The sequence below is a fragment of the Streptomyces cellostaticus genome (assembly GCF_001513965.1).
GTDB lineage: Bacteria > Actinomycetota > Actinomycetes > Streptomycetales > Streptomycetaceae > Streptomyces > Streptomyces cellostaticus.
Map to the genome: position 1 here is coordinate 1 of NZ_KQ948038.1, position 57,111 is coordinate 57,111.

The 57,111-nt window shown below is 72.0% G+C and carries 48 protein-coding genes, 1 tRNA gene and 1 pseudogene (1 of these 50 only partly in view); 32 read left to right on the forward strand and 18 right to left on the reverse strand.

The features are described 5' to 3' along the window. Positions 1–12 precede the first annotated feature (12 nt). Both AQI88_RS32695 and AQI88_RS32700 read right to left on the reverse strand, forming a co-directional pair. Entirely contained in the window at positions 13–834 is an 822-nt protein-coding gene (locus AQI88_RS32695) for a nucleotidyltransferase domain-containing protein (RefSeq protein WP_067006408.1), read from the reverse strand. A 96-nt stretch (positions 835–930) separates the two neighbouring features. After that, positions 931–1,605 (reverse strand): Crp/Fnr family transcriptional regulator, encoded by a 675-nt coding sequence (locus AQI88_RS32700; RefSeq protein WP_018547939.1) that lies wholly within the window; start codon positions 1,603–1,605, stop codon positions 931–933. 275 nt (positions 1,606–1,880) lie between these two features. On the opposite strand from AQI88_RS32700, the gene nth reads away from it, so the two are divergent. The 3 genes from nth (at position 1,881) to AQI88_RS32715 (ending at position 4,968) form a co-directional block, all read left to right on the forward strand. Then, entirely contained in the window at positions 1,881–2,879 is a 999-nt protein-coding gene (gene nth, locus AQI88_RS32705) for an endonuclease III (RefSeq protein WP_067006126.1), read from the forward strand. A 52-nt stretch (positions 2,880–2,931) separates the two neighbouring features. Further along, positions 2,932–3,627 (forward strand): NUDIX hydrolase, encoded by a 696-nt coding sequence (locus AQI88_RS32710; RefSeq protein WP_067006128.1) that lies wholly within the window; start codon positions 2,932–2,934, stop codon positions 3,625–3,627. Between the two features lie 141 nt (positions 3,628–3,768). Further along, positions 3,769–4,968 carry a MarP family serine protease gene (locus tag AQI88_RS32715; protein ID WP_067006130.1) on the forward strand — a complete coding sequence of 400 codons (1,200 nt, stop codon included), beginning with the start codon at positions 3,769–3,771 and terminating at the stop codon, positions 4,966–4,968. 16 nt (positions 4,969–4,984) lie between these two features. On the opposite strand, the gene AQI88_RS48015 is transcribed toward AQI88_RS32715, so the two are convergent. The 6 genes from AQI88_RS48015 to AQI88_RS32740 form a co-directional block, all read right to left on the reverse strand. Further along, a complete protein-coding gene (locus AQI88_RS48015) occupies positions 4,985–5,164 on the reverse strand; it encodes a hypothetical protein (protein WP_079057961.1) in 180 nt (59 codons plus the stop codon). Between the two features lie 128 nt (positions 5,165–5,292). Continuing rightward, positions 5,293–6,228, reverse strand: coding sequence for an alpha/beta fold hydrolase (locus tag AQI88_RS32720; RefSeq protein WP_067006132.1), 936 nt, complete (start codon positions 6,226–6,228; stop codon positions 5,293–5,295). Next, positions 6,225–6,713: a phage holin family protein gene (locus AQI88_RS32725; RefSeq protein WP_067006134.1), complete on the reverse strand. Its 489-nt coding sequence runs from the start codon at positions 6,711–6,713 to the stop codon at positions 6,225–6,227. The genes AQI88_RS32720 and AQI88_RS32725 overlap by 4 nt, the downstream gene beginning before the upstream one ends. A gap of 55 nt (positions 6,714–6,768) precedes the next feature. Further along, the gene (gene nhaA, locus AQI88_RS32730) at positions 6,769–8,226 is read right to left on the reverse strand and encodes a Na+/H+ antiporter NhaA (RefSeq protein WP_067006411.1); all 1,458 of its coding nucleotides are present in this window, start codon (positions 8,224–8,226) and stop codon (positions 6,769–6,771) included. Between the two features lie 335 nt (positions 8,227–8,561). Beyond that, positions 8,562–10,517 (reverse strand): acetate--CoA ligase, encoded by a 1,956-nt coding sequence (acs, locus tag AQI88_RS32735; RefSeq protein WP_067006136.1) that lies wholly within the window; start codon positions 10,515–10,517, stop codon positions 8,562–8,564. A 116-nt stretch (positions 10,518–10,633) separates the two neighbouring features. Beyond that, positions 10,634–12,946: a bifunctional SulP family inorganic anion transporter/carbonic anhydrase gene (locus AQI88_RS32740; RefSeq protein ID WP_067006138.1), complete on the reverse strand. Its 2,313-nt coding sequence runs from the start codon at positions 12,944–12,946 to the stop codon at positions 10,634–10,636. 337 nt (positions 12,947–13,283) lie between these two features. Between AQI88_RS32740 and AQI88_RS32745 the strand changes: the two genes are divergently transcribed. Next, complete coding sequence (locus AQI88_RS32745) at positions 13,284–14,546, forward strand: polysaccharide deacetylase family protein (protein WP_067006140.1); 1,263 nt, start codon at positions 13,284–13,286, stop codon at positions 14,544–14,546. 6 nt (positions 14,547–14,552) lie between these two features. Here the strand turns inward: AQI88_RS32745 and AQI88_RS32750 are convergent, their stop codons facing one another. Beyond that, positions 14,553–15,533, reverse strand: coding sequence for an ATP-binding protein (locus AQI88_RS32750; RefSeq protein WP_208615971.1), 981 nt, complete (start codon positions 15,531–15,533; stop codon positions 14,553–14,555). Between the two features lie 100 nt (positions 15,534–15,633). Here AQI88_RS32750 and AQI88_RS32755 point away from each other — a divergent pair, with 100 nt between their 5' ends. Continuing rightward, entirely contained in the window at positions 15,634–16,458 is an 825-nt protein-coding gene (locus tag AQI88_RS32755; RefSeq protein WP_067006143.1) for a Fic family protein, read from the forward strand. A 328-nt stretch (positions 16,459–16,786) separates the two neighbouring features. Here the strand turns inward: AQI88_RS32755 and AQI88_RS32760 are convergent, their stop codons facing one another. Next, the gene (locus tag AQI88_RS32760; protein WP_067006145.1) at positions 16,787–17,620 is read right to left on the reverse strand and encodes an HAD family hydrolase; all 834 of its coding nucleotides are present in this window, start codon (positions 17,618–17,620) and stop codon (positions 16,787–16,789) included. A gap of 583 nt (positions 17,621–18,203) precedes the next feature. Here AQI88_RS32760 and ssd point away from each other — a divergent pair. The 7 genes and pseudogenes from ssd to AQI88_RS43880 all read left to right on the forward strand — a co-directional run. After that, complete coding sequence (gene ssd / locus AQI88_RS32765) at positions 18,204–19,310, forward strand: septum site-determining protein Ssd (RefSeq protein ID WP_067006147.1); 1,107 nt, start codon at positions 18,204–18,206, stop codon at positions 19,308–19,310. Next, positions 19,307–20,539, forward strand: coding sequence for a TadA family conjugal transfer-associated ATPase (locus AQI88_RS32770; RefSeq protein ID WP_067006149.1), 1,233 nt, complete (start codon positions 19,307–19,309; stop codon positions 20,537–20,539). Before ssd ends, AQI88_RS32770 begins: the two co-directional genes overlap by 4 nt. A gap of 7 nt (positions 20,540–20,546) precedes the next feature. Next, positions 20,547–21,392, forward strand: a complete 846-nt coding sequence (locus tag AQI88_RS32775) for a type II secretion system F family protein (RefSeq protein ID WP_208615977.1) — start codon at positions 20,547–20,549, stop codon at positions 21,390–21,392. Continuing rightward, positions 21,389–22,174: a type II secretion system F family protein gene (locus AQI88_RS32780; RefSeq protein WP_067006153.1), complete on the forward strand. Its 786-nt coding sequence runs from the start codon at positions 21,389–21,391 to the stop codon at positions 22,172–22,174. Before AQI88_RS32775 ends, AQI88_RS32780 begins: the two co-directional genes overlap by 4 nt. Positions 22,175–22,235: 61 nt before the next feature. Further along, positions 22,236–22,436, forward strand: coding sequence for a DUF4244 domain-containing protein (locus AQI88_RS32785; protein WP_067006155.1), 201 nt, complete (start codon positions 22,236–22,238; stop codon positions 22,434–22,436). A gap of 22 nt (positions 22,437–22,458) precedes the next feature. After that, positions 22,459–22,923 carry a TadE family type IV pilus minor pilin gene (locus AQI88_RS32790; RefSeq protein ID WP_398698179.1) on the forward strand — a complete coding sequence of 155 codons (465 nt, stop codon included), beginning with the start codon at positions 22,459–22,461 and terminating at the stop codon, positions 22,921–22,923. 8 nt (positions 22,924–22,931) lie between these two features. Beyond that, positions 22,932–23,303, forward strand: a pseudogene (locus tag AQI88_RS43880) (Rv3654c family TadE-like protein); the annotation flags it as partial. On the opposite strand, the gene AQI88_RS32795 reads toward AQI88_RS43880, so the two are convergent. After that, entirely contained in the window at positions 23,294–25,795 is a 2,502-nt protein-coding gene (locus AQI88_RS32795) for a DEAD/DEAH box helicase (protein WP_079057962.1), read from the reverse strand. The pseudogene AQI88_RS43880 and the gene AQI88_RS32795 sit on opposite strands and share 10 nt — an antisense overlap. Positions 25,796–25,877: 82 nt before the next feature. On the opposite strand from AQI88_RS32795, the gene bldG reads away from it, so the two are divergent. The 11 genes from bldG to AQI88_RS32850 all read left to right on the forward strand — a co-directional run bounded on the left by bldG (position 25,878) and on the right by AQI88_RS32850 (position 42,434). After that, entirely contained in the window at positions 25,878–26,219 is a 342-nt protein-coding gene (bldG, locus tag AQI88_RS32800) for an anti-sigma factor antagonist BldG (RefSeq protein ID WP_010986038.1), read from the forward strand. 158 nt (positions 26,220–26,377) lie between these two features. After that, positions 26,378–26,815 (forward strand): ATP-binding protein, encoded by a 438-nt coding sequence (locus AQI88_RS32805; RefSeq protein ID WP_067006159.1) that lies wholly within the window; start codon positions 26,378–26,380, stop codon positions 26,813–26,815. 327 nt (positions 26,816–27,142) lie between these two features. Beyond that, positions 27,143–29,548 carry a sodium-translocating pyrophosphatase gene (locus AQI88_RS32810; protein ID WP_067006161.1) on the forward strand — a complete coding sequence of 802 codons (2,406 nt, stop codon included), beginning with the start codon at positions 27,143–27,145 and terminating at the stop codon, positions 29,546–29,548. Between the two features lie 196 nt (positions 29,549–29,744). Then, positions 29,745–30,362 carry a small secreted protein gene (locus AQI88_RS32815; RefSeq protein WP_208615972.1) on the forward strand — a complete coding sequence of 206 codons (618 nt, stop codon included), beginning with the start codon at positions 29,745–29,747 and terminating at the stop codon, positions 30,360–30,362. 53 nt (positions 30,363–30,415) lie between these two features. After that, a complete protein-coding gene (locus AQI88_RS32820; RefSeq protein WP_208615973.1) occupies positions 30,416–31,945 on the forward strand; it encodes a N5-glutamine methyltransferase family protein in 1,530 nt (509 codons plus the stop codon). A 282-nt stretch (positions 31,946–32,227) separates the two neighbouring features. After that, the gene (locus AQI88_RS32825) at positions 32,228–32,425 is read left to right on the forward strand and encodes a hypothetical protein (RefSeq protein ID WP_067006165.1); all 198 of its coding nucleotides are present in this window, start codon (positions 32,228–32,230) and stop codon (positions 32,423–32,425) included. 256 nt (positions 32,426–32,681) lie between these two features. Beyond that, positions 32,682–35,513: a type I DNA topoisomerase gene (gene topA, locus AQI88_RS32830; protein WP_067006167.1), complete on the forward strand. Its 2,832-nt coding sequence runs from the start codon at positions 32,682–32,684 to the stop codon at positions 35,511–35,513. Between the two features lie 155 nt (positions 35,514–35,668). After that, complete coding sequence (gene tmk / locus AQI88_RS32835; protein ID WP_067006169.1) at positions 35,669–38,983, forward strand: dTMP kinase; 3,315 nt, start codon at positions 35,669–35,671, stop codon at positions 38,981–38,983. A gap of 336 nt (positions 38,984–39,319) precedes the next feature. Then, on the forward strand, positions 39,320–40,525 hold the full coding sequence (locus AQI88_RS32840) for a DNA polymerase III subunit delta' (protein ID WP_067006171.1): 1,206 nt from the start codon (positions 39,320–39,322) through the stop codon (positions 40,523–40,525). 96 nt (positions 40,526–40,621) lie between these two features. Further along, entirely contained in the window at positions 40,622–42,250 is a 1,629-nt protein-coding gene (locus tag AQI88_RS32845; protein WP_067006173.1) for an alpha/beta hydrolase, read from the forward strand. Between the two features lie 107 nt (positions 42,251–42,357). Further along, a tRNA-Thr gene (locus tag AQI88_RS32850) sits at positions 42,358–42,434 on the forward strand. Positions 42,435–42,477: 43 nt separating this feature from the next. On the opposite strand, the gene AQI88_RS32855 is transcribed toward AQI88_RS32850, so the two are convergent. Beyond that, entirely contained in the window at positions 42,478–43,926 is a 1,449-nt protein-coding gene (locus tag AQI88_RS32855; protein ID WP_067006175.1) for a glycosyltransferase family 39 protein, read from the reverse strand. A 543-nt stretch (positions 43,927–44,469) separates the two neighbouring features. Here AQI88_RS32855 and AQI88_RS32860 point away from each other — a divergent pair. Then, positions 44,470–45,363 carry a glycosyltransferase family 2 protein gene (locus AQI88_RS32860; RefSeq protein WP_079057968.1) on the forward strand — a complete coding sequence of 298 codons (894 nt, stop codon included), beginning with the start codon at positions 44,470–44,472 and terminating at the stop codon, positions 45,361–45,363. Between the two features lie 425 nt (positions 45,364–45,788). Then, positions 45,789–49,058 (forward strand): AfsR/SARP family transcriptional regulator, encoded by a 3,270-nt coding sequence (locus AQI88_RS32865; protein WP_067006177.1) that lies wholly within the window; start codon positions 45,789–45,791, stop codon positions 49,056–49,058. Between the two features lie 7 nt (positions 49,059–49,065). Here AQI88_RS32865 and AQI88_RS32870 read toward each other — a convergent pair whose 3' ends face one another. After that, complete coding sequence (locus tag AQI88_RS32870; RefSeq protein WP_067006179.1) at positions 49,066–50,751, reverse strand: bifunctional 3'-5' exonuclease/DNA polymerase; 1,686 nt, start codon at positions 50,749–50,751, stop codon at positions 49,066–49,068. 48 nt (positions 50,752–50,799) lie between these two features. After that, on the reverse strand, positions 50,800–51,546 hold the full coding sequence (locus AQI88_RS32875) for a Clp protease N-terminal domain-containing protein (RefSeq protein WP_067006181.1): 747 nt from the start codon (positions 51,544–51,546) through the stop codon (positions 50,800–50,802). A gap of 105 nt (positions 51,547–51,651) precedes the next feature. Between AQI88_RS32875 and AQI88_RS48020 the strand changes: the two genes are divergently transcribed. Further along, positions 51,652–51,939: a hypothetical protein gene (locus tag AQI88_RS48020; protein ID WP_244184431.1), complete on the forward strand. Its 288-nt coding sequence runs from the start codon at positions 51,652–51,654 to the stop codon at positions 51,937–51,939. Positions 51,940–52,002: 63 nt separating this feature from the next. Further along, positions 52,003–53,109 carry a DUF2786 domain-containing protein gene (locus AQI88_RS32885; protein WP_208615974.1) on the forward strand — a complete coding sequence of 369 codons (1,107 nt, stop codon included), beginning with the start codon at positions 52,003–52,005 and terminating at the stop codon, positions 53,107–53,109. Between the two features lie 3 nt (positions 53,110–53,112). Here the strand turns inward: AQI88_RS32885 and AQI88_RS32890 are convergent, their stop codons facing one another. The 4 genes from AQI88_RS32890 to rpmB form a co-directional block, all read right to left on the reverse strand. Then, complete coding sequence (locus AQI88_RS32890) at positions 53,113–53,634, reverse strand: DUF4232 domain-containing protein (protein WP_067006424.1); 522 nt, start codon at positions 53,632–53,634, stop codon at positions 53,113–53,115. Positions 53,635–53,717: 83 nt separating this feature from the next. Then, positions 53,718–54,197, reverse strand: a complete 480-nt coding sequence (locus tag AQI88_RS32895; protein WP_244184432.1) for a hypothetical protein — start codon at positions 54,195–54,197, stop codon at positions 53,718–53,720. A gap of 68 nt (positions 54,198–54,265) precedes the next feature. Further along, positions 54,266–54,571 carry a 30S ribosomal protein S14 gene (gene rpsN / locus AQI88_RS32900; protein ID WP_067006186.1) on the reverse strand — a complete coding sequence of 102 codons (306 nt, stop codon included), beginning with the start codon at positions 54,569–54,571 and terminating at the stop codon, positions 54,266–54,268. Further along, the gene (gene rpmB / locus AQI88_RS32905) at positions 54,571–54,807 is read right to left on the reverse strand and encodes a 50S ribosomal protein L28 (RefSeq protein ID WP_067006188.1); all 237 of its coding nucleotides are present in this window, start codon (positions 54,805–54,807) and stop codon (positions 54,571–54,573) included. The genes rpsN and rpmB overlap by 1 nt, the downstream gene beginning before the upstream one ends. 62 nt (positions 54,808–54,869) lie before the next feature. On the opposite strand from rpmB, the gene rpmG reads away from it, so the two are divergent. The 5 genes from rpmG to AQI88_RS32930 form a co-directional block, all read left to right on the forward strand. Further along, entirely contained in the window at positions 54,870–55,034 is a 165-nt protein-coding gene (rpmG, locus tag AQI88_RS32910) for a 50S ribosomal protein L33 (RefSeq protein WP_053656360.1), read from the forward strand. Between the two features lie 9 nt (positions 55,035–55,043). Further along, positions 55,044–55,298, forward strand: a complete 255-nt coding sequence (locus AQI88_RS32915) for a type B 50S ribosomal protein L31 (protein WP_067006190.1) — start codon at positions 55,044–55,046, stop codon at positions 55,296–55,298. Then, complete coding sequence (locus AQI88_RS32920; RefSeq protein ID WP_067006192.1) at positions 55,295–56,452, forward strand: CobW family GTP-binding protein; 1,158 nt, start codon at positions 55,295–55,297, stop codon at positions 56,450–56,452. The genes AQI88_RS32915 and AQI88_RS32920 overlap by 4 nt, the downstream gene beginning before the upstream one ends. Beyond that, complete coding sequence (rpsR, locus tag AQI88_RS32925; RefSeq protein ID WP_067006194.1) at positions 56,452–56,685, forward strand: 30S ribosomal protein S18; 234 nt, start codon at positions 56,452–56,454, stop codon at positions 56,683–56,685. The genes AQI88_RS32920 and rpsR overlap by 1 nt, the downstream gene beginning before the upstream one ends. A 64-nt stretch (positions 56,686–56,749) precedes the next feature. After that, on the forward strand, positions 56,750–57,111 hold the 5' portion of the coding sequence (locus AQI88_RS32930) for a VOC family protein (RefSeq protein ID WP_067006197.1). The gene runs 13 nt beyond the window's last position; 362 of the gene's 375 nt are visible here — the first part of the coding sequence; it begins with the start codon at positions 56,750–56,752; the stop codon falls past the right edge of the window.

The window sequence follows — 57,111 nt, forward strand, 5'->3', positions numbered from 1 at the left end:
ATCTAGTCCGGTCTAGTCCGGCCGGGGAGCTTTGATGCCGTGCACGCGTGCGTACTCCGTGGCCAGCCAGGGGCCGAGGTCGTCCACGTACGAGCGCAGGACGTCCGGGGTGCCGACGGGCTCGTAGCCGTACTCCGCCGCCCTGCGCAGCTGTGCGGCCCGCTGCGGGTAGAACGTGCCGAACGCCTCGGCCATCTCCCGCAGGTCGCTGGTCCAGCCGTTCCAGCGGGGCATGACGAGGGTGAAGCCGGTGCGCACGAGGTGCCGGGACATGAAGCGCACCAGGGGCCGCAGGGCCGCCTCCGAGTCCCCGGCGGCGGCGATCCGCTCGCGCCAGCGGGGGAGCCAGAGGGCGAGGTCGCCGTTGGTCTCACGGGCGAGCAGGGAGTCGGGGCGGTAGCGGGGCAGGTACTCGGCGAGGTCGTCGCCGAGCAGCGGCGTGCACAGGCAGGCGACGAACCAGCCCAGGTCGTACCTCTCCAGGTCGCTCAGCAGCCGCGCCCGGCCGTACAGCAGCGTGCCGACGCCGTCGATCTGCCGGAACTCCTGGTCGAGGGAGTCCCCGAGCGCGCGCACGGCCTCCCGGTCGGCGTCGGCCGGCTCCTCGCGCAGGGCGACCAGCAGATCCAGGTCGCTGCGCCCCACGCGCGCGGTGCCGCGCGGAATCGACCCGTAGAGGTAGGCACTGTGCAGCCGCCTGCCGAAGGCGTCCAGCAGCCGGTCGCGCGCGGTGGCCACGACCGGGCGGAACGCGTGCGGCACGCGCGCGAGGGAGCCTTCACGCCTGATGAAGCCCTGGGCGTCGAGACCTTTGGGGGGAACGGTTCCGGCCATGGCGCCACTGTGCCGGGTCAGGAGCGCCGGCACAGGTGATTTACGACGGGGCTACGGCACCGTGTGCGCCCGGGACGGCAGCCCCCGGGGTCGGCCTCAGCGCGACCGCTTCGCCAGCCTCTCGACGTCCAGCAGGATCACGGCCCGCGCCTCCAGGCGGAGCCACCCGCGCTGGGCGAAGTCCGCCAGCGCCTTGTTCACGGTCTCGCGCGAGGCGCCGACCAGCTGGGCCAGCTCCTCCTGCGTGAGGTCGTGCACGACGTGGATGCCCTCTTCGGACTGCACGCCGAAGCGGCGGGAGAGGTCCAGCAAGGCGCGCGCCACCCGGCCGGGGACGTCGGAGAAGACCAGGTCGGACATGGCGTCGTTGGTCTTGCGGAGCCGACGGGCGACGGCGCGCAGCAGCGCGGTGGCCACCTCGGGGCGGGCGTTCAGCCAGGGCTGGAGGTCGCCGTGCCCCAGGCCCAGCAGCTTGACCTCGGTCAGCGCGGTGGCGGTCGCCGTGCGCGGGCCCGGGTCGAAGAGGGACAGCTCGCCGATGAGCTCGCCGGGGCCCACCACGGCCAGCATGTTCTCGCGGCCGTCGGGTGAGGTGCGGTGGAGCTTGACCTTGCCCTCGGTGACGACGTAGAGCCGGTCGCCCGGGTCGCCCTCGTGGAACAGGGAGTCGCCACGTGCGAGGGTCACCTCACTCATGGAGGCGCGCAGTTCCGCGGACTGCTCGTCGTCGAGAGCCGCGAAGAGCGGGTTGCGCCGCAGAACGTCGTCCACGAGTTCTCTCCTTGTCGACCTGCTCAGGGGATCTTGCTCCCCCGTGTGCCAGGGGACCGTGTTCCCCATTTTGCCGGACGGTCCAAACAGTGTGATCTGTCACAAGGATGCCGCACGGGTGTCCCGAGGTAAGCGGCAGGGGTCCAATCGGGGGCTGATCTTCCGGGTCCGGGGCGGATGTCGGTGCCGGGCTTTAGGCTGGCCGGGTGTCCAAATCGCCGGTGAGAGCACGGGACAAGGGGGCTGGGCGGGTGGTTGTACGACGTGATTCCGCTGTGGGCGAACAGGTCCTCGGCGGTAATAGGAAAACAGGCAAAACAGCTAAAAAGGTTGCTCCTGCCAAGAAGGTTACGCCTGCCGAGAAGACCGTGTCCGCCAAAAAGGCCGCCCCGGCCAAAAAGGCCGTTGCCAAGAAGGTCGCAGCCAAGAAGGCCGTCGCCGGGAAGGCCGTCGCCAAGAAGGCAGCGCCCGCCGAGAAGATCGCCGTGAAGCCCCCGGCGAACGAGTCCCGCACCGCCCTGGTCCGCCGCGCCCGGCGCATCAACCGCGAACTCGCCGAGGTCTACCCGTACGCCCACCCCGAGCTGGACTTCGAGAACCCCTTCCAGTTGGTGGTCGCCACGGTGCTCTCGGCCCAGACCACCGACCTGCGCGTCAACCAGACGACCCCGGCGCTCTTCGCCAAGTACCCCACCCCCGAGGACCTCGCCGCCGCCAACCCGGAGGAGGTCGAGGAGATCCTGCGCCCCTGCGGCTTCTTCCGGGCGAAGACGAGGTCGGTGATAGGGCTCTCCAAGGCCCTCGCCGAGGACTTCGGCGGCGAGGTGCCGGGCCGCCTGGAGGACCTCGTCAAGCTGCCCGGCGTCGGCCGCAAGACCGCGTTCGTCGTGCTCGGCAACGCCTTCGGGCGGCCCGGGATCACCGTGGACACCCACTTCCAGCGGCTGGTCCGGCGCTGGCAGTGGACCGGCGAGACCGACCCCGACAAGATCGAGGCGGCCGTCGGCGCACTGTTCCCCAAGAGCGACTGGACCGACCTGTCCCACCACGTGATCTGGCACGGCCGCCGTATCTGCCACGCCCGCAAGCCCGCCTGCGGAGCCTGCCCCATCGCCCCGCTCTGCCCGGCCTACGGCGAGGGCGAGACCGACCCGGAGAAGGCGAAGAAGCTCCTGAAGTACGAGAAGGGCGGCTTCCCGGGCCAGCGCCTGAAGCCCCCGCAGGCCTACCTCGACGCAGGCGGCAGGCCGGCGCCGCCGCTGGGGGCCGGATGACGGAACGATCTCCATGCCCTCGGGCGTTGAACACGGCAGGACGGGGGTGGCGATGACGTACACGCACGACACGCACGACGGCCCGGTGGCGCTGCGCAAGGAGGGCCTGCCGGGCTGGCTGGACCCCGTGGTGCGGGCGGCGGAGACGGTCGAGCCGCTCCAGCTCAGCCGCTTCCTGCCGCCCGAGAACGGCTCGGGGCGCCAGTCGGCCGTGCTGATCCTGTTCGGCGAGGGCGAGCGCGGCCCCGAGCTGCTGCTCATGGAGCGCTCCGGCTCCCTGCGCTCCCATGCCGGCCAGCCGTCCTTCCCCGGCGGCGCCCTCGACCCCGAGGACGGTGACCCGAAGACCGAGGGACCGCTCAGAGCCGCCTTGCGCGAGGCCGAGGAGGAGACCGGGCTCGACCCGGCCGGCGTCCAGCTCTTCGGCGTCCTGCCCGCCCTCTACATCCCGGTCAGCGGCTTCGTCGTCACGCCCGTGCTCGGCTGGTGGCGCAAGCCCAGCCCGGTCGGCGTCGTCGATCCGAACGAGACCGCCCGCGTTTTCACGGTCCCCGTGGCGGATCTCACGGACCCCGTCAACCGCGCCACCGCCGTCCACCCCAGCGGCCACCGAGGTCCGGCATTCCTGGTCGAATCGGCCCTGGTCTGGGGCTTCACGGCCGGAGTGATCGACCGCCTGCTGCACTACGCGGGCTGGGAGCGCCCCTGGGACAGGGAGAAGCAGGTCCCGCTCGACTGGCGGTCATGACAGGGTGTCGTCCGTGCTGTGTTTTTCCGGGTGCTGTGAGCTGTGTTCTTCCGGGTCCTGTGACAGGGTCGGCTTCGCCGCGGAGCCCCGGACCCCCGGCCGAGCTGCTGGGACCGGAGTGAATAGGCGAGGCCTGAAGCGGTGAATGTGCTGGACATCCTGTTGCTGGTGGCGGCCGTGTGGTTCGCGGTCGTGGGCTACCGCCAGGGCTTCGTCGTCGGCATCCTGTCGGTGATCGGGTTCCTCGGCGGCGGTCTCGTGGCCGTGTACACGCTGCCCGTCATCTGGGACGCCGTGACCGACAACGCGGAGGTCGGCACCACCGCAGCCGTCGTCGCCGTGGTCGTCGTCATTGTCTGCGCCTCCATCGGCCAGGCCCTGACCACCCACCTCGGCAACAAGCTGCGCCGCTACATCACCTGGTCCCCGGCCCGCGCCCTGGACGCCACCGGCGGCGCCCTGGTCAACGTCGTCGCGATGCTGCTCGTCGCCTGGCTGATCGGCTCCGCCCTCGCCGGTACCACCCTGCCGACGCTCGGCAAGGAGGTCCGCGGTTCCAAGGTGCTCCTCGGTGTCTCCCGGGCGCTGCCCGCGCAGGCCAACACCTGGTTCGCCGACTTCTCCTCCGTCCTCGCGCAGAACGGCTTCCCGCAGGTCTTCAGCCCCTTCGCCAACGAGCCGATCACCGACGTCCGGCCGCCCGACCCGGCCCTGGCGCGCAGCCCGGTCGCCACCCGTGCCCAGCGGTCCATCGTCAAGGTCACCGGCACCGCCCAGAGCTGCGGCAAGGTCCTGGAAGGCACCGGTTTCGTCTTCGCCGAGCGCCGCGTCATGACCAATGCGCACGTCGTCGGAGGCGTCGACGCGCCCTCCGTGCAGATCGGCGGGGAGGGCCGCAGGTACGCCGCCAAGGTCGTCCTGTACGACTGGAAGCGCGACATCGCCGTCCTCGACGTACCGGCCCTGAAGGCGAATGCCCTCCGGTTCTCCACCCGGGACGCGGCCGGCGGTGACGGCGCGATCGTCGCGGGCTTCCCGGAGAACGGCTCGTACGACGTCCGCGCCGCGCGCGTGCGCGGGCGCATCACGGCCAACGGCCCGGACATCTACCACCGGGGCACGGTCCGCCGCGACGTCTACTCCCTGTACGCGACGGTCCGTCAGGGCAACTCCGGCGGCCCGCTGCTCACGCCCGAGGGCAAGGTCTACGGCGTGGTGTTCGCCAAGTCCCTCGACGACGCCGACACCGGCTACGCCCTCACGGCGGACGAGATCCAGCAGGACATCGCCCGCGGGCGTACGGCGAACGAGCAGGTGGGCACGGACAGCTGCGCCCTGTGATCCTCGGGGAGGGGGCTCAGCCGCGCGGGTGACGCAGGCGTACGGAGACCCAGCGGGCCCGGCGGCGCAGAATGCGCGGAATCCCCACCCTCAGCTCCGCCCCCGCCAGTTGCGGGGCGCCTCGCTGCGAGGAGCCCGGCCCGGCTGCGGAACGGCGGTTGCGGGGTGCGTCACTGTAGTCGTGCGTCCAGCCCATACCCCGACGTGTGCCCCTGCCCCAAGGTCGATAACCGCCTGCGCGCCCCCCAATTGGCCTATGCGGCAGGCATGTGGCCGTTCGGGGAACAAGTGTCCAGGAACCGGATACTCCACGCACCGACCCGGTCACCGATCGGGCTCGGGATCCTTCAGCCAGTTGATCAGCTCGGTGGAGAAAGCCGCCGGATCCTCTTCGTGCGGGAAGTGGCCGAGTCCGTCGAACAGGCGCCAGCGGTACGGGGCTTCGACGTACTCGCCCGAGCCGGCCGCGCTGCGCGTGCGCGTCACCGGGTCCAGTGAGCCGTGCAGATGCAGCGTGGGCACCCGCACCGGCCGCTTCATCCTGCGGTTGAACTGGATGCCGTCGGGGCGGGCCAGCGAGCGCACCAGCCAGCGGTACGGCTCGATCGCACAATGCGCGGTGGACGGGATGCACATGGCCCGCTGGTACGTCTCCACGTCCTTGTCCTCCGGCAGCCGCGGCCCGGACCACTCCCGGATCAGCCGGCCCACCAGCGCGCCGTCGTGGGCGGTCAGCTGCCGCTCGGGGATCCACGGCCGCTGGAACCCCCAGATGTAGGAGCTGGCGGCCGTCTGCCGGGCGTCCCGCAGCATCGCGGAGCGCCAGCGCCGGGGGTGCGGCATCGAGACGACCGCGAGCCGTCGTACGAGCTTGGGCCGCATCGCCGCGGCCGTCCACGCCAGATAGCCGCCCAGGTCGTGGCCGACCAGCGCGGCGTCCGGCTCGCCGAGCGAGCGGATCACGCCGGTGACGTCCAGGGCGAGGTTGGCGGGGTCGTACCCGCGCGGGGTGCGGTCGCTGCCGCCGACACCCCGCAGGTCCATGGCCACCGCCCGGTAGCCCGCGTCGGCGAGCGCGACCAGTTGGTGCCGCCACGTCCACCAGAACTGCGGGAAGCCGTGCAGCAGTAGCACCAGGGGGCCGTCGCCCAGCTCGGCGATGTGGAAGCGCGCGCCGTTGGCGGCGACATCCCGGTGCGTCACCTTCTCCCCGTGGGGAAGTTCGATCCGTACGGCCGACGCGGCGGCGGGCTCCGTCATGACGACGAGCGTGCCACAGCCTCGATGGCCTCCGGAGCCCGGTCCTGCGGCAGCTCCGGGCGCGGATGCGGCTTGGCGTTCTGCAGGACGCCCGCCGTCTCCTTCATCGACGCGGCGACCTTCTGCGGGCCCTGGCTCTTCTTGGCCTTCTTGGCGAACGCCACGCCGATCAGCACGAGCAACCCGGCGATCAGCACGTTCGCCGCGAAGGACAGCAGGAAGCAGACGGCCAGGTTCCAGCCGCTCCAGGTGCGAATGCCGTACGCCAGCGCGAAGTTGAGCATCGGAAGGGAGAACACGAGCACCGCGCCGGCCACCGAGAACGCGCCGCCGCTCATCGCGCCGCGCTTCACGTCCTGCTTGAGCTGGGCCTTGGCCAGCGCGATCTCGTCGTGCACCAGCGCCGACAATTCGGTCGTCGCCGAGGCGAACAGCTGGCCGATGCTGCGTTCGGCGCCGACCGGGCTGCCGTCGGGTGCGCTCATCGCGTTCTCCCTCTGAGGTCTTGTCTGCCGTCTAGTTTTGTACCGTCTCGTCAGATCATGCCGGACGACCGTCCTCCTCGCCTGCCCCGCCCGGCACTTCCTGAAGCCCGTGGCGCGCCGCGACGGCCTTCTCGGCGGCGATGCGCCGGTGCTGTGCCGCCTTGTTCTCGTAGATCTTCGCCATCCGCAGGTGGTAGGCGGGGTCGTCCTGCTCGTAGATGTCCGGGATGCCGTCCCGGTCCTCGTCGCGCTCCTCGTCCTCGCACAGCCCGCGGTACCTGGCGTTGCGTATCTTCAGCAGCACCGTCGCACAGAGGGCCGCGATCAGCGATCCGACGAGGACGGCCGCCTTCACCTCGTCGGTCAGCACCGCGTCGCCCTCGAAGGCCAGTTCGCCGATGAGCAGCGAGACGGTGAAGCCGATCCCGGCGAGGGCGGCCACCGCGAAGACGTCGGCCCAGGCGAGGTCCTCGCTGAGCGAGGCGCGGGTGAACCGGGCGGTCAGCCAGGTGCCGCCGAAGATGCCGACCGTCTTGCCGACGACCAGCCCGAGGACCACCCCGAGCGTCTCCGGCTTGGTGAACACGTCCCCGAGCGCCCCGCCGGAGATCGACACACCGGCACTGAACAGCGCGAACAGCGGTACGGCGAGGCCGGCCGACAGCGGCCGCACCAGGTGTTCGATGTGCTCGCCCGGCGAGTGCTCTTCACCCTCGCGGGTGGTGCAGCGCAGCATCAGGCCCATCGCGACGCCGGCGACCGTGGCGTGCACGCCGCTGTTGTACATCAGCGCCCAGATCACGACCGCCAGTGGCACGTACACGTACCAGCCGCGTACACCCCTGCGCAGCAGCAGCCAGAAGATCACCAGTCCGGCGACGGCTCCGCCGAGCGCGGGGAAACTGATCCGGTCGGTGAAGAAGATCGCGATGATCAGGATCGCGAAGAGGTCGTCGACGACCGCGAGGGTCAGCAGGAAGGCACGCAGGGCGCTGGGCAGCGAGGTGCCGATGACCGCGAGGACGGCGAGGGCGAAGGCGATGTCGGTGGCGGTGGGCACCGCCCAGCCCTGTGTGGAGCCGTGGCCGGTGAGGTTGGTGAGGGTGTAGACGAGTGCCGGTACGGCCATGCCGCACAGCGCGGACACCACGGGCAGCGCGGCCGCCCTGGGGTCGCGCAGGTCCCCGGCGACCAGCTCGCGCTTGAGCTCGATGCCGGCGACGAAGAAGAACACGGCGAGGAGGCCGTCGGCGGCCCAGTGGGCCACGGAGAGGTTCAGGCCGAGGGTGTCGGGGCCGAAGTGGAAGTGGCTGACCGACTCGTAGCTGTGGCGCAGCGCGGGGATGTTCGCCCAGATCAGTGCCGCGACCGCCGCGATGAGGAGCAGGACGCCGCCGACGGTCTCGGTGCGCAGCGCATCCGCGACGAACGTCCGCTCGGGCAGGGACAGGCGTCCGAGTGCCTTGCGGGCGGTGCTCGGGATACGGGGCGCGGTGTTGCGGGGCGCGGCCACGGCGGGGACCTCCGGGTCGGTGGGCAGGACGGAGCACTTGCCGACCAGACTTCCCGGCACACCTTGAGGATCGTTTCGCGTTGAGGGCTTTGCTTAGTTTACCTAAAGTTGCCGCGGGATGCATCCGGTGATCCGTACGTTATGCGCGTGATGTGCAAAAGGGGCACCCGGCGTGCTCGCCGCCGGGCGCCCCTAGGCCTGTCCGGCGGATCCTGCCGGAATCGCGGGGCCTGGCACGCACATCTGTGCGCACCAGGCCCCGCTCACCTGCGCTGATGAGGCACCGTTGCCTGGAGCCGGCCTGATCCGCCGGACAGGCCCTCGTGCCGTACGGCCTAGTCCTCGCTCGGCGCCGCCGGGAGCTTGGCCTGGATGAGGTCCATGACCGCGGAGTCGGTCAGCGTGGTGACGTCACCGAGCTGCCGGTTCTCGGCCACGTCCCGCAGGAGCCGGCGCATGATCTTGCCCGAGCGGGTCTTCGGCAGCTCCGCCACCGGCAGGATCCGCTTGGGCTTGGCGATCGGGCCGAGCGTGGTGCCGACGTGGTCGCGCAGCTCGCCGACCAGCTTGTCGTCCTCGGACGCCGTACCGCGCAGGATGACGAAGGCGACGATGGCCTGGCCGGTGGTCTCGTCGGCGGCACCGACGACGGCCGCCTCGGCGACCGACGGGTGCGAGACGAGCGCCGACTCCACCTCAGTGGTGGAGATGTTGTGCCCGGACACCAGCATCACGTCGTCCACCCGGCCCAACAGCCAGATGTCCCCGTCCTCGTCCTTCTTCGCGCCGTCACCGGCGAAGTACTTGCCCTCGAACCGCGACCAGTAGGTGTCGAGGAACCGCTGGTCGTCGCCCCAGATGGTGCGCAGCATCGACGGCCACGGCTCGGTGAGGACCAGGTAGCCGCCGCCCCCGTTGGGCACCTCGTTCGCCTCGTCGTCGACGACGGTCGCGGCGATGCCGGGCAGCGGGCGCTGCGCCGATCCGGGCTTGGCCTCGGTCACCCCGGGCAGCGGCGAGATCATCATCGCGCCGGTCTCGGTCTGCCACCAGGTGTCCACGACCGGCGTCCGGTCGGCGCCGATGTGCTTGCGGTACCAGACCCACGCCTCGGGGTTGATCGGCTCGCCCACGGAGCCGAGGATCCGCAGGGAGGACAGGTCGAACTGCGCGGGGATGTCGTCGCCCCACTTCATGAACGTACGGATCGCGGTCGGCGCGGTGTAGAGGATCGTGACCCGGTACTTCTCCACGATCTCCCAGAACCGGCCCTGGTGCGGGGTGTCCGGCGTGCCCTCGTACATGACCTGCGTCGCGCCGTTGGCCAGCGGCCCGTACACGATGTAGGAGTGCCCGGTGACCCAGCCGACGTCCGCCGTGCACCAGAAGACGTCCGTCTCCGGCTTGAGGTCGAACACCGCCCAGTGCGTGTACGCCGCCTGCGTGAGGTAGCCGCCGGAGGTGTGCAGGATGCCCTTCGGCTTCCCCGTCGTACCGGAGGTGTAGAGGATGAACAGCGGGTGCTCCGCCTCGAACGCCTCCGGGGTGTGCTCGGCGGACTGCCGCTCCACCAGCTCGTGCCACCAGACGTCCCGCTCGTCGTTCCAGGCCACGTCCTGCCCGGTGCGGCGCACCACCAGCACGTGCTCGACGTTGTCCACGCGCGCGATCGCGTCGTCCACGGCCGGCTTCAGCGCGGACGGCTTGCCGCGCCGGTAGCCGCCGTCGGAGGTGATGACGACCTTGGCGTCCGCGTCCTGGATGCGGGTGGCGAGCGCGTCCGCCGAGAAGCCGCCGAAGACCACGGAGTGGGCGGCGCCGATACGGGCCGAGGCCAGCATCGCGATCGCCGTCTCAGGGATCATCGGCATGTAGATGGCGACCCGGTCGCCCTTGCGGACCCCCAGTTCCAGCAGGGCGTTGGCCGCCTTGGAGACCTCGTCCTTCAGCTCCGCGTAGGTGATCGCTCGACTGTCGCCGGGCTCACCCTCGAAGTGGATGGCGACCCGGTCCCCGAGGCCCGCCTCGACATGCCGGTCCACGCAGTTGTACGCGACGTTCAGCTCGCCGTCCTTGAACCACTTCGCGAACGGCGGGTTCGACCAGTCCAGTGTCTCCGACGGTTCCTTGGCCCAGGTCAGCCGACGGGCCTGCTCGGCCCAGAAGCCGAGCCTGTCAGCCTTGGCCTGTTCGTACGCCTCGGCCGTGACGTTGGCGTTCGCGGCCAGGTCAGCCGGCGGCGCGAAGCGTCGCTCCTCCTTCAAGAGGTTGGCCAGGCTTTCGTTGCTCACGACATCTCCCTTTCCCAGGGTGTCCGTTGTGTCCCAGGCCACAGCTCATCAGACGCGGGGGGCCGATGACAAGGGTCGACGGCGAAATTGGTTTAGACCTGTCTGGGATGGGTCGCTCATGCAGGACTGCGTTCCTCGTGCGCTCCTCTCATATCGTCTCTCACGCCCTCGAACACCGGGCCGTCTGCCGTGCCGCCCAGCAGGTAGGCCTGCGCCTCGCCGACGTGGAAGTACATCCCGTGCAGCTCCAGCGCGCCGGCCGCCAGGGCCCGCGCGACCGGGGCGTGCGCCCGCAGGTGCTCCAGTTGCTGGACCACGTTGGTCAGGCACAGCTGCTCCACCGCGTCGGCAGGTGCCCGCCCGGCCAGCCGGGGCCACGTGTGCCGGTCGCCGGTCATCCGCTCCAGGCTCGGCAGCCCGTGCCTGAGCCACCGCCCCAGCGGCGTCGCCGCACCCCCGGGCTCGGCGGTCGACAGCGCCTGCATCGCCCCGCACCCGGAGTGCCCGCACACCGTGATGGACCGCACCCTGAGCACCTCCACCGCGTATTCGATGGCGGCTGCCACCGAATCGTCGCCGTGCTCCTTGCCCGGCGGCGGCACCAGGTTGCCGATGTTGCGGACGACGAACAGGTCGCCGGGACCACTGGAGGTGATCATCGATGTGACGAGCCGGGAGTCGGCACAGGTCAGGAAGAGCTGCGAGGGCCGCTGCCCTTCCCGCGCCAGCCGCGCCAGCTCCTCCCGCACCAGCGGGGCGGTGTTCCGCTGGAACGAGCTGATGCCACGGGCGAGTTCATGGGCGACAGGTGCGACGGCTGTGTCCGGGAAGCAGGTCTGGTGGTTGCGCCAGGGCGTCCAGGGACGGCAGCGGCACACGGCGGAGGGGGCCGGATCGGCGGTCCGGACTCCGCTGCGCCGGCCCGTCAGCTCGGCGGAACCGCCCCGCGCGGTGTGGGCGCTCTGCCAGTCCTGCAGTGACTCGTACGCCGCGTGGTCCATGAACGACCCGTCCAACTCCACGACGGCGTAGGCGCCTTGGGGTACGAGATGCAGGGCTCTGCTGAGCCGAGGCACCGCGAGGAACGTCAACTGGCCGCGTACATGTACGTGATGGACTCCTTCCTTCTCTTCGTGCGTGATGCGGGTGCGGGCGAGGCGGCGCAGGGCGAGGGCGACCGCCACGGCGACCCCGAGGGCCACGCCCTCCAGGACGCCGAGGAACACCACGCCGAGTGTGGTGGCGGCGTACACCAGCACTTCACGGTGGCGGGTCACCGTGCGGATGTGGTGCAGGGACACCATCTTGATGCCGACGGCCATCACGAGGGCGGCGAGCGAGGCGAGCGGGATCCGCTCCAGGAGCGGGACCATCAGCAGCGCGGCGACTACTACGAAAACGCCGTGCAGCATCGTGGAGTTCCGGCTCACGGCACCGGAATTCACATTCGCCGAACTCCGCACGGCCACTCCCGCGACCGGCAGTCCGCCGAGTGTTCCGGAGACGATGTTGGCGGCGCCCTGACCGAGCAGCTCGCGGTCCAGGTCCGAGCGGCCGATGGGGGCCCCGGGCCCGGGCCGGGCGGCGACCAGCTTGTCCACGGCGACCGCGCCGAGCAGCGACTGCACGCTGCACACCAGCGTGGTGGTGAGCACGGCGGCGGCGATGCCGAGCACCGGCCCCTCGGGCAGCGAGGCCAGGGCGTGGCTGTGCCAGGACGGCAGGTCGACCCGGGGCAGGGTCAGCGCGGTCAGCGCGGCGGTGGCGGTGGCCCCGGCGACGGCGACCAGGGCGGCCGGGATCCTGCGTGTGAGGCGTCCGGCACGGCCGGGGATGCGCGGCCAGGCCAGCAGCAGGGTCAGGGTCAGCGCGCTCATCGACACGGCGGCCGGGTGCAGGTGGGCCAACTGGGCGGGCAGGGCGTGCAGGTTGGCGAGGACGGAACTGTCCGGGCTGCCGCCGAGGACGATGTGCAGCTGGGCGACGGCGATGGTGACGCCGATACCGGCGAGCGTGCCGTGCACCACGGCGGGGCTGACGGCGAGCGCACCGCTGGCCACGCGCAGGCCGCCGAGGCCTAGTTGGGCGAGCCCGGCGAGGACGGTGATGCCGCACGTGGCCTGCCAGCCGTAGTGGTGGATCAGGTCGGCGGTGACCACCGTGAGTCCGGCGGCGGGGCCGCTGACCTGCAGTGGGCTGCCGCCGAGCCGTCCGGCGACGAGTCCGCCGACGGCGGCGGCGACCAGGCCGGCCTGGAGCGGGGCGCCGGTGGCGAGGGCGATGCCGAGGGACAGGGGCAGGGCGATCAGGAAGACCGCGATGGACGCGGACAGATCGGCGCCCTCGATGCGAAAGGGGCGCCGCGGGGCCGGCGGGGGGCTGTGCGGCGAGTGGGGGTGCTGGGTGCGAGGGGGTGCGCAGGCTGACATGGTCCCGTCTCCTCCGGGCGGCGCGGTCGCGGACTGGGTGGTTCCCCGTCGGGGGCGGGGGCTCGGTCGCGGCCGTGGGGTCACGGCGTGCAGCGGCGGGATGGAATCAACGCTTGGTAAATGAACCGTAATGCAGAGTAAAGGGCATGCATAACTTTTCGGGGCAAATGGAGTAATCGTTCACCCCTCTTGGCGAAGCAGTCATTTCATCGGCTTGTCGTATTAATTCCTTCTCGGTCCCGTGCGACCTTGGCGGCGCTGTCGGTACAACCCGGCATATCGCCAGAAAACGCCCTCGTCAGCGTTTGCCTGAGAGAAGGAAGAAGGTGAGCGGAACATGGCCGCCACCCAGAGGATCGCCGCCGGCACCATGGCCGCCGCGGCCTGTGCCGCGTCGCTCGCCGGTTGCGCGACCGGCTCCGGCGGAACGGAGGAAGGGCCGTCCGGGCCGCAGAAGGGGGCACCGGCACCCAACAGCGTGCTTCGTCTGATCGGCGACGGGTCCACCGCCTACACCGGCGCGCAGCCGCATCTGCCCAGCCCCGAGCGGCTGAAGCCAGGTCAGAAGCCCCCGCAGTTCGTGGTGTTCTCCTGGGACGGCGCGGGCGAGGACAGCCAGAAGCTGTTCTCTCACTTCCGCAAGGTCTCCAAGGAGAACAACGCGACGATGACGTACTTCCTCAGCGGTGTGTACGTGCTGCCGGAGGAGAAGCGCGACCTCTACCGGCCGCCCCAGCACTCGCCGGGCAGCTCGGAGATCGGCTTCAACGACGAGCAGGGCATCGCCGACACCCTCAAGCAGGTGCGGCTGGCCTGGCTGGAGGGCAACGAGATCGGCACCCACTTCAACGGCCACTTCTGCGGCACCGACGGCGGGGTCGGCGAGTGGTCGGTCAAGGAGTGGAAGAGCGAGATCGCCCAGGCCAAGGAGTTCGTGAAGTCCTGGAGGACGAACACCGAGATGAAGAAGGCGGCCCCGCTGCCCTTCGACTACGACAAGGAGCTGATCGGCGCCCGGACCCCCTGCCTGGAAGGGCAGAAGAACTTCATGAAGGCGGCCCGCCAACTGGGCTTCCGCTACGACTCCAGCGGAGTCAACGACCAGGTCTGGCCCAAGAAGAAGCAGGGCCTGTGGGACGTGTCGATGCAGTTGGTGCCCTTCCCCGGGCACACCTATGAGCAGCTGACCATGGACTACAACTTCATGATCAACCAGTCGGGCACCCAGACCCAGGGCGACCCCGACAAGTTCGACTACTGGGGCGACCAGATGCGCGACGGCCTGCTCAAGGGCTTCTACCGGGCCTACGACGGCAACCGCGCGCCCCTGATCATCGGCAACCACTTCGAGTCCTGGAACGGCGGCACCTACATGCGTGCCATCGACGAGGTGGTGAAGGAGGTGTGCAACAAGTCCGAGGTGCGCTGTGTCTCCTTCCACCAGCTCGTCGACTGGCTGGATGCCCAGGACCCGCAGACACTGGCGAAGCTGCGGACCCTGGACGTGGGCGAGGCGCCCCGGCAGGGCTGGGCGTCCTTCCTCTCCGGCCGCCCGGCCCCGGCGCCGAAGGGTGTACCCGGGGCACCGGCCGACAAGTAGGAGGTGTCAGACGGGAGTTGCCACGCTTTCGCCCAGCACGAAGTCGGGGTCGACCTGCGCAGCCAGGTCGGCCCCGGTGCGCTCGTTGCCCCACGCCTCGGCGTTCTTCAGGTGGAAGTGCACCATCTGGCGTGTGTAGTGCTCCCAGTCGCGCGCCTCGTACCTGGCGTCGGCGGCGGCCCGCAGGGTGTGCAGGGCACGGGCGTTGGCCTCCTCCAGGAGGTCGAACCGGGGCGGACGGCCCTTTTCCATGGCGCGCACCCAGTCCGAGTGCCCGACCGTCACGAGCAGGTCGTCGCCGGCCTCTGCCCTGAGGAAGTCGATGTCGTCCTGCGCCTGGACCTTGTTGCCGACGACCTTCAGGGCGACGCCGAAGTCGCGGGCGTACTCCTTGTACTGGCGGTAGACGGAGACCCCCTTCCGGGTCGGCTCGGCGACGAGGAACGTCATGTCGAAGCGGGTGAACATGCCGGAGGCGAAGGAGTCCGAACCGGCCGTCATGTCGACAACGACGTACTCGTCGGGGCCGTCGACGAGGTGGTTCAGGAACAGCTCCACCGCTCCCGTCTTGGAGTGGTAGCAGGCGACTCCCAGGTCGGCGTCGGTGAAGGGGCCGGTGACCATCAAACGGGCGGCGCCGCCGTCGAGTTCCACCGGGCGCGCGCAGGCGTCGTACACCGGGTTGGGCTCCCGCACCCGGACCAGCCGCGAACCCTCGCCGGGCGGGGTCGTCTTGATCATCGTGGCGGCTGAGGCGATGCGCGGGTTGGAGCCGCGCAGGTAGTCCTTGATCAGCGACAGCCGTTCGCCCATGGCGGGCACCGCGGCCGCCTCCGGCTCCTCGAGACCGAGCGCCGGGCCGAGGTGCTGGTTGATGTCCGCGTCGATGGCGACCACCGGTCGGCCGGCGGCCACGAGGTGGCGGATGAAGAGGGAGGAGAGCGTGGTCTTGCCGCTGCCACCCTTCCCGACGAAAGCAATTTTCATGTTCACCAAGGGTAGTCAGCTGATAGCTGTATGTGTCAGTCGGAGTGAAGAAGACCACTCCTTCGTGGGGTGGAGGGCTGGGGTGCGTAGGGTCGTACTCATGAGTACGACAGGCGCGACCGCCGATCCGCTCGCGGCCCTGGGTTCGCTGCCCGGTGTGGCCGAGTCCGTGGAGTCCGTGCGCAAGGCCGTGGACCGGGTCTACGGGCATCGAGTCATGCGGCGCCGTAGCAACGAGATCACCTCCGAGGCGGCGCTGCGCGGTGCCCGCGGTTCGGCGGCGCTGTCCGGCGCCGACTGGGCCCTGGAGGAGGTGCGGCGGCGCACCGACTTCAGTGCCGACGCCGAGGCGCGTGTCGTGGGCGCGGCGCTCAGGCTGACGGCCGAGGCGGGGCAGCTGCTGTCCATCTGGCGGCAGTCGCCCCTCAGGGTGCTGGCCCGGCTGCACCTGGTGGCCGCCGCGAGCGACGGCGACGAGGTGGGCCGCCCGCGCCAGGCGGGCGAGCCGGTCGACGAGCCGCTGGTCGAACTGCCGCTGCCGGACGCCAGGGAAGTGTCCGGCCGGCTGGAGGGCCTGGCGGACCTGATCATCGCGGGCACCTCCGCGCCTGCGCTGGTGACGGCCGCCGTGGTGCACGGCGAGCTGCTCGCGCTGCGCCCCTTCACTTCCCGCAACGGCCTGGTCGCGCGCGCGGCCGAGCGGATCGTCCTGATCGGCAGCGGTCTCGACCCCAAGGCGGTGTGCCCGGCCGAGGTGGGCCACGCCGAACTCGGCCGGGCCTCCTACCTCGCCGCGCTGGACGGGTACGTTTCCGGCACCCCGGAAGGCATGGCGGCCTGGATCGCGCACTGCGGCAGGGCGGTCGAGCTGGGTGTGCGCGAGTCCACGGCGGTGTGCGAGGCGCTGCAGCGCGGGGCGGCCTGAGGAAACTCCCCGGACACGGGTTGCGGCGGTACGAGTTCTCGTACCGCCGCTGGCATGTTCACCCGGTTACCAGGCGTCCTCGATATGTCGCCCATCAGGTCGGGGACTTTGCTCGACCTGGTGCGGCTGGCCCGTAATCGACGGGTCGACGTCGCGTGGGTGCCCGATGTTCATGCAAGGTCCGTGGGCCGACTGCGTAGTAGTAGGGGATCCTCTCGGATGTCCTTTTGGTCTCGCGGGCCGTTAAATCCTTTGTACTGCAAGCAGGTAGTAAGCGGAACCCCAGCACGCAGTTCTTTACTTTCAGGATCAAACAGGGGCGAATTGGTCAGGAGGCGAGGCTGCGTCGCCGGCTTGCGTACCAGACGAGGCCCGCGGTGGCGGCCGCCGCTCCTATGGCCGCCATCGCGACGAGCGCCGGGCGGGGCGGTACGGAGAATGCGGGCAGCCGCTGCTTGAGCCGGACCGGCCGGCGGAACTCCAGAATCGGCCACCCGCGCGCGAGTGCTTCACGGCGCAGCGCGCGGTCCGGGTTCACGGCGTGCGGATGCCCGACCGCCTGGAGCATCGGCAGGTCGGTGGCCGAGTCGCTGTAGGCGTAGCAGCGGTCGAGGTCGTACCCCTCGCTCGCGGCCAGGTCCCTGATCGCCTCGGCCTTGGTCGGGCCGTAGGCGTAGTACTCCACCTCCCCGGTGAAGCAGCCGTCCTCGCCGACGACCATGCGCGTGGCCACCACCCGGTCGGCGCCGAGCAGCTCGCCGACCGGCTCGACCACCTCCGCGCCCGAGGTCGACACGATCACGACGTCGCGTCCGGCCGTGTGGTGCTCCTCGATGAGGGAGGCGGCCTCGTCGTAGATGATCGGATCGATCAGGTCGTGCAGGGTCTCGGCGACGATCTCTTTCACCTGCTGGACGTTCCAGCCGCGGCACAGCGCGGACAGGTACTCGCGCATGCGCTCCATCTGGTCGTGGTCCAGGCCGCCCACCAGGAACACGAACTGGGCATATGCGGTACGCAGTGCGGCCCTGCGGTTGATCAGTCCACCCTGGTAGAAGGACTTGCTGAAGGTGAGCGTGCTCGACTTCGCAATGACCGTCTTGTCCAGGTCAAAGAAGGCTGCTGCGCGGGGCAAGGAGTGGTTTTCCACGCCCCTGAGCATAGGCGCCCACCATTCGGCGTAAGGTGGGGCGCGTGGGTTTGCCTGAGAGGGCTCTCGGGTACACCATGGAAGTCACGGATCGTTCGCGACCGTGCTAACCCGGTCCGGCTCCTCCCCCCCCGAGTCGGCCGTGGGGACGACCCCCGCTCTCCCCCCCGGCGGGGGTCGTCGCATGTCCGGGTGGGTTTTCTCCCTTCTTTCCGCGGCCGTGAGGCCGGTGAGCGGCGGCGTGGCCGCCGCTTCTGCATGTCCATGATTCGTTACTCATGGTAATCACTGGATTGCTCTGTGGAAGTCGTACAGGGATCAGCGCAGGGGTCACCGGTATGGGTGACAGCGATATTCACAACCGCTGAGTTGTCCACGGTTTTCGACCAAGATCCACACGATTTCCGGGTTCGCTGCACCGTGATTCCAGCGCGCTCCGACCGCGGCGAGTTCATGGCCGGTTCCGATTGCCGGGGTGCGTATGGCCGGTTCCTATCGGCCGCTCATATGGGGGGCCGGTTGCCGGTTCTCCACGTCTTTGGGAATCGCGTGGCCGCAGGGGCTGCGCGGAAGTCGCAGTCAAGGGGGATCACACGTGGCCGGAACCGTCACCCACGACCCGTCGCCCGCCACCGGAGGCAGGCCGGGACGGCCGCTCATCGTCACCGAGGACGCCGAACTCCTCGACGATCTGCTGCGCCTGTGCGCGGCCGCGGGCGCCACACCAGAGGTCCATCACGGCGTTCCCGACCACGGCGGTGGCTGGGAAGCTGCCCCGCTCGTCCTCGTCGGCGACGACGCCGCCCGCCGGGTGCACGGAGCCGCGCGCCGGCGCGGCGTGGTGCTGGTCGGCCGCGACCAGGACGACTCAGGGGTGTGGAAAAGGGCCGTCCAGATCGGCGCCGACCACGTCCTGATGCTGCCCGACGGCGAGCAGTGGCTGGTCGACCGGATCGCCGACGTCGCCGAGGGCGTCGGCCGCCCGGCCCTCACCGTCGGGATCATCGGGGGCCGGGGCGGGGCCGGTGCGTCCACGCTGGCCTGTGCGCTCGCCGTCACCTCCGCGCGCCAGGGGCTGCGCACGCTCCTCGTGGACGCCGATCCGCTGGGCGGCGGACTCGACGTACTCCTCGGCGGCGAAACGGCCGAGGGGCTGCGCTGGCCCGCCTTCGCCGCCTCGCGCGGCCGGGTCGGCGGCGGCGCCCTGGAGGAGTCGCTGCCCGAACTGCACGCACTGCGGGTGCTCAGCTGGGACCGCGGGGACTGCGTCGGCATTCCGCCCCAGGCCGTACGCGCGGTTCTCGCCGCTGCCCGCCGGCGCGGCGGCACGGTCGTCGTCGACCTCCCGCGCCGCTTGGACGACGGGGTCGCCGAAGCCCTCGCCCAGCTCGACCTGGCAGTGCTCGTCGTCCCGGCCGAACTGCGCGCGGTGGCGGCGGCCGGCCGGGTGGCGTCCGCCGTAGGCATGGTCGTACGGGACCTGCGCGTGGCGGTCCGGGGGCCGTACGCACCCGGCCTCGACGACCGCGAGGTGGCCCGGCTGCTGAGCCTGCCCCTGGCCGGCGAGGTGCCCGTCGAACCGGCGCTGCTGCGCCCGCATCCAGCCCCCGAACCGCCCGGCGCGAGTGGACGCAGTCCCCTGGCCCGCTTCTGCACCACCTTCTGGGAGCAGGCCCTGGTCGAGGCGGGAGGCACACGATGACGCTCCCCGGACTCGACCGGGCCGACGGCGCGGCCCTGCTCGACGGAGTCCGCCGATGGCTGGTGGAGAGCGGCGCCGAACCCACCCCCGCGCGCGTGGCCCAGGCGCTGCGCGAACAGGGCCGGGTGCTGGGTGATGCCGAAGTCCTCGGCGCGGCCGAGCAGCTGCGGTCCGAACTCGTCGGCACCGGCCCCCTGGAGCCGCTGCTGGCCGACCCGGGCGTCACCGACGTCCTCGTGTCGGCCCCGGACCGGGTGTGGGTGGACCGCGGCGGCGGCCTGGAACTGACCCCGGTGACCTTTCCCGACACGGCGGCCGTACGACGCCTCGCGCAGCGGCTGGCCGCCGTGGCCGGACGCCGGCTGGACGACGCACGGCCCTGGGCCGATGCCCGGCTGCCCGACGGAACCCGGCTGCACGCGGTGCTGCCCCCGGTGGCCGTCGGCTGCACATGCCTGTCCCTGCGGGTGGTACGGCCCCGGGCGTTCACCCTCGGGGAACTGGTCCAGGCGGGCACCGTGCCACCCGGCGGGGACCGGATCCTGCGGGCACTGCTGGCGGCCCGGCTGTCCTTCCTCGTCAGCGGCGGCACCGGCAGCGGCAAGACGACCCTGCTGAGCGCCCTGCTCGGCCTGGTCGGATCCGGGGAACGGATCGTGCTCGCCGAGGACTCGGCGGAGCTGAGACCGGAACACCCGCACGTCGTACGGCTGGAGACCCGGCCCGCCAACCAGGAGGGCGCCGGCCTGGTCACCCTGGAGGACCTCGTCCGGCAGGCGCTGCGGATGCGGCCCGACCGGCTGGTCGTCGGCGAGGTGCGCGGCCCCGAGGTGGTGCATCTGCTGGCCGCGCTCAACACCGGCCACGAAGGGGGCTGCGGCACCGTGCACGCCAACGCGGCCGCGGACGTGCCGGCCCGCCTGGAGGCCCTCGGGACGGCGGCCGGGCTCGACCGGGCCGCGCTGCACAGCCAGGTGGCGGCCGCGCTGTCGGTGGTGCTCCACCTCGTACGGGACCGGTCCGGGCGGCGCCGGATCGCCGAAGTGCACGTGCTGGAACGGGACGCCTCGGGGCTGGTGCGGACGGTACCGGCACTGCGCTGGGGTGCGCACGCCTTCGCCCGGGAGCGCGGCTGGGAGCGGCTGTGGGGCCTGCTGCGCGGCGAGTCCGAGAGCGAGAGCAGCGAGAGGCGCGAGAGGAGCGAGAGGGGTGACGGCAGTGAGCACTGACATGTCGATGAGCGCGGCGGCGACCTGCATCGGGGCCGCGGTCTGGCTGCTGGGCGGACGCCACTACGGCGTACGGCGGGCACGGCTGCTGCTCGCGGGCGGCGGAGTGGTGACGGCAGGCCCGCCCTCCTGGGAACAGGTGATGGGGGAACTGAGGCGGCTGCGGGGCCGGTTGGGCGCCGAGTGGTGGTCGCTTGCGGCCGGACTGCTGCTCGCGCTGCTGGGGGCCTCGGTGATTCCGGTCGTCGCGGGGGCGGCCGGGGTGCCGGTGCTGCGCCGGCTGCGGTTGGCCCGTCAGGCCGGACGGGCCCGGGAGCGGCGCGCGGACGCGGTGATCGGCCTGTGCGGAGCGCTCGCCGGAGAGGTGCGTGCGGGACGGCAGCCGGGCGAGGCGCTGCTGCGGGCCGCACGGGACTCCGGCGGGCTGGGGGAGGCACAGGCGGCCGTGGTCGCGGCGGCGCGGTTCGGCGGGGACGTCCCGGGCGCGCTCGCTGTCGCGGCCCGGCAACCGGGCGCCGGGGGCCTGCTGGGCCTCGCCGCCTGCTGGCGGGTGGCTGTGGACCGGGGCGCCGGACTCGCGGCCGGCCTGGAGCGGCTGGACGGGGCCCTGCGTGCCGAGCGGGACCAACGTGCCGATCTGCGCGCCCAGTTGGCGGGTGCCCGGGCGACGGCACTGCTGCTGGCCGCGCTGCCTGCCCTCGGGTTGCTCCTCGGCTCGGCCATGGGCGCCGATCCGCTGCGCGTGCTGCTGCACAGCGGGGCCGGGCTGGGCTGCCTGGTGGCCGGAGCTGTGTTCGAGGGCGCCGGGATGTGGTGGGCGACCCGGATCGTACGGGGAGCTGAGGTGGTATGAACGGGCAAGTCGTCCACAGGCTGGGGATGGCCGTGGCCGCGATGCTCGCCCTGGGCTGGGCGGTGTGGCGGCTGGAGGTGGCCCGGCGGGGGCGCCGGGCGCGGCGCCGGGTGGCCGAGCTGCTGGCCTTGGAGATCGCCCGCCCGGGCCCGTCCTTCGAGGTCACCGGCGCGGTACGGCGGTGGCTGCCCGTGGCCGGGGCCGCGTGCGGTGCGTGGGTGCTGGTCGGCGGGATCGCTGGTGCCGCCGTGGGGCTCGGCGTTGCCGCGGGGCTGTGGCGGTGGCGGCGCCGGCAGGCGGAAGCGGACCCGGCGGAAGAAGTCGACACGGCACTCGCCGCCCGTCAACTCCCGCTCGCGGCCGACCTGCTGGCGGCCTGTATCGCGGCCGGTGCCGGTCCGGTGATCGCCGCGCAGGCCGTGGGGGAGGCCCTCGGCGGACCCGTTGGGGACGCACTGGCGCGGGGCGCGGCCGAGGTGCGGCTCGGTGGCGAACCGGCGGACGCCTGGCGGCGGTTGGCCGCGCTGCCCGGCGCCGGAGCTCTGGCGCGGCTGCTGGAGCGGGCCGGCGAGTCCGGGCTGCCCGCGGCCGGGCCCGTCGCCCGCCTCGCCTCGGACGCGCGCGCGGAGTGGGCACGGGCCGCCACGACCCGGGCGCGCCGGGCGGCCGTGCTGGTCTCCGCCCCGGTGGGGCTGTGCTTCCTGCCTGCGTTCATCGCGATCGGCGTGCTGCCCGTGGTGATCGGGCTGGCGGGCGGCGTGGCGGGAGGGGGTGGGGGCTGACAGGGGCAGCGACGGAACGCACGCGATGACGACAACAGAGCTGGAACGAAAGGAGCTTGGGATGCGCGAGAAGGCAGGAAAGCTGTGGGCGCGACTGCGGGAGCGGTGTCGCCGGGACGCGGGGATGGTGACCTCGGAGTACGCGATGGGGATCATCGCGGCGGTCGGATTCGCGTTGCTGCTCTACGAGGTCGTCACCAGCGGCCAGGTCAAGGCGGAGCTGCAGTCCATCGTGAAGCGAGCCCTCAGTGCGCGGATGTGAGCGAGGGGCGGACCGGGGGTTCGTGACCGCGGAGGCGGCCGTGGTGCTGTCCGTGCTGGTGGCGTTCACCATGGCGCTGGTCTGGGGGCTGCTCGTGGTGGCGGCCCGGATCCAGTGCGTGGACGCTGCCCGCACAGGCGCCCGGGCCGCCGCCCGGCAGGACCCGCCCGACGCGGTGGTGCAGGTGACACGGGACGCGGCCCCGCGCGGAGCGCGGGTGACCGTCGGCCGCGAGGGCGACCAGGTCCGGGTGACGGTGGTGGCCAGAGCCCCGGTCCTGACCGGATTGCCGTTCGAGATCCGGGAAGAGGCCGTGGCGGCTGCGGAGGAGGCCGTGGGATCTGGCTCGGGTACGGCGGCGGAGGGGACTGCAGGATCTGGCTTGGGTACGGCTGGTGACCCGGCCAGGGGGTCTGGTTCCGGTACCGCGGGGGCTGCGAGGCCCGGCTCGGGTGCGGCGCACGGAACGGGGGAGATGGGGCCGTGAAGCGCTGCCTGCGTGACCGTCGGTGCTCGGATCGCGGGTCTGCCACGATCTGGAGCCTCGGGGCGATCGCCGTGCTGTGTCTGGTGTTCGGTGCCGTCCTCGCCCTCGGGCAGGCCGTCGTCGTCCGGCACCGGGCGGCCGGCGGTGCGGATCTGGCGGCGCTCGCGGCGGCGGACCACTGGGCCGAGGGCGGTGCTCGGGCCTGCGCCCGGGCCGACCGGGTGGCGGTGGCCCAGGGGGCGCGGTTGGTGCGGTGCGCGATCGTGGGCGAGACCTCGGACGTGACGGCGGCGTCGGGACGGGGGCCGTTCGCGGCGGAGGTCAGGGCCAGAGCGGGGCCGGCGGGACCGGTCCCGCCCGCGCTCCCGGGTCAGGCACCCGCGCCGCCCTCCCGCTCCTTCTGCGGCTCCTCCTCCGGCTTCTCGTCCGGCGCCCCCCGCAACAGCACCGTGAGGAGTCGTACCGCTCCCCTCTTGTGCAGCGGGTCGTTGCCGTTGCCGCACTTGGGGGACTGGATGCAGGACGGGCAGCCGGCCTCGCACTCGCAGGAGGCGATGGCCTCCCGGGTGGCGGTGAGCCAGGCGCGAGCGGTGCGGAAGGCGCGCTCGGCGAAGCCCGCCCCGCCGGGGTGGCCGTCGTACACGAAGACCGTCGGCAGGAGCGTGTCGGGGTGGAGCGGGACCGAGACGCCGCCGATGTCCCAGCGGTCACAGGTCGCGAAGAGGGGCAGCATGCCGATCGAGGCGTGCTCGGCGGCGTGCAGGGAGCCGCCGAGGATCTCCGGGCCGATCCGGGCCTCGTCCAGCTGGTCCTCGGTGACCGTCCACCACACCGCGCGGGTGCGCAGCGTACGAGGAGGGAGGTCGAGTTTCGTCTCGCCCAGCACTTCGCCCGTGATGAGACGTCTGCGGAGGAAGGAGACCACCTGGTTGGTGACCTCGACCGAGCCGTAGCACAGGCGGCCGGTGCCCCACGGCACCTCGATGTCGGTCTCCAGGACGGAGATGGACGTGGTGTCACGGGCGACCGTCGAGTACGGCGGGTCGGCCTGCTCGACCAGGGCGACCGAGTCCTCCAGGTCGAGGGAGCGCACCAGGTAGGTGCGGCCCTGGTGCAGGTGCACCGCGCCCTCGTGCACCGTCGAGTGCGCGGCGCCCGCGTCGACGGTGCCGAGCAGGCGTCCCGTGCCCTCCTCGACGACCTGCACGGGCCGCCCGCCCGCGCCCCGGATGTCGGTCAGGTCGGCGGCCCGCTCCCGGCGCGTCCAGTGCCAGGCCTTTGTCCGGCGTCGCAGCAGCTTCGCGGCCTCCAGCTGCGGCAGCAGTTCCTCGCAGGCGGGGCCGAAGAGGTCCAGGTCCTCCTCGGTCAGCGGGATCTCCGCGGCGGCGGCGCACAGGTGCGGGGCGAGGACGTAGGGGTTGTCGGGGTCGAGGACCGTCGATTCCACCGGTTGGTCGAACAGGGCCTCGGGATGGTGGACGAGGAAGGTGTCCAGCGGGTCGTCGCGGGCCACCAGCACCGCCAGGGCGCCCTGCCCGGAGCGGCCCGCGCGGCCCGCCTGCTGCCACAGGGACGCGCGCGTGCCCGGGTACCCGGCGATCACCACCGCGTCCAGGCCCGAGACGTCCACGCCCAGCTCCAGGGCCGTCGTGGCGGCAAGGCCGAGCAGCTCGCCGGAGTGCAGGGCACGTTCCAGGGCCCGGCGCTCCTCGGGGAGATAGCCGCCGCGGTAAGCCGCGACACGCCGGACCAGGGAACGGTCGACCTCGGCGAGGCGCTCCTGCGCGATCACCGAGATCAGCTCGGCGCCGCGCCGGGAGCGCACGAAGGCGACCGAGCGGACGCCCTGCACCGTGAGGTCGGTCAGCAGATCGGCGGTCTCGGCGGTGGCGGTACGCCGTACGGGCGCGCCCTTCTCGCCGTGCAGCTCGGTGAGCGGGGGCTCCCACAGGGCGAAGACGAGTTCCCCGCGCGGGGAGGCGTCGTCGGCGACCTCGATCACCGGCAGGCCGGTCAGCCGGCGGGCGGCGACGGCGGGCTCGGCGGCGGTGGCGGAGGCCAGCAGGAACACGGGCGAGGCGCCGTAGCGCGCGCACAGGCGGCGCAGCCGGCGCAGCACCTGGGCGACGTGCGAGCCGAAGACGCCCCGATAGGTGTGGCACTCGTCGATGACGACGTACTTGAGCGACTTCAGGAAGGAGGACCAGCGCGGGTGGGAGGGCAATATGCCCCGGTGCAGCATGTCGGGGTTGGTGAGGACGTAGTTGGCGTACTGGCGGATCCACTCGCGTTCCTCGAACGGGGTGTCGCCGTCGTACACGGCCGGGCGCACCGCGCTGCCCAGCGGTTGTGAAAGTTCCTTCACCGACCGGCACTGGTCCGCCGCGAGCGCCTTCGTGGGGGCGAGGTACAGGGCGGTGGCGCCGCGGCCGTTGGGGGCCTCGGATCCGTCCAGGAGGGCCGACAGGACCGGCACGAGGTAGGCAAGGGACTTGCCCGAGGCGGTGCCGGTGGCGACGACCACCGAGTCGCCGTCCAGGGCGTGCTCGGCGGCCAGCGCCTGGTGGGCCCAGGGGTGCTCGATGCCGCACGCTTGCACGGCCGCGATCACTTCCGAGCGAATCCGATCAGGCCAGACGGCATGCCGACCCGCGCGCGGGGGCAAGTGCTCCGTATGAGTGATGCGCGCGGAACGGCTGGGCCCGGCGGCGAGCCGGTCCAGGACAGTGCCCGGAGACGGGCGGGACGCCGGTTCCGCCAGGGGTCGATCGGATCGGTGATTCTTGGCCATCGGCACCGAGTGTGTCACTGACGTGACGGACAATGGGGCCAAGGCGTCGTGCACGCCTGCCGGTAAGTGATTGAATGCCATCGCGGCTGGCGTTGCGTCCCGGGGGCCGCAAGCCGAGGTGTCCCGAGGGACGACCGCTCGATAGCAAGGTGCTGGAGGATCCGTGGACCTGTCCCTGTCGACCCGTACCGTCGGCGATCGTACGGTCGTCGAGGTCGGTGGCGAAATCGATGTATACACCGCGCCCAAGTTGCGCGAGCAGCTGGTCGAGTTGGTCAACGACGGGAATTTCCACCTCGTCGTCGACATGGAGGGCGTGGACTTCCTCGACTCCACCGGGCTCGGCGTGCTGGTCGGAGGCCTGAAGCGGGTGCGTGCCCACGAGGGCTCGCTGCGCCTGGTCTGCAACCAGGAGCGCATTCTGAAGATCTTCCGTATCACCGGCCTCACCAAGGTGTTCCCGATCCACACCTCGGTCGAGGAAGCGGTAGCGGCCACCGACTGACCCAGGGCCGCACAGCCGGGTCCGGGCCGTTCGTCGGTCCGGACGCCGGTCGGCCCCGCCCCGGGCCGCTGCGCCCGGGGTCCAGAAGTTCATCAGGGGGTGCGGGCTTTCGGCGGCCCCGCTCCCGTACCGCACGCCCGTAGTCGCGAGGGGGATGCATGGCCACCGTCGAACTTCGCTTCAGCGCGCTGCCCGAGCACGTCCGGACCGCCCGGCTGGTGGCGGCAGCGGTGGCGCGCAGGGCCGGAGTGGACGAGGCCGTCCTGGACGAGGTCCGGCTCGCCGTGGGCGAGGCCTGCTCCCGTGCCGTCGGGCTGCACCAGAGCAACGACATCACGGCACCCGTGAAGGTCGCGCTGATCGAGGAGGAGAAACAGTTCTCCATCGAGGTCGGCGACGAGGCCCCGCACGCGGCCCCCGCCGAGCGGGTGGCCGGCGGCGCTGCCGCGGACGCGGACGTGGAGGCCGAGGAGGACGAGATGGGCCTCGCGGTCATCAGCGGCCTCGTGGACGACGTGGAGGTCACCACCGGGGCGAGCGGCGGCCTGATCCGCATGACCTGGCCTACCGCCCCGCCGGCCGCCGCTCTCGTCTGATGCCGCGCGCACGGCGCTGAACCACCGTGCACAGTTCGTTGAAGGGCCCTGCTGAGCAGGGCCCTTCGTGTTGTTCCGGCCTTTTTTCGGGCGGCCCCGGAATTCGTGAATGAATTCACGATCGATACCCTGATAATTTGATCAAGCATCAATGTGGTCGTCAATGCTTTTGAGGCGTTACCGCTTTCGGGTTCCCTGACGTGACCTCGATCATTTGCTGAAGAGCACAAGAAGGCCAATTCCGCTTACCGCGCCCTGTTTAGATCACGGCTGGGTACCTACAATCCGTCCACATCTTGAGCTCAGCCCAAGCGTCAAGGAGGACGAATGGCGGGGCTTTCTACCCCTCATCAGTTTGGCCACCCCACAACCTTCGCAGCCGCAGTCCTGACCGACGACAACCGGATCATCGTGGCGGTGATCGCGGCCGTCGCCCTGGCCGCGCTCGTGGTCGCGGGCGTCCTGGTGCGCCAGGTGCTGGCGGCGGGCGAGGGCACCGACAGCATGAAGCGGATCGCCGAGGCGGTCCAGGAAGGTGCCAACGCGTATCTGGCCCGGCAGTTGCGCACGCTCGGCGTATTCGCCGTCGTCGTGTTCTTCCTGCTCCTGCTGCTGCCCGCGGACGACTGGAATCAGCGCGCCGGACGATCAGTGTTCTTCCTGATCGGTGCGGCGTTCTCGGCGGCCACCGGCTATATCGGCATGTGGCTGGCCGTGCGCAGCAATGTGCGCGTCGCCGCGGCGGCCCGGGAAGCCACCCCGGCCGAAGGCGAACCCCAAAAGGATCTCACCACCGTCTCGCACACCGCGATGAAGATCGCATTTCGCACGGGCGGCGTCGTCGGCATGTTCACGGTGGGGCTCGGCCTGCTGGGCGCCTCCTGTGTGGTGCTGGTGTACGCGGCCGACGCGCCGAAGGTGCTCGAGGGCTTCGGCCTCGGCGCCGCCCTGATCGCCATGTTCATGCGGGTGGGCGGCGGCATCTTCACCAAGGCTGCCGACGTCGGCGCCGACCTGGTCGGCAAGGTCGAGCAGGGCATTCCGGAGGACGATCCGCGCAATGCCGCGACCATCGCCGACAACGTGGGCGACAACGTCGGCGACTGCGCGGGCATGGCGGCCGACCTCTTCGAGTCGTACGCCGTGACCCTGGTGGCCGCGCTGATCCTCGGCAAGGTCGCGTTCGGCGACTCCGGGCTCGCCTTTCCGCTGCTCGTGCCCGCGATCGGTGTGCTCACCGCCATGATCGGCATCTTCGCGGTCGCCCCGCGGCGCACCGACCGCAGCGGCATGACGGCGATCAACCGCGGCTTCTTCATCTCCGCGGTGATCTCCCTCGTGCTGGTCGCGATCGCGGTCTTCGTCTACCTGCCGTCGAAGTACTCCGACCTCAGCGGAGTCACCGACGCGGCGATCAAGGCCAAGGACGGCGACCCGCGGATCCTCGCCGTGGTGGCGGTGACCATCGGCATCCTGCTCGCCGCCGTGATCCAGCAGCTGACCGGCTACTTCACCGAGACCAACCGCCGTCCGGTCCGGGACATCGGCAAGACCTCCCTCACGGGCCCGGCCACCGTCATCCTCTCCGGCATCTCGCTGGGTCTGGAATCGGCCGTCTACACCGCCCTGCTCATCGGCCTCAGCGTGTACGGGGCGTTCCTGCTCGGCGGTACGTCGATCATGCTGGCGCTGTTCGCGGTCGCGCTGGCCGGCACCGGTCTGCTCACCACGGTCGGCGTGATCGTCGCCATGGACACCTTCGGGCCGGTCTCCGACAACGCACAGGGCATCGCCGAGATGTCCGGCGACGTCACGGGCGCGGGCGCGCAGGTGCTCACCAACCTGGACGCGGTCGGCAACACCACCAAGGCCATCACCAAGGGCATCGCCATCGCCACCGCCGTCCTCGCGGCCTCGGCGCTCTTCGGGTCGTACCGGGACGCGATCACCACCAACGTGCAGGAGGTCGGGGCGAAACTCACCGGGCCGGGTGCGCCGCTGAGCCTGTCGCTGGACATCTCGCAGCCCAACAACCTGGTCGGCCTCATCGCGGGCGCCGCGGTCGTCTTCCTCTTCTCCGGACTCGCCATCAACGCCGTGTCGCGCTCGGCGGGTTCGGTGGTGTTCGAGGTGCGGCGGCAGTTCCGCGAGCACCCCGGGATCATGGACTACACCGAGAAGCCCGAGTACGGCAGGGTCGTCGACATCTGCACCAAGGACGCCCTGCGGGAGCTGGCCACGCCCGGTCTGCTCGCCGTCATGGCGCCGATCTTCATCGGGTTCACGCTCGGGGTCGGCGCGCTCGGCTCCTACCTCGCGGGCGCGATCGGCTCGGGCACGCTGATGGCCGTGTTCCTCGCCAACTCCGGCGGCGCCTGGGACAACGCCAAGAAGCTGGTGGAGGACGGCCATCACGGTGGCAAGGGCAGCGAGGCGCACGCGGCCACGGTGATCGGCGACACGGTCGGTGACCCCTTCAAGGACACCGCAGGACCGGCGATCAACCCGCTGCTGAAGGTCATGAACCTGGTCTCGCTGCTCATCGCGCCCGCGGTGATCAAGTTTTCCTACGGCAGTGACAAGAACATCGGCGTACGGATCGCGATCGCGGTCCTCGCGCTCCTGGTGATCGTCGTCGCGGTGTACGTCTCCAAGCGCCGCGGCATCGCCGTCGGCGACGAGGGAAGCGCCGAGCGGGTCGCCAACTCGCCGGATCCGGCGGTGGTTTCGTAGGCCGATTGACCAGGCCTGCTCAACGGGCGGGCGGGAGGCGCGTACTGACGTGCCGCCCGCCCGTTTTCCGTGTGTGGGCTCGCCCACGTCGTGAGCCTTCTCTCGCATGGTGCAAAGAGTCACAAAAGCTGACTTATGCGCCATCCGGAATGGGGAGGACGTCGCTGCGCCGTGTAGATTCCGGGGCCCGAGAGCCATGGAAGGGACCAATCCGGTGAACAAGAAGCTCGCGGCCGCACTGTCCGGCGGTGCGGTACTGGTAGTGGCGCTGTCGGGATGCAGCAGCAAGAAGGACAGCGGGCCCGATCCCAAGCTGGTGGCCTGGGCCAAGACGGTGTGCGACGCGGTGCCCGCGCAGGACAAGAAGATCAGGGCGGCGAACGCGTCGATCGCCAAGATCGCCACGGACAGCAACCTGCCGCCCAAGACCGCCAAGGACACGTACTCGCAGGCCTTCCAGGACATGGCCGACGGCTACAAGGCGATCGCCGCCGCCATCGGCACCGCCGGGGCGCCTCCCGGGGTGTCCGACGGCGCCAAGCGGCAGCAGGACGCCGCCAAGAACCTCAACGGCCTTTCCGCCTCGTACGCCGACCTGAAGAAGAAGGTCGACGGGCTCGACACCAAGGACCAGGGCAAGTTCGCGAAGGGCCTGCACGAGGTCGCCGACCAGACGAAGGAAATCGGCCGGCAGAGCAACAGCGGCACCGAGGCGCTGAAGCGGCTGGAGCAGGGCGACGTCAAGGCGGCGATCGCCAAGCAGCCCAGTTGCCAGGTCGCCGCGTCGGCGTCGGCCTCGGCGACGGCCGGCTGACATCGGTGGGCGGCCCGCGCTGAGGCAGCCGTCGGCAGCCGCCGCGGGCCACAATGGGGGGCGTGACTGACACCGGCCTCGCCCCCCTGCCCGCCACCGACCGGCCCGACGCCGCCGCACGCCTGCGCGACGCCCTGCTTGCCGCCTCCTTCACCGCAGACGGACTGCTCGATCTGCTCGGCGCCCCCGCCTACGCGGCGCTGGCCCGCAGTGAGACCGTGCCCGCGCTCCGGGCGACCCGCGGCGACACGCCGTTGGAGACGCTCGTGCGCCTGTTCCTGCTCCAGCAGCCGGTGCCCCACGCGCGCGTGGCGGCCGTTCTGCCGGTCGAGGAGGCCCTGGAGACCCGTTGGCTCACGCGTGTGGGCGGCGACGAGGTGGCCGCGACCGTGGACGTACGGCCCTACGGCGGTCCGGGCGGCGAGGACTGGTTCATCGTGTCCGACCTCGGGTGCGCGGTCGGCGGCGCGGGCGGCATCGGGCAGCGGGACGAGCGGGTCGTCCTGGGCGTCGGCGGCGCCTCCATGACCCTCGCCGGCATCACCGTCCGGACGCCCGTCGCCTCCGCGCTCGACCTCGGCACCGGCTCCGGCATCCAGGCACTGCACGCCTCCCAGCACGCCACGCGCGTGACGGCCACCGACCTCAACCCGCGCGCGCTGCACGTCACCGCGCTCACCCTGGCGCTCTCCGGCGCGCCGACCGCCGAGCTGCGCGAGGGCTCGCTGTTCGAGCCGGTCCGCGACGACGAGACGTTCGACCTGGTCGTGTCCAACCCGCCCTTCGTGATCTCGCCGGGCGCCCGGCTGACGTATCGCGACGGCGGAATGGGCGGGGACGATCTGTGCCGCTCGCTCGTTCAGCAGGCGGGGGAACGGCTGAACGAGGGCGGGTTCGCGCAGTTCCTCGCCAACTGGCAGCACGTCGCGGGGGAGGACTGGCAGGACAGACTCAGGTCATGGGTGCCGCGCGGGTGCGATGCCTGGATCGTGCAGCGCGAGGTGCAGGACGTCACGCAGTACGCCGAGTTGTGGCTCCGGGACGCCGGTGACCACCGTGGCGACCCCGCCGAGTATCAGGCGCGGTACGACGCCTGGCTCGACGAGTTCGAGGCGCGCAAGGTCAAGGCCATCGGCTTCGGGTGGATCACCCTGCGCAGGACACAGGCCGCCGAGCCCTCCGTCACGGTGGAGGAGTGGCCGCATCCGGTCGAACAGCCGCTCGGGGAGGCGATCCGGGCGCACTTCGACCGCCTCGACTACCTCCGGGAGCACGACGACGCGGCCCTGCTCGAAGGCCACTTCAAGCTGGCCGCCGAGGTGGTCCAGGAGCAGGTCGGGCTGCCCGGCGCCGAGGACCCGGAGCACGTGGTGCTGCGCCAGCACCGCGGAATGCGCCGCGCCACGAAGGTGGACACGGTCGGTGCGGGCTTCGCGGGCGTGTGCGACGGCACGCTGAGCGCCGGCCGCATCCTGGACGCCATCGCCCAACTCGTCGGCGAGGATCCGGTGTTGCTGCGCGACCGTACGCCCGCGCAGATCCGGCTGCTGGTGGAGCAGGGCTTCCTGGAACCGGCGGTGTGAGGCGCGGTACGGCGGCCGGGCCGGCTGCCGTACCCCGGCTACCCGGGCCGTAGTACCGGTGTCCGGATCACCGTCGTATGCCGGTGGCATGAGCACGACGCGCCGATGCCGGGAAAACGGCCGGAAAAATGCGGTCGGCGGGCTCCAGTGGATCTCGTTCGAGGGTTCGTTCGGTATCGCGTCGACCTTCCGTTCACCCCGATGTCGCCCGTCCGTCTCCCGCGCGTGCCACCCTCCCCGCGCTGGGTACGGGCGGACGGCAGAAACGGGGCGGGCTGAGTCATGGAGAGCGGGTCGGCGATCTTCGCGGGAGTGGTGTTCGCCCTGTTCGGAGGCGCCCTGCTGATGTGGACCGGAACCCGGGTGCGGCGTGGCGAACCGGTCGCCCACGGTGTGAGCCAGGTCGCATCGGCCACTCTCGCCGGCACCGTCGCGGTCGTCTCGCTGGGCCTCGGCGCGTACTGCCTCACCCGCCTCTGACGTCGGCGGCCGTACCGTCGTACGGGTAACTGGAGCATTACGCTCCGGACAGGGGCCGAGGGGTCGCCGGGGACTCCGGGCGGCAGGAATGGCGGTAGTCGGGTTACCGTTCGAGTGGCCGTTGTGGGCTTTTCCCGTTTGACACGGGGGCGGGATGTACCGTCACACTCCGCAGCGTCACACGAGCCAGAAGCACGCCGCGACCCCGGGACGAAGCCTGGGGAGGCCCCAGCGTCGACCGGAGAGAAGAGCGAAGTTGTCCCCGACCAGCGAGACCGCACAGGGCGGCCGCCGACTCGTCATCGTCGAGTCGCCTGCCAAGGCGAAGACGATCAAGGGCTACCTGGGCCCCGGCTACGTAGTCGAAGCGAGCGTCGGGCACATCCGTGACCTTCCCAACGGCGCCGCCGAGGTGCCGGAGAAGTACACCGGCGAGGTCCGCCGCCTCGGTGTGGACGTCGAACACGACTTCCAGCCGATCTATGTGGTCAACGCCGATAAGAAGGCGCAGGTCAAGAAGCTCAAGGACCTGCTGAAGGACTCCGACGAGCTGTTCCTCGCCACCGATGAGGACCGGGAGGGCGAGGCGATCGCCTGGCACCTCCAGGAGGTCCTCAAGCCGAAGATCCCGGTCAAGCGGATGGTCTTCCACGAGATCACCAAGGACGCGATCCGCGAGGCCGTCGCCAACCCGCGCCAGCTCAACCAGAAGCTGGTCGACGCCCAGGAGACCCGCCGCATCCTCGACCGCCTCTACGGCTACGAGGTCTCGCCGGTCCTGTGGAAGAAGGTCATGCCGCGCCTGTCGGCCGGCCGTGTGCAGTCGGTCGCGACCCGGCTCGTCGTCGAGCGGGAACGCGAGCGCATCGCTTTCCGTTCTGCTGAGTACTGGGACCTGACGGGCACCTTCGCGACCGGCCGCGCGGGGGATCCGTCGGACCCGTCGTCGCTGGTCGCCCGCCTCCAGACCGTCGACGGCAGGCGGGTCGCGCAGGGCCGCGACTTCGACTCCCTGGGACAGCTCAAGAGCGCGAACATCCTCCACCTCGACGAGGCGAACGCCCGCGCCCTCGCCGCCGCCCTGGAGAACACCCGCTTCTCCGTGCGGTCCGTCGAGTCCAAGCCGTACCGCCGCTCGCCGTACGCCCCGTTCCGTACGACGACGCTGCAGCAGGAGGCCAGCCGCAAGCTCGGCTTCGGCGCGAAGGCCACGATGCAGGTCGCGCAGAAGCTGTACGAGAACGGCTACATCACGTACATGCGTACGGACTCCACGACGCTGAGCGACACCGCGATCACGGCCGCCCGCGCCCAGGTCACTCAGCTGTACGGCGCCGACTACCTGCCCCCGCAGCCGCGCACCTACGCCGCCAAGGTCAAGAACGCACAGGAGGCGCACGAGGCGATCCGTCCCTCGGGTGATCGTTTCCGCACCCCGGCGGAGACCGGCCTGACCGGCGACCAGTTCAAGCTCTACGAGCTGATCTGGAAGCGGACCGTCGCCTCCCAGATGAAGGACGCGACCGGAAACTCGGTCACGGTGAAGATCGGCGGCGCCGCCGCTGACGGCCGGGACGTCGAGTTCAGCGCCTCCGGCAAGACGATCACCTTCCACGGCTTCCTGAAGGCCTACGTCGAGGGCGCCGACGACCCGAACGCCGAGCTGGACGACCGCGAGCGCCGGCTGCCGCAGGTTGCCGAGGGCGACGCGCTGTCGGCCGAGGAGATCACGGTCGACGGCCACGCCACCAAGCCCCCGGCCCGCTACACCGAGGCCTCCCTGGTCAAGGAGCTGGAAGAGCGCGAGATCGGCCGCCCGTCGACGTACGCGTCGATCATCGGCACGATCCTCGACCGCGGCTACGTGTTCAAGAAGGGCACGGCCCTGGTGCCGTCCTTCCTGTCCTTCGCGGTGGTCAACCTCCTGGAGAAGCACTTCGGGCGGCTCGTCGACTACGACTTCACCGCCAAGATGGAGGACGACCTCGACCGCATCGCCCGCGGCGAGGCGCAGGCCGTGCCGTGGCTGAAGCGCTTCTACTTCGGTGAGGGCACGGGCCACGGCGGTGCCGCCGAGGCCGGCAACGGCGACGGCGACCACCTCGGCGGCCTCAAGGAACTCGTGACCGACCTGGGCGCGATCGACGCGCGCGAGGTCTCCTCGTTCCCGGTGGGCAACGACATCGTGCTCCGCGTCGGCCGCTACGGCCCCTACATCGAGCGCGGCGAGAAGGACACCGAGCAGCACCAGCGCGCCGACATCCCGGACGACCTGGCGCCGGACGAGCTGAGCGTCGAGCTGGCCGAGGAACTGCTGGCCAAGCCGAGCGGCGACTTCGAGCTGGGCACCGACCCGGAGACGGGCCACCAGATCGTCGCCAAGGACGGCCGCTACGGCCCCTACGTCACGGAGATCCTCCCCGAGGGCACCCCGAAGACGGGCAAGAACGCGGTCAAGCCGCGCACGGCCTCCCTCTTCAAGTCCATGTCGCTGGACACGGTGACCCTCGAGGACGCGCTGAAGCTGATGTCGCTGCCGCGAGTCGTCGGCACCGACGCGGACGGCGTGGAGATCACCGCGCAGAACGGCCGCTACGGCCCGTATCTGAAGAAGGGCACGGACTCGCGCTCGCTGCAGACCGAGGAGCAGCTCTTCACGATCACGCTGGAGGAGGCGCAGGCGATCTACGCCCAGCCGAAGCAGCGTGGCCGCGCGGCCGCCAAGCCGCCGCTGAAGGAGCTGGGCGAGGACCCGGTCTCCGGCAAGCCGGTCGTGGTCAAGGACGGCCGCTTCGGTCCGTACGTCACCGACGGCGAGACCAACGCGACCCTGCGCTCCGGCGACAGCGTGGAGACGATCACCCCGGAGCGCGGCTTCGAGCTGCTCGCCGAGAAGCGGGCGAAGGGGCCCGCCAAGAAGACGGCGAAGAAGGCCACGGCCAAGAAGGCCGCTCCGGCGAAGAAGACCGCGGCCAAGAAGACGGCGGCGAAGAAGACGACCGCGGCCGCGAAGAAGACCACGGCGAAGAAGACGACCGCGAAGAAGGCGACGGCTTCGAAGGCGACGGCTTCCGGCTCGGAGGACTGACGGCTTGCGGTTCGGCGGGCTGACGCTCCCCAGGGTCACCCGGTCCGCCGCTCCGGCTTCGCGAAACGAACGCCCCGGCATCACTTTGGTGTCGGGGCGTGCGCACGCCCGGGCGGCCGAGGTGTCGTGTCGGTGGCTGCGGATAGGCTGAACGCATGACGCGAGCCGAGCAGCCAACGGCCCCCACCACAGCACCTGACGACGCCCTCGTCGCGGACTCCCGCGAGCGTGCCGTCCGCGCCCTGCTGCGCCGCCCGCAGTTGAGGCGCCTGTGGAGCGCGCAGCTCGTGAGCGGTGTCGGTGACACCCTCGCGCTGCTCGTGCTGGTCCTCCTCGTCCTCCAGGCGGCCATCGCCGAGGGCTCCTTCGGCGGCGGTTACCGGGGCGTGGCGTTCGCAGTGGCGACCGTCTTCGCCGCGCGCATCCTCGCCGCCCTGCTCTTCGGCGCCGTCCTCCTCGGCCCGGTGACCACGCTCACGGCCCAGGAGGGCCCGCTCGACCGCCGCTGGACCATGGTCGGCGCCGACGGCCTGCGCGCCGTACTGCTGATCACCGCGCCCCTGTGGATCGACTGGACCCCGGACAACGCGCTTGCCGTCCTGCTGGTCACCGCCTTCGTCACCGGCGTCGCCGAGCGGCTGTGGACGGTGTGCCGGGAGAGCGCGGCCCCCGCCCTGCTGCCCGCCCCGCCCCTGGAGGGGGCCACGGTACGGCCGCTGCCGGACCACCTGGACGCCCTGCGCCGCCTCGCGCTGCGCACCAGCTTCCTGGCGATCCCGCTGGCGGCCGCCTCCCTGGTCGTCGCCTCCCTGCTCAACAACCTGCTGGGCACCGGGGTGGCCTGGTTCGACCAGCACCAGGCGGCCCTCGCGTCGTATGTCGCGGCCGGACTGTTCGCCGCGTCCTTGTCCGTGCTGACCTTCCTGGAGCTGCCCGACACGCGCACCCCGCGCGCGCGGTCCCCGCTGGAGGGCCTGCGCCGTCCGCGCACCGGCACAGGTGTCGACAAGGGCCGTACGGGCGCCATCCCGCTGCTCGTCCCGGCCTGCGCCGCCGTCGCCGGGGCCATCGCCGCCGCGGTCGCGGTCTGCGTCCTGCACGCCAAGGACCTGGGCGGCGGCCCGGTCCTGTACGGCCTGCTGGTGCTGGGCCTGACCGGCGGCGTCGCCGTCGGCATCCGTACGGCGTCCTCGGTGCTGCCCTCGCTCTCGCGCCGCCGGCTCCTCGCCCTGTGCATCGCCTTCACCGGCATCGCCCTGCTGGCCGCCGGGCTCGTCCCGGACGTCACCACCGTGCTGCTGATCGTCACGCTGGCCGGCATCTCCGCGGGCGTGGCCGCGAACACCGGGCACGCCCTGCTCGACCAGGAGACCGAGGAATACCGCACGGCGCGCGTCACCGAGCACCTGCACGCGGTGGTACGGGTCTTCATCGCGCTCGGCGCCCTGATCGCTCCCGTGGTCGCGGGGCTCATCGGCCGGCACCGCCTGGAGAACGGCAGGTTCGTCTTCGCGCACGGCGGCGCCTCGTTCACGCTGATGCTGGTCGGCGCGCTGCTGCTGCCGGTGGCCGCGCTGGTGCTCGCCAAGGTCGACGACCGCTCCGGCATCCCGCTGCGGCAGGACATCAAGGACGCGCTGCTCGGCGGCGACGACCCGGTCGAGGCACCCGCGGCGGGCGGTTTCTTCATCGCCCTGGAGGGCGGCGACGGCGCCGGCAAGTCCACCCAGGCCGAGGCCCTCGCGGAGTGGATCCGCGCCAAGGGCCACGAGGTCGTGCTCACCCGCGAGCCGGGGGCCACCCCCGTGGGCAAGCGGCTGCGCTCGATCCTGCTGGACGTGTCCTCGGCGGGCCTGTCGCACCGCGCGGAGGCGCTGCTGTACGCGGCCGACAGGGCCGAGCACGTCGACACCGTCGTACGACCCGCCCTGGAGCGCGGCGCGGTCGTCATCTCGGACCGCTACATCGACTCGTCCGTGGCCTACCAGGGCGGCGGCCGCGACCTGTCCCCGACCGAGATCGCCCGTATCAACCGCTGGGCCACCAACGGGCTCGTCCCGCACCTCACCGTCCTGCTGGACGTCTCGCCGGAGGCCGCCCGCGAGCGCTTCACCGAGGCACCGGACCGGCTGGAGTCGGAGCCGGCCGAGTTCCACGCGCGCGTGCGGGCCGGTTTCCTCACGCTCGCCGCCTCCGACCCCGGCCGGTACCTGGTCGTGGACGCCGGGCAGGAGCCCGAGGCCGTCACCACCGTGATCCGGCACCGGCTCGACACCGTGCTGCCGCTGTCCGAGGCCGAGATCAAGGCTCAGGAGGAGGCGCGGAAGAAGGCCGAGGAGGAAGCGCGCCGCAAGGCCGAGGAAGAGGCCGCGCGCAAGGCCGAGGAGGAGCGCCTGGAGCGTGAGCGCCAGGAGCAGCTCGCCAAGCTGCGCGCCGAAGAGGAGGAGCGCAAGCGCCGCGAGCTGGAGGAGGCGCAGCGCCGCGAGGCCGAACGGCAGGCGGAGGAGGCCCGGCAGCGGGCCGAGGAAGCACGGCGCCGGGCGGAGGAGGAGCGGCAGCGGCTTCTCGCGGAGGAGAAGGCCCGCGCCGAGGAGGAGGCCCGCCGCAGGGCCGAGGAGGAGCAGCGGCGCAAGCAGGCCGAGGAGGAGGCCCGGCTGCGCGCCGAGGAAGAGGCACGGCAGGCCCGGCTCCGCGCGGAGGCCGAGGCAGAGCGCCTGGAGAAGCAGCGGAAGGCCGAGGAGGCTCTGCTGCGCGCCGAGGAGGCCCGCCGTCAGGCGGCCGAGGCCGCGGCAGCGGCCGACGCGGCGGCCCGCCGGCCGAGCACCCCGAAGCCGACGGCGCCGGGCGTGACCCCGGATGCCGCGACCGTGCCGACGCCGGTGGTGTCGCCAGGCACGGACGGGACGCCTCCGCGAGGTGCGGAGGAGACGGTTCCGACTCCGGTCGTGTCTCCGGGTACGGAAGAGACGACGGTGCTGCGGCCGGTGCGCGAGGAGCGCGCCGCAGACGCCCGCAGGGCCGGGTCCGGCCCCGACTCCGAGGTGACGGCCGAACTGCCGCAGCCGCCGGTCGCCTCCGGCGCGGCGGACGAGACGGCCGTGCTGCCGCCGGTGGTTCCGGGTGCGGCGGACGAGACGGCGGTGCTGCCCCCTGTGTCCGCCGAGGAGACCGCCGTACTGCCGCCCGTCCGGGGTGACGACCCGGCGGAGCGGATGCCGCGCGGCTTCTTCCGGGACGAGCGGCCTGCGGCAGGTCCCGACGGCTCCGAGGGCCGTACGCGCGAGATGCCCCAGGTCGACGCCGAGGGCACGCCCCGCCGCCGGCCGCGCCCCGACTGGGCCGAGGAGACCCCGCTGGACGATCTGCCGACGCTGGCGGACGAGCTGCTCGGGTCGTACGACGAGCAGGAGTACGGGAACGCCGGTGAGGACCAGGGCCGCCGGGGGCGGGACCGTGATCGCCGCGGCTGAGGCAACCGAAGCCGAGCGGCGCCCGGGTGGCGGTCGACGCGGCTGAGCGAGGACATGGGGCGGCGCCCGTCGGAGAACCGATGGGCGCCGCCCCGCGTTGTCAGCGGCCTCGCCCGTCCCTGATGGGCAGCGGCCCCGTCGTGCCGTCAGCAGCCGCTCGCTGGTCCTCGCTCGGAGCGCTCACCGTGTCCCCTCGCGCCGTTCACCGGCACTCGCACTCCGGCGCGCCCAGCGGCTGTCCACGCGCCCCGCCCCCCCCGCACGCCCCCTGCTGTCAGTGCCGACCCGCACAATGGATTCCGGAACGCAGAGTGTGACGGAAGGGCGGTGTGACCCATGACCGTGTGGGACGACCTCGTCGGGCAGGAAAAAGTGAGCGCGGTGCTCGACGCGGCCGCGCGGGACGCCGACGCCCTCGTCACGGCCGCCGCGGCGGACGAGCCGCTCCCGCAGGCCTCGAAGATGACCCACGCCTGGCTGTTCACGGGCCCGCCGGGTGCGGGCCGGAACCAGGCGGCGCGGGCCTTCGCCGCGGCCCTGCAGTGCGTGAGCCCCGACCGTGCCCTCGGCGGAGCCCCCGGCTGCGGCTTCTGCGACGGCTGTCACACCGCGCTGCTCGGCACCCACGCGGACGTCACCACGGTCGCCGCCGTGGGCTCCGAGATCCTGGTGAAGGACATGCGGGACACGGTCCGCAAGTCGTTCACCTCCCCGGCGAACGGCCGCTGGCAGATCATCCTGGTCGAGGACGCCGAGCGGCTGAACGAGAAGTCTGCCAACGCCGTCCTCAAGGCCGTGGAGGAGCCCGCCCCCCGTACGGTCTGGCTGCTGTGCGCACCCTCCATCGAGGACGTCCTGCCCACGATCCGCTCCCGCTGCCGCCACCTGAACCTGCTCACGCCCTCGGTCGACGCCGTCGCCGACATGCTCGTACGCCGTGACGGGATCGAACCCGAGGTCGCCGTGGCCGCCGCCCGCGCCACCCAGGGGCATGTCGACCGGGCCCGCCGCCTGGCCACCGATCCGGCGGCCCGCGAACGCCGCGCCGCCGTGCTCAAGCTCCCGCTGCGCCTGGACGAGGTCGGCGCCTGCCTCAGAGCGGCACAGGAACTGGTCGACGCGGCCGCCGAGGACGCCAAGCAGCTCGCCGAGGAGATGGACGGCAAGGAGACCGAGGAGCTGAAGACGGCGCTGGGCGCGGCCCAGGGCGGTCGGCTGCCGCGCGGTACGGCGGGCGTGATGAAGGACCTCGAGGACATGCAGAAGCGCCGCAGAACCCGCACGCAGCGCGACAGCCTCGACATGGCCCTCGGCGACCTGACCGGTTTCTACCGCGACGTCCTCGCCCTCCAGCTCGGCTCCCGGGTCGCGATCGCCAACGGGGACGCCGAGGACGCCCTGGACCGGCTGGCGCGCGGCAGCAGCCCGGAGTCCACGCTCCGCCGCATCGAGGCGATCGCCGCCTGCCGTGAGGCGCTGGACCGCAACGTGGCCCCGCTGCTGGCGGTGGAGGCGATGACGATGGCCCTGCGGGCGGGGTGAGCCGGGCGTACGGTGGTTGACACACCGCGTCCCTCGTACGAGGCCACCATCCGCACGCACCGCACTCACCCGGTCGCACGCCGTTACGCTCGTCTGATGCACACCTGGTCATCCCTCCGCCGGAACCGCCGGACCCGAACCGGAACTCGGACCCGAAACCGATCCCGGGCGACGGCGCGCGTCGCGGGCACCCTTCTCACGGCCGCCGCGCTACTCGTGTCCGCCTGTTCCTCCGGGAGCTCGACCACCCCGTCCGGTGGTGCGCAGGAGGCGGCGCTGGCCGCGCTGCCGCGTGCCACGCCGGCGGCGCTGTCGTCGTACTACACGCAGCACCTGAACTGGCGCAGCTGCGGTGTGTCCGGCTTCCAGTGCGCCACGATGAAGGCTCCGCTGGACTACGCCAAGCCCGGTGCGGGTGACATCCGGCTCGCCGTCGCCCGCAAGAAGGCCACCGGCAAGGGAAGGCCGCTCGGCTCGCTGCTGGTCAACCCGGGCGGCCCGGGCGGCTCGGCGGTCGGCTACCTCCAGCAGTACGCGGGCATCGGCTACCCCGCCGAGGTCCGCGCGCGCTACAACATGGTCGCGATGGACCCGCGGGGCGTCGCAGGCAGCGAGCCCGTCGAATGCCTGAGCGGGCACCAGATGGACGCCTACACGCAGACGGACAGCACCCCCGACGACCAGAAGGAGACGAACGCGCTGGTCGGGGAATACAAGCAGTTCGCCGAGGGCTGCGGGGCGCACTCGGCGCGCCTGCTCAGGCACGTGTCCACCGTCGAGGCGGCCCGGGACATGGACATCCTGCGGGCCGTGCTGGGCGACCCGAAGCTGAACTATGTCGGCGCGTCGTACGGCACCTTCCTCGGGGCGACGTACGCCGGCCTGTTCCCGGACCGGGTGGGCCGTCTGGTGCTGGACGGGGCGATGGACCCCTCCCTCGAGGCCCGCAAGCTGAACCTGGAGCAGACGGCCGGCTTCGAGACGGCGTTCCAGGCGTTCGCGAAGGACTGCGTACGGCAGGCCGGCTGCCCGCTCGGCGGCAAGGGCACCACGCCCGCGCAGGTCGGCAACCATCTCAAGGCCTTCTTCCGCAAGCTGGACGCCCACCCCATCCCGGCGGGCGACCCGGGCCACCGCAAGCTCGGTGAGTCGCTGGCCACCACCGGGGTGATCGCGGCGATGTACGACCAGGCGACCTGGGAACAGCTGCGCGAGGCGCTGACCTCGGCGATGAAGGAGAACGACGGTGCGGGCCTGCTCGCCCTCTCCGACAGCTACTACGAACGCGACGCGAACGGCCACTACAGCAACCTGATGATGGCCAACGCCGCCGTGAACTGCCTCGACCTGCCGCCCGCCTTCACCGGCCCCGAGCAGGTGGAAAAGGCCCTGCCCGAGTTCGAGAAGGCCTCCCCGGTCTTCGGCGAGGGCCTGGCCTGGGCCTCGCTGAACTGCGCGTACTGGCCGGTGAAGGCCACGGGCGAGCCGCACCGCATCGTGGCGAGGGGCGCGGCTGCCATCGTGGTCGTCGGCACCACCCGCGACCCGGCGACCCCCTACCCCTGGGCCAGGTCCCTCGCCGGCCAGCTCTCCTCGGGCCGCCTGCTGACCTACGTCGGCGACGGCCACACCGCCTACGGCCGCGGCAGCACCTGCATCGACTCGGCGATCGACACCTACCTCCTCCACGGCACCCCACCGGCCCACGGAAAGCGCTGCTCATAGCCCTCGCGCCCGCCCCGGACCCCTCCGCTCCGGGGCGTGTACGAAGCACTCCGGGAAACTGTGTAGACTTACCGACGTTGCTGATCGCACCATAGTGCGGACAGCGCGCCGCTTTAGCTCAGATGGCCAGAGCAACGCACTCGTAATGCGTAGGTCTCGGGTTCGAATCCCGAAAGCGGCTCCACTGAAACCCCAGGTCAGATGCTTTCTGGCCTGGGGTTTTCTGTTCAGTGGGCGCGGCGCTCGTAGACCGTCACGCGGCGGCCGCGTACCTGGTGGTCCGCGACCACCGTGAAGTACATCCTGAGTACCGAAGTCTTCACCCTGTCCCGCTCCGCCGCCGCCGGCTTCGCCACCTCTGTCGCGTCTGTGACCAGCAGGACGCGACGCTCGGCGAGCATCGTGGCGCGGATCCGCGCGGGTCCGGCCTCCACACCCTTCAGGGTCCCGGAGTCCTCGGGGCTCTCCTGCAGAGCGATGTCCCTCAGGCCGGTGAAGGCCTCGGGCGAGACCAGCGCGGTGTCACGCCGGGCGGCCGGTACGAAGAGCACCGCGTCTCCGGTCTCCTTGAGCCGCCGTACGTCTGCCGCCACCGCCAGGACGTCGTCCACCCGGCTCGCCGGCGACCGCTTGGCCAGCGACTGCGGCAGCAGGGCCACCGCCGCCACGACGACCACCACGGGGAGGAGCCACATCGACGCCCTCGGGAAACGTGGCGTGGCCGCCCGTACCGCCGTGCCGAGCGCCGTCCCGATCAGCAGGGCCAGACCCAGCAGGCTGAAGAGCACGTACCGGTCGAGGAACAGCGGCTGGATGAGGGAGATGCCGATCAGGCCGAGCTGTGGCACCGCCAGCAGGGGCAGGCCGACCGCCGCGGCCGACGGGCGGCCTGTCTGCGGCCGGTCCAGCAGGGCTCCCAGACCGCCGATCGCCAGCAGCACCGCCGGACCGATCATCATGTGCCAGGTCAGCGGCGGGATCCAGGAGACCTGATCGGACTGGCTTCGGCTGAACAGGATCAGCGGCAGCACACCGGCCGTAGCGGCCGCCGAGGTCGCGGCCCAGCGTGTCCACGTTCCGCGCTCTGCCTGTGTCCAGACCAGGGTCGCCGCGTGCGCCGGCAGGATCATCAGGGACAGCCAGTTGAGCAGCCCGCACAGCAGGACCGCGCTGCCGTACGCCGCCCAACGAAGCGCCCCGGCCCGGCCCTCGAGCACGCTCACCAGCAGCAGTGTCGAGATCGCGGCCCCGGCCGCGACCAGTGCGTACGGGCGCCCCTCCTGGAGGTAGAACTGGACGGCCGGGAGCAGCCCCAGGGCCAGTCCCGCGCCCAAACCCGCCCAGAATCCGGCCAGTCGGTGGCCGGTGACCGTCACGCAGGCCGCTGCCACGGCCATGGCCAGTACGGAAGGCAGCCGCAGGGTTGTCGTACTGGGACCGAAGACTTCGAACAGCCCGTGCATCAGCAGGTAGTAGAGCCCATGCACGGCATCCACCTGCCCCAGCATGTGCCAGATCTCGGCGGGGGAGCGTCGGGCCACCTGCCAGGTCGCGGCCTCGTCCCGCCACACGCTGTGCTGCCGGGACAGTCCCCACAGGCCGAGGGTCAGGGTCCACAGCATCGGGATCAGCCAGATGGGCAGGCGGCGCCGGCGGACGGCTGTGTGGGAAGTCATGAAGCTGTCGAGACCCTCGAGGTTGCGGTGCGAACCGGCGTCCCGGCAGGGGGCACATTCCGCTGCCGCAGAACTGGTCGACCATACATTGACCGGGGAAGAAACACCGCTTCTCGGCGAAGCGGCCGAAAAGAACAGTCCAAGATGTGGCCGCTACGTTTTCGGGTCGTCCGCCGATGCCGACGCGCTGTTGGACGCGAACGTACTGGCGCGTCAGGAGAGCCGGGAAGCCTGCGTCAAGGCGGGCGACGCCGTCTTCGCCGTGCATGATTCCTCTCGGGTCGCCCCCTCCTGAGGGCTGTCGGCCGGGCCGCTGCCATCGCCTCGCCGTCTGCTGCGCAAAGCAGGTCAAGGCAGGCAAAGCGGCGAGAGGCGGGAAAGGCAAGGAAAGGCAAGGGAAGGCGCGGACAAAACCGGAGCAAAGGGGCTGCAAAGTGAATCGGTATCAGATGAACCAGCGCATCTGAGGCAACATCTTGGTGAACGGCGAGCGCCACGCGGTCAGGACGGCGGCGCCGCCGTCGGCCGGATGGGGTGAGGTACGTGGTGGAGCCGAGGATCGCGGTCGCTGTGGTGACCATGGGCAACCGGCCCGCCGAAGTCGACGCCCTGCTGGAGTCCGTGGCCAAGCAGGACATCGAGCCCGCCCGCATCGTGATCGTCGGCAACGGCTGCCGGCTGCCCGAGTTCGCCGAACGGCTCTCCCTGCCGGGCCAGGTCACCACCATCGACGTCGAGGAGAACCTCGGCTGCCCGGGCGGCAGGAACGTGGCCCTCGCCCGGCTGCGCGCATACGGCGACGTCGACATCGTCGTGGATCTGGACGACGACGGGCTGCTCGTCGACGCCGATGTGCTGCGCCGGGTGCGCGAGCTGTACGCGGCCGACCTGCGGCTCGGCATCGTCGGCTTCCGCATCGCCGACGAGCACGGCGAGACCCAGCAACGGCACGTGCCCAGGGTGGGCAAGTCCGATCCGATGCGCGGCGGTGACGTCACCGGCTTCCTCGGCGGCGGGCACGCCCTGCGCATGGAGATGCTGGCCGAGACCGGCGACTGGCCCGCCGAGTTCTTCTTCGCCCACGAGGAGACCGACCTCGCCTGGCGGGCGGCCGACGCAGGCTGGAAGATCCGCTACGCCCCCGAGCTGCTCCTTCAGCACCCCAAGACCTCGCCGGCCCGGCACGCCATCTACTACCGCGTCAACGCCCGCAACCGGGTCTGGCTCGTTCGGCGCCGGCTGCCCCTGCTGCTCATTCCGGTGCACCTGGGGGTGTGGACGCTGCTCACCCTCGCCCGTACCCGGTCCGCGGCCGGGCTGCGGGCCTGGTTCGGCGGGTTCGCGGAGGGGCTGCGGGAATCGGCCGGCGAGCGCCGGCCCATGCGCTGGCGGACGGTGTGGCGGCTCACCCGGCTGGGGCGCCCGCCCGTCATCTGAGCCGAGGCCGAGCCAGGGGCTGAGTCAGGGGTACGAGGGCGCGGGACAGGGCCCCGGTCGTTCACCTCCGCCGACCGGGGCCCTCTGACGTCCCCGGACCAGGCCTACGGCGACACTCCCCCGAGTTACGCGACATGACGCGCGCGCCGTCGGCCGGATCCGATGCAGTGATCACACCAGGGCTCACCAACAGATCGCTAACATGTGGCCAACGGTTCCTCCGCAGGCCGCGAACCGGTTGGCCGGAAGTCGCCGACAGTCGGTGGCGGCAAGCCGGAACCCCAACGGATTCCGGCCCCGACCAGCAGGCGGGAGGTGGCAGGAACCTGTTGTGGATGGGGCGGAATTCCGCCACGGAACGGCGGGCACGCGCCCGCCGCGCAGCACGGTCGGACAGGACCGCGGAAAGGCAGTGGAGCGGCGTGATGCGGCGATGCGAGCTGCGTTTCGGACTCCTGGGGCCACCTGTCCTCTACGACCGACAGCTGTACGGGATTTCGTACGACGCTTCCCAGGGCACCCTGGACGGCGCCCTCCCGGGGTCGGGTTACGCCTCCGACGCCGTCCCCGACAACCTCATCCACCCCATCGGCAGCCCCAAGGTGCGCGCCCTGCTCGCCGCGCTGCTGCTGGAGGCCGGCCGGGTGGTGTCGGTCGAGTCCCTGAAGGACGCCCTGTGGGGCGGGGCACCCCCCGTGTCGGCGCAGGCCTCGCTGCACAACCACGTCACCCGGCTGCGTCGGCTCCTGGACGACCCCGAGCGGCTCAGGGCCGTATCCCCCGGCTATCTGCTGCGCGTCGACGACGGCGAGTTGGACGTGCACGTGTTCGACGCCCGGGTCGCCGAGGCGCGCGCCGCGCACGCCCGGCGGGACTGGGCGGGTGTCGTGCGCGCCTGTACAGCCGGGCTCGCGCTCTGGCGCGGCACACCGCTCGGCGGACTGCCCGCCGACTTCGGCGGTTACGCCCTCGTGCAGCGCCTGGAGGAGGCGCGGCTGCTCCTGCTGGAATGGCGGTACGACGCCGAACTCGCCCTCGGGGGCGCCCGGCTGGGCGGGCTGGTCCCGGAGCTGGCGGCGCTCATCGCCGAGCACCCGCTGCGTGAGGCGTACCACCGCCAGCTGATGCTCGCCCTGCACCGCACCGGCCGACAGGCGGAGGCGCTGGCCGTCCACCGCGACCTGCGTGCCCGCCTGATCGAGGAACTCGGCGTCGAGCCCGGCCCCGCGGTCCGCGAGGCCCACCTGGAGGTTCTGCGAGTCTTCTCGCCCCCGAAGCCCGGAAAGCCGGCCACCGAGTCCACGCTTCCGCCCCGACGCACCCCCACACCGGCCGACGGCACCGCGACCCCCGGGACCACCAGGCCGATCGCCCCGGACACACCACCACCTGCCGGCGGCCACCCGCCCCTCCAGGGCGCACCCGCACCCGCCGACGGCGCTTCCGCCCCGCAGGGGCCGGCCGCACCCGACGGCGAAAGCGGCACGGGTGGTGCGGCTGGGGCAACGCACTCGGACGGAGGCCGGGTGCCACCCCCCGCTCCGCCCGCCCCCGCCCAACTCCCCCCTGCCCCGGCCATCTTCGCTGGCCGAGCCACCGAACTGCACGAGCTGCAGCACACCCTTGCCACCCGGCGGAGCCACCTCGCTGTGATCAGCGGCATGGCCGGCGTAGGCAAAAGCGCCCTCGCCCTCCATGTCGCCCACGCACTGCGGGAACGTTTCCCCGACGGCCAGCTGTACATCAACCTGCACGGTGCCACCCCCGGCATGTCCCCGCTCAGCACCGCCCAGGCCCTCGCCGCGCTCCTGCGCGACCTCGGCGCCGAGCCCCGCAGCATCCCCGAACACCCGGACGCGGCCGCCGCCCTGCTCCGCTCCCTCCTCGCCCCGGCCCGCATCCTCCTGGTACTGGACGACGCGGCGAACGCGGCCCAGGTGCGCCCCCTGCTGCCGGCCGGCCCCGGCTGCGCCGTGATCGTCACCAGCCGCTCGCCGCTGACCGCCCTGGACGGCGCCCGCCGCTTCCCGCTCGGCCCGCTCAGCGGGGAGGACAGCGCGGCGCTGCTACGCGCGGTGAGCGGACGCGAGGGGCTCGACGCCGGCCACGCCCTGGTCGAGCTGACCGGCAGGCTCCCGCTCGCGCTGCGGGTCGTCGCCGCCCGGCTGGCCGCCCGCCGGGCCCTGACGCCGGACGTGCTGGCCGGGCAACTGGCCGCCACCGAGGGCCGGTTGCACCACCTGGAGTACGACGACCTGAGTGTCCGCCGCTCCCTGGCCGTCGCCCACGACGCGCTCGCCGCCGCCGAACGCGAGGCCGACCGGGATGCGGCGCTCGTCCTGCGCCACATCGGCGCCCTCGACCTGTCGGTCTACGGCGCCCCGCTGGTCGCCCGCCTCACCGGCACCGACGAGCGCCGCGCCGAGGCCGCCCTGGACCGGCTGGTCGACGTGGCACTGCTGGAGGAGACGGCGTACGGCCGCTACGCCCCGCACGACCTGGTGCGCGACTTCGCCCGCGAACTGTCCGGCCAGAGCCCCGAGCGGGCTGCCGACGCCGACCTCACCGCCCTGCGCTGGTACGCCGCCGTCGCCGAGCATGCCCTCATCGCCATCGTGGAGCCCGGTCTCGACCAGGACGACCGCCGGCAGCCCACCGCCGCCCAGCCGCCGGAGCACGCGGCGGACGTGGCGGCCCTGGCGCCCTTCGAGTCCGCCGACATGGCCTTCGCCTGGGGCGAGGTGGAGCTGGAGAACATCGTCGCGCTGGTGGAGCGCAACGCGGACACGGCCGACGACCGCCGGGCCGCGCAGCTGTCTTCGCTCGTCCGGTTGTTCTTCCCCTATGTGCAGCGCAGCGGCCACGTCGCCGAGATGGAGGTGCTGGGGCGGGCCGCGCTCGGCGCCGCGCGGCGGCTCGGGGACGCGGCGGCGGAGGCCTACGCGCTAGGCGACCTCGCGGGCGTGCACTTCCTGGCCGGCCGGCAGAACGATGCCCTCACCCTCACCGACCAGGCCCTGGTGATCTGGCGACGGCTCGGCAGGGCCTCCTGGATCCGGCGCAGCCTGAACAACCGGGGGCTGCTGCTGGAGGGGCTGGGACGGTTCGCGGAGTCCGGGGAGGCGCTGCGGCAAAGCCTCGGCTACTCCCGGCAGCTGAACGACCCCTACGGCGAGGCCGTCACCCACAGCCACCTCGGCAACCTCTACGAGCACACCGACCCGCGGGCCGCCATCGAGCAGCATCAGCGCTCGCTGGCGATCGGGGACGCGATCGGCGCGGTCATCGTGCAGCACTCGGCGCACTGCAACATCGGTTACGCCCAGCTTGCCCTCGGCGAACCGGCCGCCGCGGCCCGGCACTTCGAGGAGAGCCTGCGCATCCTCGGCGGCCACGGCGACTGGCACGGCGAGTCGCAGACCCGGCTCGGTCTGGTCCGCGCGCTGCGGCAGCTGGGCGCGTCCGAGCGGGCCGCCCGCGAGTGCGCCGAGCTGCTGCACCGGGCCGACGCCCGGGCCGACCGCTACATCGGCGGACTCGCCCGCCACCAGCACGGGCTGCTGCTGCGCGAGCAGGGGCGGCGGCCGGAGGCGTACGACACCTGGCGCGCGGCCCTCGCGGCGCTGGCCGGCACGGACGAGCTGAACGTGGTGGAGGAACTGCGGGAGCTGCTGGCCGACGGCACGGCGCCGTAACAGGCGTTCACTTGGCGTCGGCATAGCACTCCACCACCGCCGTCGTGAACGGGAAGCGCACCGGGGTGTCGCCGAAGGTCAGCCGTCCGGCCAGGTCGCCGGCGTCCCGGATGGCCCGGACGACCGTGTCGGCCTCCTCGGCGGGGCAGTGCACGATCACCTCGTCGTGCTGGAAGAAGACCAGCTCGGCCGCGAGGCCCGCGCAGGCCCGGCGCAGCGCGGCGAGCAGCAGCAGGGCCCAGTCGGCGGCGCTGCCCTGCACGACGAAGTTCCGCGCGAAGCGGCCCCGCGCTCGGGAGTTGGTGGAGGCGTAGCCGGGGACCCAGGCCTGGCCGTCGGGGTCGTCCTCGCCGACCGGGATGCCCGCCTCCTCCGTCGCGTCCTCGCCCGCCCGGGCTGCGGGCGGGCAGGTCCGGCCCAGCCAGGTGCGCACGAGCCGGCCCTCCTCGCCGGCCCGCGCGGCCTCGTCCACGTAGGCCACCGCCTGGGGGAAGCGGCGGCGCAGCGCGGCGAGGTTCTTCAGGCCGTCGCCGGAGGTCTGGCCGTAGACCGCGCCGAGCACGGCGAGCTTGGCCTGGTCCCGGTCGCCGGAGAAGGCGCGGTCGGAGACGGACTGGTAGAGGTCGCTCGCGCGGCCGGCGACCTCCATCAGGCCGGGGTCGCGGGAGATCGCGGCGAGCACGCGCGGCTCCATCTGGTCGGCGTCGGCCACGACCAGCCGCCAGCCGGGGTCGGCGACCACGGCCCGCCGGATCACCTTGGGGATCTGCAGCGCGCCCCCGCCGTTGGTCACCCAGCGCCCGGTGACCGTGCCGCCGGCCAGGAACTCCGGCCGGAAGCGGCCGTCGCGCACCCAGTCCTGGAGCCAGGACCAGCCGTGTGCGACCCAGATGCGGTAGAGCTTCTTGTACTCCAGCAGGGGTTCGACGGCCGGGTGGTCGAGGGAGCGGATCTCCCAGCGGCGGGTGGACTTCACCTTGATCCCGGCCTGCGCGAAGGCCTTGATCACGTCGGCGGGCAGGTCGGGCCGCACCCGGCGGCCGAAGGCCGTGGACACCTCGTCGGCCAGCTCGGCGAGGCGGCGGGGCTCGCCGCCGCCCGCGTACCGCTCGCCGAGCAGGTCGTGCAGCAGCTCGCGGTGGACCTCGGTGCTCCAGGGGAGGCCGGCGCGGTTCATCTCGGCGGCCACCAGCATCCCCGCCGACTCGGCGGCGGTCAGCAGCCGCATGCGGTCGAGGTGGGCGGTCTTCTCGTGCCGCCGCTGTTGCTCGGCGTAGACCGTGAGGAGGTCGGCGAGCGGCATGCGGGTGCCGGCCGGCTCGAACAGCGGGGACTGGGCGCCCGGTTCGGCCGAGCGCTGCGGCGGGTCGGGCGGTACGGGGCCGCCGCGGAGGCGGGCCAGGGCGGCGGCGGCCGAGTGCGGCTCGCCGTACCGGCCCTCGTGGCCCAGCAGGAGTGTTTCGGCGTCCTCGATGTCGTAGCACCGCTCCACTCGCACCCCCGTGGCGAGCAGGCGCGGGTAGACCTCGGGGGTCGACCGCCACACCCAGCGCGTTACCTCCGGACGGCTCCGCACCGCCTGGGCGAGATCGCTCTCCCGCCGCACAGGACCGGCGGGCAGCCCGTCCGGGCCGAGGGGGGCGACGTCCACGCCACCGTCCTCGGCCGGTGCGAGTGCCCACCGGTCGGTCATGTCTGCGAGTGTGGCAGGCGGCTCTGACAATGGCCGTGACCTGCGGTTTCAGTCCTCCTGAGCGGTTTCCTGGCCCTTCTGCTCCAGCAGCAGCGCCAGCACCTTGCCGACGTACTCCTCGGTCGCCGCCTTGCCGATGCCGAGCCCGCTGAGGACGCCCTCGCCGTTCTCGTGCTCCAGCAGGGCCAGCAGGAGGTGCTCGGTGCCGATGTAGTTGTGGCCGAGCCGGAGGGCCTCGCGGAAGGTGAGTTCCAGGACCTTCTTGGCTCCCGGGCCGTAGGGGATGAGGTCGGGGACGTTCTCCGCGGCCGGCGGGAGCGCGGCGGTCGCGGCCTGGCGTACGGCGTCCAGCGGGACACCCTGCGCGGTGATCGCCTTCGCGGCCAGGCCCTCCGGCTCGGCCAGCAGCCCCAGGACCAGGTGCTCGGGGCGGCCTTCGGGGTTGTGCGCCGCCACCGCCTCGTTGTGGGCTGCCATGACCACGCTCTGCGCGCGCGGGGTGTAGCGGCTGAAGCCCTGACTGGCGTCGAGGTCGGCCGACTCCTTCGGCACGAACCGCTTCTGTGCCGCCTGCCGGGTCACGCCCATGCTCTTGCCGATGTCGGTCCAGGACGCCCCCGAGCGGCGGGCCTGGTCGACGAAGTGACCGATCAGATGGTCGCCCACGTCACTGAGGTGATCGGCGGCGATCACCGCGTCCTGGAGCTGTTCGAGGGGTTCGGTGTGAACCTTCTTGATGGCCTCGATGAGGTCGTCGAGGCGCACGGATGCCGTGGTGTTCGGGTTGCTCGCCATGTGTCAACCGTAGGTTGCACCCCTCCGACTGTCAACCATCGGTTGACAGTCGGAGGGGTGGTCATCGGCCTACGGCTGCGGGTGGTACATCACCACCATCACTCCGTGCACCGGCTGGTCCGCCCCGTCCTCCTCGGCCCCGTCGAGCAGCTCCGCCGGCGTGTCCCGCAGCTGCCGGGCCCGCTCCGGGCTCAGGCGCAGGTGACGCAGGCCGAGCAGGTGATCCGTGGGGGAGCGGTCCAGTACCCGCATCGGGAGGCCGCCATCCCGGTCGGCCGCGCGGTCAACCCGGTCTCCGGCACCAACGGGGAGAGCACCGGCGTCCGCCCCGACGTCCCTTGCCCGGCCGCCGACGCCCTCGACCGGGCCCTGGAGCCGGCCGCCCGCGCCTGAGGCTGTCCACAGGGTGTGGACGGCCTCGGCCCGCTGTCGGTGGCGCGTGGCACGATCGGCAGTGTGACCAGCACTGCCAGCACCGTCGAGCGGGCCTTCCGGGCCGCCCTGTACGACGACACCGACACCGGACTCGACACGGGCGCCTCCCTGCTCGCCGCCGACCCCGCCGCGGACGCCGAACTCACGCGGCGGGGCGAGGAGTTCGTCGCGGCCGCCTGGCAGCGTGGCTGGCAGCCCGCCGACGTCGTACGGCTGGTGCGGCGGGAGCTGGAGGACCTCCACGTACGCCTGGCCGCGGGCCTGATCCGGGCGCAGGCCGGGCAGGACCGCCCGCGCGGGCGCCGGTGGACCGGCCAGCTGGAGGCCCTGCCGGCGGCCCCCGCGCGCGGAGGCGACCGCTTCTCGCACGCCACCGCCGTCCTCCGGCTGTACCGCCTGCTGCTGCGCCTGCCCGCCCTGGAGCCCCTCGAAGAGCCCCGCCGCGAGCACGGGCCCGGCGCCTCCCGCATGCTCACCCGGATCCGCGCCCTGCTCGCCAAGGCCGAGGCGACCGGGTATCCGGAGGAGGCGGAGGCGCTGAGCGCCAAGGCGCAAGAGCTGATGGCCCGGCACAGCGTGGACGAGGCGCTGCTGGCGGCCGGTGCCCCCGCGCCGGACGCGCCCGGCGCCTGCCGCATCGGCGTCGAGCCGCCGTACGAGCAGGCCAAGGCGGTCCTCCTGGACGCGGTCGCCACCGCCAACCACTGCCGCGCGGTGTGGAACGAACCACTGGCCTTCTCCACGGTCGTCGGCTTCGAGGCGGACCTGGAGGCGGTCGAGCTGCTCTACACCTCGCTGCTGGTGCAGGCCACGCACGCGATGACCAAGGCGGAGGCCGCCCAGAGAGCCGGCGGCCGCAAGCGCACCAAGACCTTCCGGCAGTCGTTCCTCGCGGCCTACGCCCACCGCGTCGGCGACCGCCTCGCGGCCGCGGCCGACACCCAGGTGACCCAGGACCTGCTGCCGGTCCTCGCCACCCGGGACATAGCCGTCACCGACCGGCTGGAGCGCCTGTTCCCCGAGACCACCACGACCCGGCTGCGCGGTGTGAGCGACGCGGCGGGCTGGACGGAGGGCGCACGCGCGGCAGACCGGGCGCAGGTCAGAGCCCGGCCACGGCTCGGGTGAGCGTCAGTCTCCGGCCTGCTGGAAGGCGCTGACCGAGGCGTTCGGGTCGCCCTGGCTGGTCCGGCCGGCGATCGCGCCGTACTTCCAGGGAATGCTCTGACCGGCGTCGCTGCCCGGCAGGACCACGTTCATCGACTTGGGCTTCAGGCTCTTGTCGTCGTTGTCCTTGCCCCGCACGTAGGTGACGGTGAAGGTCGCGGAGTCCCCCTTGGCGAGCTTCAGCGTCTGCGCCTTGGCCTCCTTCTGGGGCTTCAGGCTGACGGTCGCGCCGGTCTGGTTCAGCTCGACGTGCGGGAAGCCGTCCAGGGTGCAGGGTGCGCTCTGGTTGGTGATGCTGACGACCACCTCGCCGGTGTCCCCGGCCGCCGGTGCCACGCTCGCGGAGCCGGCCTGCACGGAGACCTTGCCGACCGCACAGCCCGACCCGGACGTGTTCTTGCCGCCGCTGCCGCCCCCGCTGTCATTGCAGGCGGTCAGCAGCAGAGCGGCGGCGAGGGCGGTGACGGTGAGCGGAATGGCGCGCATGAGCAGGTCCCCATCGAGGTCGTGACGGTCTTCCTGCATCATGGCGCCTGCGGCCGGGCCCCGATCACGCGCCCCGGCAGAATTCACTGCTTTGTGTGCGCCGTCGGCAACCCGGAGGGCAGCTTGCCGCCCTCGGCCCTGGTGTAGGTCTCCTGGCCGAGCTTGCCCGACCAGGTCACCTTCATGCCGTCCTTGCTCACCGAGTCGACCATGCCGGTGACCCGGTCCTTGCTGCCGTCGGTGCAGGTCAGATGGACCATCTGCATGCCTGCCTCGGCGCCCGCGGTGCCGCTGCACACGGATCCGCCGGTCGCGAAGAGCCCGGCCTTCTTCCCGGTGATCACCAGGGCCACGATCGTGCCCTTGCTGGTGGTGATCCAGCTGCCCTGGAGTTTGCCGGAGGCGTCCGTCACCGCGCCCGTGGCGCTGCCGGTGGGTGTCGGGGTCGCGCTGGACGAGGTGTCGTTCTTGGAGCCGCCCCCGCTGCACGCGGTCAGGGCGAGCGCGCCCACCAGCCCCGCGGCCGCGGCCGCCGTCCGCACCCTTGCAGTCGCCGTAGTCACGTCACGCTCCCGAAAGCTCCAGTGGCCGGCCTCCCGTGGCCGGAGGGACCGCAGCAAGCTATCAGCCGTTACCAGGAGGACTTCCGGACGCCGGGCAGGAATCCCTTGTGAGCCTGCTCGCGCAGGTTCACCCGGGACAGGCCGAAGGTGCGCAGGTAGCCGCGTGGCCGGCCGTCCACCTGGTCGCGGTTGCGCACGCGCGTGGCGCTGGCGTCCCGCGGCTGCCTGCGCAACTCCCGCTGGGCGGCGATCCGTTCCGCCTCCGTCGTGGAGGGCCGCCGGATGATCTCCTTCAGTTCGGCGCGGCGCTCGGCGTACCGGGCGACGACCTCCTTGCGCCGCTCGTTCTTCGCGATCTTGCTCTGCTTCGCCATCAGACCTTCACCCCCCGGGCGCGGATCCGGGCCACGGCCGCCTCGACGCCGATGGTGTCCACGGTCTTGATCGCCTTCGCGCTCAGCCGCAGCCGCACGTGCCGGCCCTCGCCGGGCAGCCAGTAGCGCTTGGTCTGGATGTTCGGGTCGAAGCGGCGGGAGGTGCGCCGGTGGGAGTGGGAGATGCGGTTGCCGAAGCCGGGCTGGGTGCCGGTCAGCATGCAGTGGGCGGACATGGGTGACGTACCTCTCCTCAACGCTGGATGCTAATGGAATTCATTTTCAGTAAGATAGCAGCATGGCACGCAACGAACTCCGCCCGGTCATCAGGCTCCGGTCCACCGCCGGGACCGGCTACACCTACGTGACCCGCAAGAACCGCCGCAACGACCCGGACCGCATGACGCTGCGCAAGTACGACCCGGTCGCCGGCCGGCACGCCGACTTCCGAGAGGAGCGCTGAGGCAACGCCATGCGCAAGGGAATCCACCCCGACTACGGGCCCGTCGTGTTCCGTGACCGTGCTGCCGGCCACGCCTTCCTCACCCGCTCGACCATGACGAGTCAGAAGACGATCGAGTGGGAGGACGGCCGCACCTACCCGGTCGTGGACGTCGAGATCTCCGACGTCAGCCACCCCTTCTACACCGGCACCGCCCGCGTCCTGGACACGGCCGGCCGCGTGGAGCGCTTCGAGCGCCGGTACGGGAAGCGGGGCGGGGCGTGAGCCTGTCCGTGGCCGTCGTCGGCGGGCTGCACGCCGAGGCCCGCAAGGCGGCGGTGGACCGGCTCCTCGCCGACGTGCCCGGCAGCGTCGCCCTCCACCACGACCTGGCGACGGCCGCGGCCGGCACGGTCGTACGCACCGTCCGGGACCGCGACGGCATCCGCTCCGTCGGCGAGACGCCCCTGGTCAACGACTGCGCGTGCTGCGCCCTGCGCGAGGACCTGGTGCCGGAGCTGCGCCGCCTCGCCGACGACGGCACGGTGCGGCTCGCGATCGTCGAGCTGTGGGACTCGGTCGAGCCCAAGGCGATGGCCGAGGTGGTCACGGCCGGCGGCCTCACCGTCACCGGCGTGATCACCGCCGTCGATCCGGCGCTGGTACTGCCGTACCTCGGCAACGGCGACGACCTCGCCGAGGCGGGGCTCGCCGCGGCCGCCACCGACCAGCGCACGGTCGCCGACACCTTCGCCCGCCAGCTGGAGTACGCCCCCGTCCTCGCCGTGGCCGACTCACCGGAGGCCGACGACGAGGACCGTGAGCTGCTCGCGCAGCTCCATCCGACGGCCCGCCGGGTTCCGATCGGCCACGGCGGCCCGGCGGGCGCGACGTCCCGCACCTCCCCGCTGACGGCGGCCGCGCTCGCCGGTTTCGACGTGGAGGCGGCCGCGGCCGCCCAGCACCCGGCCTGCGCCCTGCTGCCCGCCGAGGCCGACAGTCACGGCGTCGCCACCCTGGTCTGGAACCGCCGCCGCCCCTTCCACCCCGGGCGGCTGTACGCGGCCCTGGAGGACCTGACCTGCGCCGCGGCCCGCAGCCGGGGCCGGTTCTGGCTCGCCGACAAACCCGACGTGCTGCTGCACTGGGACGCGGCGGGCGGTGCGCTGTGCGTCGAGAGCGCCGGCCCGTGGCTCGCCGCGCTGCCCGACGCGGCCTGGGAGATGGTCCCGCCGGTGCGCCGGGCCGCCGCCGCGCTGGACTGGCACCCGGAGCACGGCGACTGCTGCAACCACCTCGTCTTCACCTCGCCCGGCCTCGACCGCGACGGACTCGAGCACCTTCTGGAGTCCTGTCTGCTCACCGATGCCGAGTACGCCGCCGGGCGCGATGCCTGGAAGAAACTGCCGCCCGCCTTCGACACCCTGCTGGAGGTCTGATGCCTCGCCCGAGCGACCGCAAGCCCGCCAAGAACCGTCCCAACCCGCTGGACCAGGCCGGGATCACCTACATCGACTACAAGGACACCGACCTGCTGCGGAAGTTCGTCTCCGACCGCGGCAAGATCCGCAGCCGCCGGGTCACCAGGGTCACCGCCCAGCAGCAGCGGCTGCTGGCGCGGGCCGTCAAGAACGCACGGGAGATGGCGCTGCTGCCGTACTCCAGCAGGTGACAGGCTATAGGTAGGCGATTCCCTACGATTGACGCGTAGGGAATCGCCTATCTATTCTGCGGGCATGACCATCACGCATGCCTCATTCGTCACGCTTCCCGTCTCCGACCAGGACCGCGCGCTGCGCTTCTACACGGATGTCCTCGGCCTGGAGGTCACCGCCGACCGGGACCTGCCCCAGGGGCGCTGGCTCCAGGTGGCCCCCAGGGGTGCGCAGACCGTCTTCACCCTTTCGGGGCCCGGCATGGGGGGTTTTGAGGCCGGCTCCGCGCGGGGGATCATGTTGGTCACGACCGACGTCGACGCGGACTGTGCCCGGCTCACCGCGGCCGGGATCCCCGTGCAGGGACCGGACGAGCTCCCCTGGGGGCGCATGGCCTCCTTCGCGGACCCCGACGGCAACGGTCTGATGCTGCTGACGGAGAA

Excerpts from the sequence above, each read along its gene's own strand:
- AQI88_RS32740 (WP_067006138.1), bottom strand. The coding sequence starts at position 12,946 with ATGTCAGCCTGCGCACCCCCTCGCACCCAGCACCCCCACTCGCCGCAC.
- AQI88_RS32780 (WP_067006153.1), top strand. The coding sequence starts at position 21,389 with ATGAACGGGCAAGTCGTCCACAGGCTGGGGATGGCCGTGGCCGCGATG.
- AQI88_RS32810 (WP_067006161.1), top strand. The coding sequence starts at position 27,143 with ATGGCGGGGCTTTCTACCCCTCATCAGTTTGGCCACCCCACAACCTTC.
- AQI88_RS32855 (WP_067006175.1), bottom strand. The coding sequence starts at position 43,926 with ATGACTTCCCACACAGCCGTCCGCCGGCGCCGCCTGCCCATCTGGCTG.
- AQI88_RS32770 (WP_067006149.1), top strand. The coding sequence starts at position 19,307 with ATGACGCTCCCCGGACTCGACCGGGCCGACGGCGCGGCCCTGCTCGAC.
- AQI88_RS32890 (WP_067006424.1), bottom strand. The coding sequence starts at position 53,634 with ATGCGCGCCATTCCGCTCACCGTCACCGCCCTCGCCGCCGCTCTGCTG.
- AQI88_RS32815 (WP_208615972.1), top strand. The coding sequence starts at position 29,745 with ATGGAAGGGACCAATCCGGTGAACAAGAAGCTCGCGGCCGCACTGTCC.
- AQI88_RS32805 (WP_067006159.1), top strand. The coding sequence starts at position 26,378 with ATGGCCACCGTCGAACTTCGCTTCAGCGCGCTGCCCGAGCACGTCCGG.
- AQI88_RS32875 (WP_067006181.1), bottom strand. The coding sequence starts at position 51,546 with ATGGCGAGCAACCCGAACACCACGGCATCCGTGCGCCTCGACGACCTC.
- AQI88_RS32865 (WP_067006177.1), top strand. The coding sequence starts at position 45,789 with ATGCGGCGATGCGAGCTGCGTTTCGGACTCCTGGGGCCACCTGTCCTC.
- AQI88_RS32820 (WP_208615973.1), top strand. The coding sequence starts at position 30,416 with ATGGGGGGCGTGACTGACACCGGCCTCGCCCCCCTGCCCGCCACCGAC.
- rpsN (WP_067006186.1), bottom strand. The coding sequence starts at position 54,571 with ATGGCGAAGCAGAGCAAGATCGCGAAGAACGAGCGGCGCAAGGAGGTC.
- AQI88_RS32760 (WP_067006145.1), bottom strand. The coding sequence starts at position 17,620 with ATGCTCAGGGGCGTGGAAAACCACTCCTTGCCCCGCGCAGCAGCCTTC.
- rpsR (WP_067006194.1), top strand. The coding sequence starts at position 56,452 with ATGCCTCGCCCGAGCGACCGCAAGCCCGCCAAGAACCGTCCCAACCCG.
- rpmG (WP_053656360.1), top strand. The coding sequence starts at position 54,870 with ATGGCACGCAACGAACTCCGCCCGGTCATCAGGCTCCGGTCCACCGCC.
- tmk (WP_067006169.1), top strand. The coding sequence starts at position 35,669 with ATGACGCGAGCCGAGCAGCCAACGGCCCCCACCACAGCACCTGACGAC.
- AQI88_RS32845 (WP_067006173.1), top strand. The coding sequence starts at position 40,622 with ATGCACACCTGGTCATCCCTCCGCCGGAACCGCCGGACCCGAACCGGA.
- AQI88_RS32870 (WP_067006179.1), bottom strand. The coding sequence starts at position 50,751 with ATGACCGACCGGTGGGCACTCGCACCGGCCGAGGACGGTGGCGTGGAC.
- AQI88_RS32750 (WP_208615971.1), bottom strand. The coding sequence starts at position 15,533 with ATGAAAATTGCTTTCGTCGGGAAGGGTGGCAGCGGCAAGACCACGCTC.
- AQI88_RS32695 (WP_067006408.1), bottom strand. The coding sequence starts at position 834 with ATGGCCGGAACCGTTCCCCCCAAAGGTCTCGACGCCCAGGGCTTCATC.
- AQI88_RS32725 (WP_067006134.1), bottom strand. The coding sequence starts at position 6,713 with ATGAGCGCACCCGACGGCAGCCCGGTCGGCGCCGAACGCAGCATCGGC.
- AQI88_RS32795 (WP_079057962.1), bottom strand. The coding sequence starts at position 25,795 with ATGGCATTCAATCACTTACCGGCAGGCGTGCACGACGCCTTGGCCCCA.
- AQI88_RS48015 (WP_079057961.1), bottom strand. The coding sequence starts at position 5,164 with ATGGGCTGGACGCACGACTACAGTGACGCACCCCGCAACCGCCGTTCC.
- AQI88_RS32745 (WP_067006140.1), top strand. The coding sequence starts at position 13,284 with ATGGCCGCCACCCAGAGGATCGCCGCCGGCACCATGGCCGCCGCGGCC.
- rpmB (WP_067006188.1), bottom strand. The coding sequence starts at position 54,807 with ATGTCCGCCCACTGCATGCTGACCGGCACCCAGCCCGGCTTCGGCAAC.
- AQI88_RS32840 (WP_067006171.1), top strand. The coding sequence starts at position 39,320 with ATGACCGTGTGGGACGACCTCGTCGGGCAGGAAAAAGTGAGCGCGGTG.
- AQI88_RS32785 (WP_067006155.1), top strand. The coding sequence starts at position 22,236 with ATGCGCGAGAAGGCAGGAAAGCTGTGGGCGCGACTGCGGGAGCGGTGT.
- AQI88_RS32710 (WP_067006128.1), top strand. The coding sequence starts at position 2,932 with ATGACGTACACGCACGACACGCACGACGGCCCGGTGGCGCTGCGCAAG.
- AQI88_RS32720 (WP_067006132.1), bottom strand. The coding sequence starts at position 6,228 with ATGACGGAGCCCGCCGCCGCGTCGGCCGTACGGATCGAACTTCCCCAC.
- AQI88_RS32755 (WP_067006143.1), top strand. The coding sequence starts at position 15,634 with ATGAGTACGACAGGCGCGACCGCCGATCCGCTCGCGGCCCTGGGTTCG.
- AQI88_RS32915 (WP_067006190.1), top strand. The coding sequence starts at position 55,044 with ATGCGCAAGGGAATCCACCCCGACTACGGGCCCGTCGTGTTCCGTGAC.
- AQI88_RS32775 (WP_208615977.1), top strand. The coding sequence starts at position 20,547 with ATGAGCGCGGCGGCGACCTGCATCGGGGCCGCGGTCTGGCTGCTGGGC.
- AQI88_RS32825 (WP_067006165.1), top strand. The coding sequence starts at position 32,228 with ATGGAGAGCGGGTCGGCGATCTTCGCGGGAGTGGTGTTCGCCCTGTTC.